General features: G+C 62.0%; 52 protein-coding genes, 6 tRNA genes and 1 pseudogene (1 of these 59 only partly in view). 38 read left to right on the top strand and 21 right to left on the bottom strand.

Annotation, left to right across the window (positions count from 1 at the left end; all coding sequences use genetic code 11):
• Positions 1 to 1,710, bottom strand: partial view of a patatin-like phospholipase family protein gene (locus DM807_RS07170; RefSeq protein ID WP_012273596.1) — the 5' portion only. The gene continues 477 nt to the left of window position 1, outside the view; only the first 1,710 of its 2,187 coding nucleotides appear in the window; the start codon lies at positions 1,708 to 1,710; its stop codon lies off the left edge, out of view.
• Positions 1,711 to 1,777: 67 nt separating this feature from the next.
• Here DM807_RS07170 and DM807_RS07165 point away from each other — a divergent pair, with 67 nt between their 5' ends.
• The gene (locus tag DM807_RS07165; RefSeq protein WP_003259082.1) at positions 1,778 to 2,059 is read left to right on the top strand and encodes an Rdx family protein; all 282 of its coding nucleotides are present in this window, start codon (positions 1,778 to 1,780) and stop codon (positions 2,057 to 2,059) included.
• On the opposite strand, the gene DM807_RS07160 is transcribed toward DM807_RS07165, so the two are convergent.
• Together DM807_RS07160 and DM807_RS07155 are read right to left on the bottom strand one after the other, a co-directional pair.
• The gene (locus DM807_RS07160) at positions 2,060 to 2,950 is read right to left on the bottom strand and encodes a DMT family transporter (RefSeq protein ID WP_179027199.1); all 891 of its coding nucleotides are present in this window, start codon (positions 2,948 to 2,950) and stop codon (positions 2,060 to 2,062) included.
• Between the two features lie 100 nt (positions 2,951 to 3,050).
• Positions 3,051 to 3,818 carry a helix-turn-helix transcriptional regulator gene (locus tag DM807_RS07155; RefSeq protein ID WP_012273594.1) on the bottom strand — a complete coding sequence of 256 codons (768 nt, stop codon included), beginning with the start codon at positions 3,816 to 3,818 and terminating at the stop codon, positions 3,051 to 3,053.
• A gap of 127 nt (positions 3,819 to 3,945) precedes the next feature.
• On the opposite strand from DM807_RS07155, the gene DM807_RS07150 reads away from it, so the two are divergent.
• The gene (locus DM807_RS07150) at positions 3,946 to 4,758 is read left to right on the top strand and encodes a UDP-2,3-diacylglucosamine diphosphatase (RefSeq protein ID WP_012273593.1); all 813 of its coding nucleotides are present in this window, start codon (positions 3,946 to 3,948) and stop codon (positions 4,756 to 4,758) included.
• 53 nt (positions 4,759 to 4,811) lie between these two features.
• On the opposite strand, the gene DM807_RS07145 is transcribed toward DM807_RS07150, so the two are convergent.
• Positions 4,812 to 5,123 carry an Mpo1-like protein gene (locus DM807_RS07145; RefSeq protein WP_012273592.1) on the bottom strand — a complete coding sequence of 104 codons (312 nt, stop codon included), beginning with the start codon at positions 5,121 to 5,123 and terminating at the stop codon, positions 4,812 to 4,814.
• 153 nt (positions 5,124 to 5,276) lie between these two features.
• On the opposite strand from DM807_RS07145, the gene DM807_RS07140 reads away from it, so the two are divergent.
• Positions 5,277 to 6,338 (top strand): AraC family transcriptional regulator, encoded by a 1,062-nt coding sequence (locus DM807_RS07140; RefSeq protein ID WP_060492938.1) that lies wholly within the window; start codon positions 5,277 to 5,279, stop codon positions 6,336 to 6,338.
• Here DM807_RS07140 and DM807_RS07135 read toward each other — a convergent pair.
• Positions 6,295 to 7,749: a TrkH family potassium uptake protein gene (locus DM807_RS07135; RefSeq protein WP_012273590.1), complete on the bottom strand. Its 1,455-nt coding sequence runs from the start codon at positions 7,747 to 7,749 to the stop codon at positions 6,295 to 6,297. The two genes, DM807_RS07140 and DM807_RS07135, sit on opposite strands and share 44 nt — an antisense overlap.
• Before the next feature lie 102 nt (positions 7,750 to 7,851).
• Here DM807_RS07135 and DM807_RS07130 point away from each other — a divergent pair, with 102 nt between their 5' ends.
• Complete coding sequence (locus tag DM807_RS07130) at positions 7,852 to 8,409, top strand: NAD(P)H nitroreductase (RefSeq protein WP_012273589.1); 558 nt, start codon at positions 7,852 to 7,854, stop codon at positions 8,407 to 8,409.
• Positions 8,410 to 8,494: 85 nt separating this feature from the next.
• Here DM807_RS07130 and DM807_RS07125 read toward each other — a convergent pair whose 3' ends face one another.
• The 5 genes from DM807_RS07125 to DM807_RS07105 form a co-directional block, all read right to left on the bottom strand.
• Entirely contained in the window at positions 8,495 to 9,835 is a 1,341-nt protein-coding gene (locus DM807_RS07125; RefSeq protein ID WP_012273588.1) for a sensor histidine kinase, read from the bottom strand.
• Positions 9,836 to 9,893: 58 nt separating this feature from the next.
• Positions 9,894 to 10,310, bottom strand: coding sequence for a Spy/CpxP family protein refolding chaperone (locus tag DM807_RS07120; RefSeq protein ID WP_060515583.1), 417 nt, complete (start codon positions 10,308 to 10,310; stop codon positions 9,894 to 9,896).
• 101 nt (positions 10,311 to 10,411) lie between these two features.
• A complete protein-coding gene (locus tag DM807_RS07115; protein WP_012273586.1) occupies positions 10,412 to 11,089 on the bottom strand; it encodes a response regulator transcription factor in 678 nt (225 codons plus the stop codon).
• A 142-nt stretch (positions 11,090 to 11,231) separates the two neighbouring features.
• Positions 11,232 to 11,531 (bottom strand): YciI family protein, encoded by a 300-nt coding sequence (locus DM807_RS07110; protein ID WP_012273585.1) that lies wholly within the window; start codon positions 11,529 to 11,531, stop codon positions 11,232 to 11,234.
• Position 11,532: 1 nt separating this feature from the next.
• A complete protein-coding gene (locus tag DM807_RS07105; RefSeq protein WP_060492935.1) occupies positions 11,533 to 12,126 on the bottom strand; it encodes a septation protein A in 594 nt (197 codons plus the stop codon).
• 67 nt (positions 12,127 to 12,193) lie between these two features.
• Between DM807_RS07105 and DM807_RS07100 the strand changes: the two genes are divergently transcribed.
• The 6 genes from DM807_RS07100 to DM807_RS07075 all read left to right on the top strand — a co-directional run bounded on the left by DM807_RS07100 (position 12,194) and on the right by DM807_RS07075 (position 18,711).
• On the top strand, positions 12,194 to 13,054 hold the full coding sequence (locus tag DM807_RS07100) for a PHP domain-containing protein (RefSeq protein ID WP_060515584.1): 861 nt from the start codon (positions 12,194 to 12,196) through the stop codon (positions 13,052 to 13,054).
• A gap of 13 nt (positions 13,055 to 13,067) precedes the next feature.
• Entirely contained in the window at positions 13,068 to 13,697 is a 630-nt protein-coding gene (locus DM807_RS07095) for an L-threonylcarbamoyladenylate synthase (protein ID WP_041166767.1), read from the top strand.
• Between the two features lie 125 nt (positions 13,698 to 13,822).
• Positions 13,823 to 14,548 carry a segregation and condensation protein A gene (locus tag DM807_RS07090; protein ID WP_171577266.1) on the top strand — a complete coding sequence of 242 codons (726 nt, stop codon included), beginning with the start codon at positions 13,823 to 13,825 and terminating at the stop codon, positions 14,546 to 14,548.
• Entirely contained in the window at positions 14,535 to 15,305 is a 771-nt protein-coding gene (scpB, locus tag DM807_RS07085) for an SMC-Scp complex subunit ScpB (RefSeq protein ID WP_012273580.1), read from the top strand. The genes DM807_RS07090 and scpB overlap by 14 nt, the downstream gene beginning before the upstream one ends.
• A gap of 273 nt (positions 15,306 to 15,578) precedes the next feature.
• The gene (gene rluB / locus DM807_RS07080) at positions 15,579 to 16,646 is read left to right on the top strand and encodes a 23S rRNA pseudouridine(2605) synthase RluB (protein ID WP_012273579.1); all 1,068 of its coding nucleotides are present in this window, start codon (positions 15,579 to 15,581) and stop codon (positions 16,644 to 16,646) included.
• 646 nt (positions 16,647 to 17,292) lie between these two features.
• Complete coding sequence (locus DM807_RS07075; RefSeq protein ID WP_176729487.1) at positions 17,293 to 18,711, top strand: amino acid permease; 1,419 nt, start codon at positions 17,293 to 17,295, stop codon at positions 18,709 to 18,711.
• Positions 18,712 to 18,779: 68 nt separating this feature from the next.
• On the opposite strand, the gene DM807_RS07070 is transcribed toward DM807_RS07075, so the two are convergent.
• Entirely contained in the window at positions 18,780 to 19,664 is an 885-nt protein-coding gene (locus tag DM807_RS07070) for a LysR substrate-binding domain-containing protein (RefSeq protein WP_012273577.1), read from the bottom strand.
• A gap of 152 nt (positions 19,665 to 19,816) precedes the next feature.
• Here DM807_RS07070 and ydiJ point away from each other — a divergent pair, with 152 nt between their 5' ends.
• On the top strand, positions 19,817 to 22,837 hold the full coding sequence (gene ydiJ / locus DM807_RS07065; RefSeq protein ID WP_179027198.1) for a D-2-hydroxyglutarate dehydrogenase YdiJ: 3,021 nt from the start codon (positions 19,817 to 19,819) through the stop codon (positions 22,835 to 22,837).
• 37 nt (positions 22,838 to 22,874) lie between these two features.
• Here ydiJ and DM807_RS07060 read toward each other — a convergent pair whose 3' ends face one another.
• The 4 genes from DM807_RS07060 to phhA form a co-directional block, all read right to left on the bottom strand.
• The gene (locus DM807_RS07060) at positions 22,875 to 24,062 is read right to left on the bottom strand and encodes an MFS transporter (protein ID WP_179027197.1); all 1,188 of its coding nucleotides are present in this window, start codon (positions 24,060 to 24,062) and stop codon (positions 22,875 to 22,877) included.
• A gap of 90 nt (positions 24,063 to 24,152) precedes the next feature.
• Complete coding sequence (locus DM807_RS27875) at positions 24,153 to 24,281, bottom strand: hypothetical protein (protein WP_256098753.1); 129 nt, start codon at positions 24,279 to 24,281, stop codon at positions 24,153 to 24,155.
• Between the two features lie 189 nt (positions 24,282 to 24,470).
• Positions 24,471 to 24,827: a 4a-hydroxytetrahydrobiopterin dehydratase gene (locus DM807_RS07055; protein WP_003254532.1), complete on the bottom strand. Its 357-nt coding sequence runs from the start codon at positions 24,825 to 24,827 to the stop codon at positions 24,471 to 24,473.
• 39 nt (positions 24,828 to 24,866) lie between these two features.
• Positions 24,867 to 25,655, bottom strand: coding sequence for a phenylalanine 4-monooxygenase (gene phhA / locus DM807_RS07050; RefSeq protein ID WP_179027196.1), 789 nt, complete (start codon positions 25,653 to 25,655; stop codon positions 24,867 to 24,869).
• Between the two features lie 255 nt (positions 25,656 to 25,910).
• On the opposite strand from phhA, the gene DM807_RS07045 reads away from it, so the two are divergent.
• Complete coding sequence (locus DM807_RS07045; RefSeq protein WP_012273571.1) at positions 25,911 to 27,470, top strand: sigma-54-dependent phenylalanine hydroxylase transcriptional regulator PhhR; 1,560 nt, start codon at positions 25,911 to 25,913, stop codon at positions 27,468 to 27,470.
• A 153-nt stretch (positions 27,471 to 27,623) separates the two neighbouring features.
• Here DM807_RS07045 and DM807_RS07040 read toward each other — a convergent pair whose 3' ends face one another.
• Positions 27,624 to 27,878 carry a DUF2790 domain-containing protein gene (locus DM807_RS07040; protein WP_003260110.1) on the bottom strand — a complete coding sequence of 85 codons (255 nt, stop codon included), beginning with the start codon at positions 27,876 to 27,878 and terminating at the stop codon, positions 27,624 to 27,626.
• 398 nt (positions 27,879 to 28,276) lie between these two features.
• Between DM807_RS07040 and acs the strand changes: the two genes are divergently transcribed.
• The 22 genes from acs (at position 28,277) to mgtE (ending at position 50,078) form a co-directional block, all read left to right on the top strand.
• The gene (gene acs, locus DM807_RS07035) at positions 28,277 to 30,238 is read left to right on the top strand and encodes an acetate--CoA ligase (protein ID WP_060492930.1); all 1,962 of its coding nucleotides are present in this window, start codon (positions 28,277 to 28,279) and stop codon (positions 30,236 to 30,238) included.
• A gap of 514 nt (positions 30,239 to 30,752) precedes the next feature.
• Complete coding sequence (locus tag DM807_RS07030) at positions 30,753 to 31,538, top strand: ABC transporter substrate-binding protein (RefSeq protein ID WP_012273569.1); 786 nt, start codon at positions 30,753 to 30,755, stop codon at positions 31,536 to 31,538.
• Between the two features lie 88 nt (positions 31,539 to 31,626).
• Positions 31,627 to 32,316 (top strand): ABC transporter permease, encoded by a 690-nt coding sequence (locus DM807_RS07025; protein WP_012273568.1) that lies wholly within the window; start codon positions 31,627 to 31,629, stop codon positions 32,314 to 32,316.
• Positions 32,313 to 33,011, top strand: coding sequence for an ABC transporter permease (locus tag DM807_RS07020; RefSeq protein ID WP_012273567.1), 699 nt, complete (start codon positions 32,313 to 32,315; stop codon positions 33,009 to 33,011). The genes DM807_RS07025 and DM807_RS07020 overlap by 4 nt, the downstream gene beginning before the upstream one ends.
• A 22-nt stretch (positions 33,012 to 33,033) precedes the next feature.
• Entirely contained in the window at positions 33,034 to 33,798 is a 765-nt protein-coding gene (locus DM807_RS07015; RefSeq protein ID WP_012273566.1) for an ABC transporter ATP-binding protein, read from the top strand.
• A gap of 98 nt (positions 33,799 to 33,896) precedes the next feature.
• Entirely contained in the window at positions 33,897 to 34,877 is a 981-nt protein-coding gene (gene argR / locus DM807_RS07010) for a transcriptional regulator ArgR (protein ID WP_012273565.1), read from the top strand.
• Positions 34,878 to 35,184: 307 nt separating this feature from the next.
• Positions 35,185 to 36,405: an aspartate aminotransferase family protein gene (locus DM807_RS07005; RefSeq protein WP_012273564.1), complete on the top strand. Its 1,221-nt coding sequence runs from the start codon at positions 35,185 to 35,187 to the stop codon at positions 36,403 to 36,405.
• A 135-nt stretch (positions 36,406 to 36,540) separates the two neighbouring features.
• The gene (gene aruF, locus DM807_RS07000) at positions 36,541 to 37,560 is read left to right on the top strand and encodes an arginine/ornithine succinyltransferase subunit alpha (protein ID WP_012273563.1); all 1,020 of its coding nucleotides are present in this window, start codon (positions 36,541 to 36,543) and stop codon (positions 37,558 to 37,560) included.
• Between the two features lie 78 nt (positions 37,561 to 37,638).
• Entirely contained in the window at positions 37,639 to 38,667 is a 1,029-nt protein-coding gene (gene astA / locus DM807_RS06995; protein WP_012273562.1) for an arginine N-succinyltransferase, read from the top strand.
• Entirely contained in the window at positions 38,668 to 40,131 is a 1,464-nt protein-coding gene (astD, locus tag DM807_RS06990; RefSeq protein WP_060515757.1) for a succinylglutamate-semialdehyde dehydrogenase, read from the top strand.
• A 23-nt stretch (positions 40,132 to 40,154) separates the two neighbouring features.
• The gene (gene astB / locus DM807_RS06985) at positions 40,155 to 41,504 is read left to right on the top strand and encodes an N-succinylarginine dihydrolase (RefSeq protein ID WP_012273560.1); all 1,350 of its coding nucleotides are present in this window, start codon (positions 40,155 to 40,157) and stop codon (positions 41,502 to 41,504) included.
• Between the two features lie 14 nt (positions 41,505 to 41,518).
• Positions 41,519 to 41,809 carry a hypothetical protein gene (locus DM807_RS06980; protein ID WP_012273559.1) on the top strand — a complete coding sequence of 97 codons (291 nt, stop codon included), beginning with the start codon at positions 41,519 to 41,521 and terminating at the stop codon, positions 41,807 to 41,809.
• Between the two features lie 10 nt (positions 41,810 to 41,819).
• A complete protein-coding gene (gene astE / locus DM807_RS06975; protein WP_012273558.1) occupies positions 41,820 to 42,827 on the top strand; it encodes a succinylglutamate desuccinylase in 1,008 nt (335 codons plus the stop codon).
• A 316-nt stretch (positions 42,828 to 43,143) separates the two neighbouring features.
• On the top strand, positions 43,144 to 45,768 hold the full coding sequence (gene alaS, locus DM807_RS06970) for an alanine--tRNA ligase (RefSeq protein ID WP_179027195.1): 2,625 nt from the start codon (positions 43,144 to 43,146) through the stop codon (positions 45,766 to 45,768).
• Positions 45,769 to 45,852: 84 nt separating this feature from the next.
• Entirely contained in the window at positions 45,853 to 47,088 is a 1,236-nt protein-coding gene (locus DM807_RS06965; RefSeq protein WP_012273556.1) for an aspartate kinase, read from the top strand.
• Between the two features lie 167 nt (positions 47,089 to 47,255).
• Positions 47,256 to 47,444 (top strand): carbon storage regulator CsrA, encoded by a 189-nt coding sequence (csrA, locus tag DM807_RS06960; RefSeq protein ID WP_003254503.1) that lies wholly within the window; start codon positions 47,256 to 47,258, stop codon positions 47,442 to 47,444.
• A 72-nt stretch (positions 47,445 to 47,516) separates the two neighbouring features.
• Positions 47,517 to 47,607, top strand: a tRNA-Ser gene (locus DM807_RS06955).
• 106 nt (positions 47,608 to 47,713) lie between these two features.
• A tRNA-Arg gene (locus DM807_RS06950) sits at positions 47,714 to 47,790 on the top strand.
• A gap of 71 nt (positions 47,791 to 47,861) precedes the next feature.
• A tRNA-Arg gene (locus tag DM807_RS06945) sits at positions 47,862 to 47,938 on the top strand.
• 73 nt (positions 47,939 to 48,011) lie between these two features.
• A tRNA-Arg gene (locus DM807_RS06940) sits at positions 48,012 to 48,088 on the top strand.
• Positions 48,089 to 48,161: 73 nt separating this feature from the next.
• Positions 48,162 to 48,238: transfer RNA gene (locus tag DM807_RS06935), tRNA-Arg, on the top strand.
• Between the two features lie 397 nt (positions 48,239 to 48,635).
• A complete protein-coding gene (gene mgtE, locus DM807_RS06930; protein ID WP_012273555.1) occupies positions 48,636 to 50,078 on the top strand; it encodes a magnesium transporter in 1,443 nt (480 codons plus the stop codon).
• A gap of 106 nt (positions 50,079 to 50,184) precedes the next feature.
• Here the strand turns inward: mgtE and DM807_RS06925 are convergent, their stop codons facing one another.
• Entirely contained in the window at positions 50,185 to 50,511 is a 327-nt protein-coding gene (locus DM807_RS06925; protein WP_012273554.1) for an Arc family DNA-binding protein, read from the bottom strand.
• 69 nt (positions 50,512 to 50,580) lie between these two features.
• On the opposite strand from DM807_RS06925, the gene DM807_RS06920 reads away from it, so the two are divergent.
• The 3 genes from DM807_RS06920 to DM807_RS06910 all read left to right on the top strand — a co-directional run bounded on the left by DM807_RS06920 (position 50,581) and on the right by DM807_RS06910 (position 51,639).
• Positions 50,581 to 50,760 (top strand): hypothetical protein, encoded by a 180-nt coding sequence (locus DM807_RS06920; RefSeq protein WP_148043785.1) that lies wholly within the window; start codon positions 50,581 to 50,583, stop codon positions 50,758 to 50,760.
• 97 nt (positions 50,761 to 50,857) lie between these two features.
• The gene (gene phnN, locus DM807_RS06915; RefSeq protein ID WP_060515819.1) at positions 50,858 to 51,451 is read left to right on the top strand and encodes a phosphonate metabolism protein/1,5-bisphosphokinase (PRPP-forming) PhnN; all 594 of its coding nucleotides are present in this window, start codon (positions 50,858 to 50,860) and stop codon (positions 51,449 to 51,451) included.
• A 111-nt stretch (positions 51,452 to 51,562) separates the two neighbouring features.
• Positions 51,563 to 51,639: transfer RNA gene (locus DM807_RS06910), tRNA-Arg, on the top strand.
• Positions 51,640 to 51,734: 95 nt separating this feature from the next.
• Here the strand turns inward: DM807_RS06910 and DM807_RS06905 are convergent.
• From DM807_RS06905 to DM807_RS06895, 3 genes are all read right to left on the bottom strand, one after another.
• On the bottom strand, positions 51,735 to 53,102 hold the full coding sequence (locus DM807_RS06905) for an amino acid permease (RefSeq protein ID WP_060515820.1): 1,368 nt from the start codon (positions 53,100 to 53,102) through the stop codon (positions 51,735 to 51,737).
• 181 nt (positions 53,103 to 53,283) lie between these two features.
• Positions 53,284 to 53,610, bottom strand: a complete 327-nt coding sequence (locus tag DM807_RS06900; protein ID WP_012273551.1) for an AzlD domain-containing protein — start codon at positions 53,608 to 53,610, stop codon at positions 53,284 to 53,286.
• On the bottom strand, positions 53,607 to 54,341 hold the full coding sequence (locus DM807_RS06895) for an AzlC family ABC transporter permease (protein ID WP_012273550.1): 735 nt from the start codon (positions 54,339 to 54,341) through the stop codon (positions 53,607 to 53,609). The genes DM807_RS06900 and DM807_RS06895 overlap by 4 nt, the downstream gene beginning before the upstream one ends.
• Positions 54,342 to 54,461: 120 nt before the next feature.
• On the opposite strand from DM807_RS06895, the pseudogene DM807_RS27655 reads away from it, so the two are divergent.
• A pseudogene (locus tag DM807_RS27655) lies at positions 54,462 to 54,596 on the top strand (LysR family transcriptional regulator); the annotation flags it as partial.
• Positions 54,597 to 54,690: 94 nt separating this feature from the next.
• On the opposite strand, the gene DM807_RS06885 reads toward DM807_RS27655, so the two are convergent.
• A partial coding sequence (locus DM807_RS06885; RefSeq protein WP_179027194.1) for a dihydrodipicolinate synthase family protein occupies positions 54,691 to 55,605 on the bottom strand: 915 nt, incomplete at its 5' end.

Here is a 55,605-nt window from a genome sequence, read left to right as displayed (position 1 = left end):
CAGGCCGATGTCCTCGCCTCGGTGCGGGAAGTACACGTTGTCGAGGGTGTCGAACGAGTACTTCAGCTCGTAGAAGCCTTCGTTGAAACTGACTTTGGGCAGGTCCTGGTCGCCGATGCGCACCTCGGCCTCGCCCCAGGCCTTGCCCACGCCCAGGCGCACTTCACCGCTGGTGCCGATCTGCCGGCCCACGTTCAGGCCAAAGCCGTAGCGCTCCAGGCGGTATTCGGCGACCGGGTCGTTGTCCAGGGTGGCTTCGATGTTCTGCGAGCTGAAATCCAGGTAAGGCGCGACAAAGTAGCGCGAGCCCACGTCCAGCGGTTGGTAGAACTCGCTGTACAGCTCTTGCTGGTCGCCGATCTGGCCACGGGTCAGCCATTCTGCGCCGAGGCTGTTGATGCCGTTGACCCGGTAGCTGGCACCCAGGTTGAAGGCGCTGTCGCCACGCAGGTCATCGGACAGGTTAAGGCCCAGACGCAGGTAGTCGGTGCCGCCGCGCCGGCCACGGGCGTTGATCACCAGGGTGTTGTCGTCGCCCTTGTGCACCACGCGGTACTGCACCCGGTCGAAGTAATCCAGGCCGTACAGCGTACCCATGTCGGTCTGCAGGCGGTCCAGCTCCAACGGCGCGTCGATCGGTTGGCGGATGTACGAGCGAATCACGTCGTCGCTGACCTTGGAGTCGTTCTCGATTCGGATCGCGGTGATCACCGGTGTGCGCTGGCGCGGCGAGCGGGCCACGGCCAGGCTGCTGTCGCCTTCGGGCTGGCGCAGGGCAGCCAGGCGAGGGTCGAGCAGGCGGGTGGCGCGGTAACCGGCGTCGATCATGTCCCTGGCGCGGCCAAAATCGGTCACGCCGAAGGCAGTCAGCGATGGTTGGATGAGGATGTCGTCGCGGTGCAGGCTGGCCAGTTGTTCTTCCGAGTTGCGCCGGGTCATCAGGGTGATCGACTGGTTGAGCACGTCGACCACGGTCAGTAATTGCTTGCGATCCTTCAGTGGGGTGCCGATGTCGACCACGATGGCCAGGTCCACGCCCATTTCGCGGGCCACGTCGACCGGAATGTTGTCGACCATGCCACCGTCCACCAGCAGTCGGCCGTCCAGCTCGACCGGGGCGAACACGGCAGGGATCGACATGCTGGCGCGAATGACCTGTGGCAGGTGGCCGCGGCGAAACACTACTTTTTCGCCACTGGCGATGTCGGTGGCCACGGCGCGGAAGGGGATAGGCAGCTTGTCGAAGTCGCGGGTGTCGGCGGTGTGCGCCAGTTTGCTTTCCAGCAGCAGTGACAAGTTCTGGCCTTGGATTACCCCCAGTGGCAGGCCCAGGCTGCCGTCGTCACGAAAGCTGAGCTTCTGTTTGACCAGGAAGTCGCGGTCATCCTGCTTGCGCCGAAACGGCACGTCCTTGCGTGGCGGGGCATCGGACAGCGCCTGTTGCCAGTCCAGGGTGGTGGCGAGCTTTTCCAGCTCTTCGACACTGTAGCCCGAGGCGTACAACCCGCCGACCACTGCGCCCATGCTGGTGCCGGCGATGGCGTCGATGCGCACACCCTGTTCTTCCAGCGCCTTGAGCACGCCGATGTGAGCCAGGCCACGGGCCGCACCACCCGACAGTACCAGGCCGACCTTGGGCCTGGCAGGTTCGGCGGCGGTTGCCGCAAGCGTGGTGAGGGCAAGCAGAAAACAGAACAGCAAACGGCGCATCGTGAGTCTCAAACCGTGGGCTAAAGACCGCTAGTATAAGCGGCCCCTTACCTGGAGATGTTTCACCATGGCCGACAGCAAGCCGGAAATCGTCATCACCTATTGCACCCAGTGCCAGTGGCTGCTGCGTGCTGCCTGGCTGGCCCAGGAACTGCTCAGCACCTTTGCCGACGACCTGGGCCGGGTAGCGCTGGAGCCGGGCACCGGCGGCATCTTCCGCATCACCTGCAATGGCGTGCAGATCTGGGAGCGCAAGGCCGACGGTGGTTTCCCCGAGGCCAAGGTATTGAAGCAGCGGGTGCGCGACCAGATCGACCCACAGCGTGACCTTGGCCACAACGACCGCTGATCAAGCCCCCTCGGGCAGTGTCCGCTGCCTGGGCGGTTGCTCGGCAGCCAGGCGGCTGGACAGCACGATGGCGAAGATGATCAGTGCGCCGCCCAGCAGCATGCGCACGGTGGGGGTTTCGGCGAACACCGCCCACGCCACGGCAATCCCGTAGACCGGCTCCATGCCGAACACCACGGCGGCCGTGCGCGCCTTGATCACTGCCAGGCTGGCGACGAACAGGCTGTGCGCAACGCCGGTGCAGAAGACGCCGAGCAGGGCGATCCACAGCCAGTCCACGGGGGCTACGCCGCCCAGGCCAGGGGCCGCGAACGGCAGCAGGCACAGGCCCACTACCAGGTTCTGCCACAGCGCTGCCTGTACTGCAGGCAAACGGCCGGAGCCGGCCCGGTTGGTGAGTGACAGCAGCGAGAACAGCAGGCCCGAGAGCAGTGCCCAGAGCAGGCCGCCAGTGGCTTCGCTGGCCAGGTCGAATGCCGGCGTGACCAATACCAGGCCGAGGCTGACCAGCACGACCAATACGGTTTCGTTGCGGCGGATACGCTCGCGGAACAGCAGGCCTTCGAGGATCACGGTGAAGGCCGGGAAACTGGCGAAACCGAGGGTGGCGATGGCCACGCCGCCGACTTTGACGGCGATGAAGAAGCTGACCCAGTGGCCGGCCAACAGCACACCGCCGAGCAGCAGGCGGCGTGCGTCCTGGCCGCTGAGGCGTTGCCAGCCCGGGCCGGCCAGGCTGGCGAACAGAGCCAGGGCGAGCACGGCGAAGGCGGCGCGGCCAAAGACGATGATTGCCGGGCTGGCGCTGGCGGCCAGCTTGCCGAAGACGCCGGTAAGGCCGAAAAACAGCGCGCCAATGTGCAGGGCGCCTAGGGCTGTGCGGTGGTTCATGGTAGTCCTTGCTCAAGATCTCTATTGGCTGTGCCGGCCTCTTCGCAGCACAGGCAAAGTGTAAAACCACAGGCCAACGATTTCTGTCGCAAGACTGCTGTCAATTGTCGCCGGGCTCTCGCCGCAACGCCAAAGGCGTACAACCGAACGCCCGCAACATCGCTGCCGAAAACGCACTCTGTGAGCTATACCCCACCTGCGCTGCAATCTCACCCATGGGTAACGAAGTCTGCACCACCAGCCGCCGTGCCTTGAGCAAGCGTCGCTGGCGAATGTAGTCCATCGGTGTCATCCCGCACTCGGCGGTAAAGCGCGCATGCAGCCGGGCACTGGACAGCCCGGCAATGCGCGCCAGGTCGGCGACCTGCAACGGGTAGGCAGCCTGTTGCTCGATATGGGTATCGAACGCGGCATAAGGTAAGCGCTGGCTGGCCCGAACGTTGGCAGCCGCCGTTGGATTCAGGCTGGCCAGTAACAGCGCTGCGCCTTGCCGGGCGATCAACGGGTCGTCCATGGGGCTGGCCGCCAGCCAGTCCACCAACTGCTGCTGACGGTCGTCCAGGCCCAGCGCGGCAGGGCGGTCGAGCAGGCGGCGGCTGGCATCGGCATGCTCGCCCAGTTGCTCGTGCAGCCAGCGCTCCCCAGGCACATCCAACACCAGGCAGTGGCTGCCGCCATCGCTGGCGCAGGTGTGATGCGCGCCCGCCGGTACCACGATCAGCCCCTGCCGGTCGATCCCGGCGCCTTGCCCCTGGACCTCGAACTCCAGGCGGCCGCGCAGGCCGAACACCAGTTGCGGGTGTTCGTGGCTGTGGGCGATCAGGCTGTCGCGGTAATGGCGCAGCGAGAGGATCGGGCCGGCGGTCATGGGGGCTTCCTCGCAGGGCAGGCGCTCATTGTGCCTCAAACCCCGCACGCCATCACTCGTCACCGTTTTGCCATGGCGCTGTCATGCCTGCCTGCCAGTCTCCAGCAAACTGCGCCGGAGCCTGCCCATGACCCATGCCGAACTGTCTCGTCCCTCGCGCAAGCAACGCGTGCGTACCCTGTGGATCTCCGACGTGCACCTGGGCACCCGCGACTGCCAGGCCGGACACCTGTCGCGGTTCCTCAAGGGCTACCAGGCCGACCGCGTCTATCTGGTGGGCGATATCATCGATGGCTGGAAGCTGCGTGGTGGGATCTACTGGCCGCAGGCCCACACCAACGTGATCCGCCGGCTGCTGACCATGAGCAAGCGCGGCACCGAGGTGATCTACGTCACGGGCAACCATGACGAGTTCCTGCGCCGCTATTCAAAGCTGATTCTGGGCAACATTCAGCTGGTGGACGAGGCCGAACACTTGACCGCCGATGGCCGTCGACTGCTGGTGATCCATGGCGACCAGTTCGACGTGATTACCCGTTACCACCGCTGGTTGGCGTTTCTGGGCGACCGTGCCTACGAGTTCACCCTGGTGCTCAACCGTTGGCTCAACCACTGGCGGGCGCGGTACGGCTATGGGTACTGGTCGCTGTCGGCGTACCTCAAGCACAAGGTGAAAGGTGCGGTGAATTTCATCAGCGACTTCGAGGATGCCATTGCCCACGAGTGCACACGGCGCGGGTTTCATGGGGTGGTGTGTGGGCACATCCACCATGCCGAGATCCGCAAGGTGGGGGAGGTGGACTACCTCAATTGCGGGGATTGGGTGGAGTCATGCACGGCGCTGATCGAACATTGGGATGGCAGTATCGAACTGTACCGGCTGGCTGAGGCTCAGGCGCGCGAGGCGCAGGCGGCTGCGGTGGTGCGCGAGCCGGTGTAGGGCGTGAGGGCCATGGGGCTGCTTTGCAGCCCTTTCGCGGCACAAGGCCGCGCCTACAGCCGGATCTTGCCCAGCAGGATATCCCGGAACATCACGAAATCACCGGCCAGGCTGTACAGCGGATAGGTAAAGGTCGCTGGCCGGTTCTTTTCGAAAAAAAAGTGCCCGACCCAGGCAAAGCCATAGCCGAACACCGGCACGGCCAGCAGCAGCAACCATTTGCCACTGCCAATGGTGTAGGCCAGCAGCGCGATCACCAGGCTGGTGCCGACGAAGTGCAGGCGGCGGCAGGTGGGGTTGCTGTGCTCCCCCAGGTAGTAAGGATAGAACTCGGCAAAACTGCGAAACTGCGCTTTGCTGTTCATGGCGGTGCTCCGGGATTAATACTTCTGGACAAGATGCACGGCGTGGAGCCTGATTCGAGTCTAGAGTGACTGACGGGGCCTACCAGTGACAATAGGCGCCAAATGAGTATCCTTGGGGTTCACCGCAGGAGCGGTCGGTAAAAGAAGCCTGTCATGAGCGAAAGAACCACGTCAGCCAGTTGGGCATCAGGGATTGTGAAGGCACTTGAACTGGAGGGGCTGGATTGCCGGGCCATGTTCAAGCAGCTAGGGCTGGACTTTGCCGCACTCGACGACCCGGATGCACGTTTTCCGCAAGACTCCATGACCCGGCTATGGCAGCTGGCAGTGGAACTGTCAGGCAACGAGGCCATCGGTCTGAACATGGCGCGGGTGGTGCGCCCGGCGTCGTTCCATGTGGTGGGCTATGCGTTGATGTCCAGCCGCACCTTGGCCGAGGGCTTCGAACGCCTGGTGCGCTACCAGCGCATCATCGCCGAAAGCTCCGACCTCAGTTTTGTCCTTGGCGCCGAGGGCTACTCGCTGATCCTGACCGTCCACGGTGACCACCTGCCGCCGACCCGGCACAGTGCCGAAGCGTCGCTGGCCTGCGCATTGGCGCTGTGCAAATGGCTCAGTGGCCGGCCGGTGCAGCCGCGGCGGGTATTGGTGCAAGGGCCGCAGCCAAAGAACGTCGAGCCGTACAAGGTGGCGTTCCATTCGCCGCTGGTTTTCGGCGCGCCACACGATGCCCTGGTGTTCGAGCGGGCCGACATGGAAGCCCCGCTGCCTACCGCCAACGAGGCCATGGCGGTGCTGCACGACCGGTTTGCCGGGGAGTACCTGGCACGTTTCTCCGAAAGCCGGGTAACCCACCGGGTGCGCCAGGTGTTGTGCCGCATTCTGCCGCAGGGTGAACCGAAGCGTGAAACCCTGGCCCAGGCCCTGCACCTGTCGCAGCGGACCTTGCAGCGGCGGCTGCAGGAGGAGGGCACCAGCTTCCAGACCCTGCTTGACGATACCCGCCGCGAGCTGGCCGAACAGTACCTGGCGCAGCCGGGCATGACTTTGCTTGAGGCCGCCTACCTGCTCGGCTTCGCCGACCCCAGCAACTTCTATCGGGCGTTCCGCCGCTGGTTCGACGCCACACCCAGCGAGTACCGCGCCCGCCTGGGCACCGAAGCCGAAGTGGTCAATGACGCCAGAACGCCGGCATGCACAACACTAGCACCGTGATGATTTCCAGGCGGCCAAGCAGCATGCCGGCCGCCAAGATCCACTTGGCCGCGTCAGGCAGCGTGGCGTAGTTACCTGAAGGGCCGATCACTTCACCCAGGCCCGGCCCCACACCCGAAACCGTGCCAGCGGCGCCGGTCAGTGCAGTCATCCAGTCCACGCCCAGCAACGACAGCAGCAAGGCCATGACGCAGATGGTGATGGCGAAGAAGAACGAGAACGTCAGGATCGAACGCACGATGTCTTCGTCGAGGCGATGGCCGTTGTATTTCTGCTTGATCACCGCACGCGGGTGAATCAGCTGGTTGAGGCTGGCCTTGAGCAGGATATAGGCCACCTGGAAGCGGAAAATCTTGATGCCGCCCGCGGTCGAGCCGGAGCAGCCGCCAACGAAGCCCAGGTAGAAGAACAGCATCAGCGAAAAATTGCCCCACAGGCTGTAGTCACCCAGGGCGAAACCGGTGGTGGTGACCACCGAGGTCACGTTCAGTGCCACGTGGCGCAGGGCGTCGAGCCAGTGCAGGTTGGTGCTGTACCAATACCAGGTGCCCAACACCAGCCAGGTGACCACCAACATGCCCAGCAACCCTTGCACCTGCTGGTCGCGGATCAGCGCCTTGCGGTTGCCGCGCAGGGTAGCCACGTAAAGGGTGAACGGCAGGCTGCCCATGATCATCACCACCACCGCAACCCAGTGCACGGCGGGGATATCCCATTTCGCCAAGGATTGGTCGGAGGTGGAGAAACCGCCGGTGGAGATCGCCGACATGGCATGGTTGATCGCATCGAACGGGCTCATGCCCGCCCACCAGAAGGCCAGCGAACCCAGGATGGAGAAACCGACGTAAACCCCCACGATCGATTTGGCGACCATGTGCGAGCGCGGCATGACCTTTTCCGAGCGGTCGGACGATTCGGTCTGGAACAGGCGCATGCCACCGATACGCAGCAGTGGCAGGATTGCCACCGCCATGGCGATGAAGCCGATACCGCCGAGCCAGTGCAGCATCGAGCGCCACATCAGGATACCCGGTGACATGCTATCGAGCCCGCTGAGCACGGTGGCGCCTGTGGCGGTAATGCCTGACATGCTTTCGAAGAAGGCGTCGGTGTAACTGATGTGCTGAGTCAGCAGGAACGGCAGCGCGGCGAACACGCACACCACCAGCCAACTGCTGACCGTCAGCAGGTACATGTCGCGCGGGCGCAGGTGTACATGCTCCGGGCGCCCCGGTATTACCAGGGCAAGGCCTGCGATGAAGGTGATCAGGCTCGACCAGAGGAACGACGGCATGTCACCGGTACGCTCGAAGATCACCAGGGTAGCCATGGGCACGGCCATGCCCACGGCCAGGGTAATCAGGAAGATGCCGATGATGAAACCAATGATCCTTAAGGTCGGCAACGCCATGTGATCTGCTCTGACTCGAAACGGAAGGGCGCCATTCTACCTATGGGTCTGGTGATGTAAACGCTAGAATGGCCGCACATTCAACTGCCAGGAGGGTAGCCGATGGAGGCTCTCGACGCATTGCTCAACCGTGTTTCCGTGCCACGCCTGACCGACCCGGCGCCCAATGCCGCTCAACGCGAGGCGCTGTTCCAGGCCGCCCTGCGTGCCCCGGACCATGGCCAGCTGCGGCCATGGCGTTTCCTTACCATCGAAGGCCAGGGCCGCGAGAAACTCGGCGAGTTGTTCGCCGAAGCCGTGCAGCACAAAGGTGATGCCAGCCAGGCGGCACTGGACAAGGCTCGTGCCATGCCCCTGCGGGCACCGTTGCTGATCGTGGTCATCGCCAAGTTGCAGGACCACTTCAAGGTGCCCAAGTCCGAGCAGCGCCTGGCTGCGGGCTGTGCGGCGCACGGCATTCTGATCGCCGCGCATGCGCAAGGCGTCGGGGCGGTGTGGCGCACCGGGGACATGGCTTTTGATGCCCATGTGCACAAGGGGCTGGGGTTGGCCGAGAACGAGGAGTTGATCGGTTACCTGTATGTCGGTACGCCGTTGACCGAGCCACGCACTGCGCCGGTGCTGGAAACTGCTGATTTTGTCAGTGCCTGGGGCGAATAAACCGCCTTCAGGCAGATTGATTTATTGAGGCTTCCGGCCTCTTCGCGGGTTTACCCGCGAAGAGGTCAGTGGCCTTTACATCACATCAACTGCCAGCCGCATCAGCCAGGGGCAACTCCAGCCGAGCTACAAATCCTTCCTGTGGGTGATTGTCCAGCACCAGGCTCCCGCCATGGCGCTCCGCCGCCTTGCGCGCAATCGCCAGCCCCAGCCCATGCCCCGGCGCGTCCTGCCCCGGTGCGCGGAAGAACGGTTCGCCCAGTTGTGCCAGGTGCTCCGCTGCCGCCCCGGGGCCATGGTCACGCACGCTGATCACAATACGGTCCTGTTCACGCACGGCGCTGACTTCGACCGGCTGCCCTACCGGGTTGAAGCGCAGGGCATTGCGCAGCAGGTTGTCCACGGCCCGCTCGATCAGCGTTGGCCAACCCTGCAAGGTCAACCCCGGTTGCGCCTCCAGGCGCACATCCTGGTCCGGCGCACTGAGCAGGGCGTCCTTGCGCACGCTGCCGAGCAGGGCGTTGAGGTCGACCGGTTCGGCATGAGCCTGTTCGGCATCCACTCGGGCCAGGGCGAGAATTTCGCTGATCAGGTCTTCCAGGCGGTCGCATTCGCGGGTCAGGCGCGGCCACAGGGTCTCCCGCTGCTCGGGCCCTGCGCGCTCGGCCAAGGCCAGGGCGATGCGCAGCCTGGCCAGGGGCGAGCGTAGCTCGTGAGACACGTCGCGCAGCAGCTGGCGCTGGCTGCCGATGGTGCTTTGCAGGCGCGCCCCCATCTTGTTGAAGTCCTTGGCCAGCACACCGAACTCGTCACGCCGCGCAGCCAGACGCGCCAGGCTGTTCTGCTGGTAGGTGGTCTGGCCCAGGTCGTGTACAGCGCTGCGCAGGCGGCTTAACGGGCGGGTGATGGACAGGGTTACGAGCAGGCTGAACAGGGTCAGCACGACCAGGGCAATGCCCAGTGCACTGAGCGGCCACATCAGGCTCTCGCGGTGCCAGGCATCCAGCGCCGGGTGAGGGATGCGGTAGATCAGCAAGTAGGTATCGCCGGTCTCGGGGCTGGTGTATTCCTCGGTCAGCCGACGCCATGGCAGGCGTCGCTGGTCATTGTGCTGACGCGCCTCGAAGGCGGCCGCACGGCGCGGGAAGGTCCCGGGCACCACGGCCTCGCCACTGTCGTCGAGCACCTGCACGTCGATCTTGTAGCGATCTTTGCGCCTTTCCAGGAAGTGCTGAGCCGAATCCAGGCCTTCCTGCTCGTAATGCTTGGCCCACTTGCTGGCCAGGGTATTCAGGCCCGGATGGCGGCTAAGGATCCAGGCGTCCTGGTTGAGCATGTGGCCCAGCAGGATCGACAGCCCGGCGACCAGGGTGATGGCGAGCCAGAAGCTGGCCAGGATGCGCCAGAACAGTGAACGCAAGTGCACCTCCTAAACGGGAAAAGCCCGGCCCGCAGTGACGCGGGCCGGGCATGGGGTGGACAGCTTACTGGGCCTTGGTGCCTTTTTCAGCTTTCCAGGCCTGGAACTCCTGCCACTCGGCTTTCTTGGCGGCGCGTTCCTTTTGCAGTTCGTCGAACTTCTTCTGCTGGTCAGGCTTGAGCAGGTTGCGTACCGCGCTGTCGGTCTTGTCGCGGTTGGCCTGCAGTTCGTCCTTCATGGCTTTCTGGTCGGCGGCCGGCAGTTTGGCCAGGTAGCGCTCCGTGATGTCGCGGCGCTGTTGCATCTGCTCGCCCATCAGCTTGCCGATCTGCTGGCGCTGGTCGCGGCTCAGGTCCAGTTGGTGGAAAGGCGCATCACCGCGATGATGCGGGCCGTCGTGGCGCGGGCCGCCGTCAGGCATGGCCATGGCCACGGTCGGCAGAGCGGCGGCGAACATCAGGGCGATAAGGGTCTTGCGCATGGTGTCTCTCCTTTCATAGGCCGGTGGTTACCGGATGAGCACAGTCTAGGGAGATCACCGTCAAGCGCAGTCAGGGGATGGTAAAGGCTCGGTAAAGATGCTCAGAGGCAGTAGTAATAACCACGGCTACGCAATGCCACGATGCGTGGCCGGCCATCGGCATGCGGGCCGATCTTCTTGCGCAGGTTGCTGACATGCATGTCCAGGCTGCGGTCATACAGGGTCAATTTGCGGCCCAGGCCGATCTGCGCGAGTTCCTGTTTGTCCAGTGGCTCGCCGGGCTGGCGCAGCAGGGCTTCGAGGATGCGGCTTTCGGACAGGGTCAGGGTCATTTCGCGGCCATCGATACTGGCCACGCCACGTGCAGGGCTGTACACCAGGTCACCCAGCTCCACTTGACTGGTGGTGGCGGTGGGGTGGCTGCGGCGAAGTACCGCGCGCAGGCGAGCGGTGAGCTCGCGCGGGTCGCAAGGTTTGGCCAGGTAGTCGTCGGCGCCCAGTTCCAGGCCGAGGATGCGGTCCAGCGGCTCGCCACGGGCTGACAGCATCAGCACCGGCAGCTCGGCATGCTCGCTGCGCAGCTGTTTGAGCAGCTCCAGGCCGCTGCCGTCGGGCAACATCACATCCAGCACCACGGCAGCAGGGGCATGCTCGGCCAGGGCCCGGCGTGCGCTCTGGCCATCGTGGCAGGCACGCACCGTGAACCCTTCCTGGGTCAGCCAGCTGCCGAGCAGCTCGCACAGTTCCTGGTCATCATCAATCAGTAACAGCTCGCTCATGACTCACTCAATTCAACCATTGACGGCGGCTATTCGGCCCGCCAGTGGCAAAGATACCGCAGACTGATGGCAACCGTATAACTGCCAATACCGCATCAGCTTCTTCGCGGGCTTGAGCGCAAAAAAGCTGTGCGGCTTCAGATCAGGGCAGTACTTGCTTGAACGGCTTGACCACTACCTTGTCGTAGACGCCTGCGGCAATGTACGGATCGGCATCGGCCCAGGCCTGCGCCGCCGCCAGCGATTCGAATTCGGCAACGATCAGGCTACCGCTGAACCCTGCTTCGCCCGGGTCGTTGCTGTCGATGGCCGGGTGTGGGCCGGCCAGCACTACGCGGCCTTCGGCCTTGAGCTGCTGAAGGCGTTCGATGTGCGCCGGGCGGGCAGCCAGGCGCTTTTCCAGGGAGTTTGCGACGTCGCTGGCGATAATGGCGTAGAGCATGTCAATCCTTGGGTTTGGAGGTAGAAGGGTCGTCGTGCAGGTGGCGCGACAGGTACACGCCTTGCGCCACCAGGAAGATCACGGTCATGCCCAGGCTGCCGAACACCTTGAAGTCCACCCAGAAGTCCTGGAAGGTGAAGGCGACGAACAGGTTGGCCGCGCCGCAGAACAGGAAGAAAGCGATCCACGCCAGGTTCAAGCGCGACCAGATGGCATCCGGCAGGGTCAGGGCATGGCCCATGATGCGCTTGATCAGCACCCGGTCGCCGATGAAGTGGCTGCCGGCAAAGCCCAGGGCGAACAACCAGTTCACCACGGGTGCTTTCCACTTGAGGAAGGTTTCGCTGTGGAAGGTCAGGGTCAGGCCGCCAAACACCAGGCAGGCGATCAGGGTCAGCCACTGGCCCTTTTCCAGCTTGCGCTGGCGCAGGAACAGCGCACCGTACACCACCAGCGAGCTGATGATCAGCATGGCCGTGGCGCTGTAGATACCGCCGAATTCGAAGCTGTGGCCGGCGACCTCCATGGGGCGCGGGTCGAGCTTGTAGACGATGAAGAACAGCAGCAGCGGGATGAAATCGATGAATTGTTTCACAATGGCAGCCAGAATCGGGATGTGACGGCATAATAACAAACATCGAATCCAGCGAAAGCGCTCCCCCATGAATGTTGATCTGCACTGTCACAGCACGGCCTCCGACGGCGCCCTGTCGCCTTCGGTACTGGTTGCCCGGGCCCATGAGCACGGGGTGCAAACGCTGGCACTGACTGACCATGACACCATCGAAGGCCTGCCTGAAGCGCGCCAGGCCTGCGTTGACCTGGGGATGCGCTGGGTCAGCGGGGTAGAGTTGTCCTGCACCTGGGGTGGTGCGACCATCCATGTGCTGGGCTATGACTTCCCGCTCGACGCACCGCCGTTGCTGGCTGCGATCGAGGCATTGCACCGCGGCCGCTGGTTGCGCGCCGAAGAAATAGACAAACGGCTGGCGGGCAAAGGCATGCCCGGCACCCTTGAAGGTGCGCGCGCCGTGCAGCAAGAACTGGGTGACAGCGGCAACGCACCGGCGCGCCCGCATTTTGCCGAGCACCTGGTGCGTGCCGGGCACGTCAAGGACCGGGGCGAAGCGTTTCGCAAGTGGCTGGGCGCCGGTAAGCTGGGCGACGTCAAGCAGCACTGGCCGTCCCTTGACGAAACCGTTGCCACGCTAAGGCAGTCCAACGCTTGGGTAAGCCTGGCGCATCCCATGCATTACGATCTGACCCGCAGCAAGCGCAGACGGCTGATTGCCGACTATATTCAGGCAGGAGGGCAGGCGCTTGAGGTGGTCAATGGGATGATGCCTGCCGAGCAAGTGGGCACCATGTCCATCCTTACCCGTGAGTTCGGCCTGCTGGCAAGCGCTGGCAGTGACTTCCACGGCCCCGGCACCTGGGGCGAGATTGGTGCCTATCGGCCTTTGCCCGAGGACCTGCCACCTTTGTGGCGTCGATTCAGCCATGAACAGCCTTTGGCGCTATGAACAGGACGACTACGTGAGCCAATTTTTCCAGATTCATCCGGAGAACCCACAGGCGCGCTTGATAAAACAGGCCGTCGAGATCATCCGCAAGGGGGGGGTGGTGGTGTATCCGACGGATTCGGCCTATGCCCTGGGTTGCCAGATGGGCGACAAGAACGCCATCGAGCGGGTGCGGCGCCTGCGCGGGCTGGACAAGACGCACAACTTCACCCTGATGTGCTGCGACATGTCGCAACTGGGCTTGTACGCCAAGGTCGATACCGGCACTTTTCGCCTGCTCAAGGCGCATGTACCGGGGCCTTACACGTTCATTCTCAACGGCACGCGTGAAGTGCCGCGCCTGCTGTTGCACGACAAGCGCCGCACCATCGGGCTGCGTGTACCGAACCACGTCATTACCCTGGCCTTGCTGGCCGAGTTGGGCGAGCCACTGATGAGCGTGAGCCTGATCCTGCCGGGCGACAGCGAGCCGATGACCGACCCCTACGAGATCCGTGAGCGGCTGGAGCACCATGTCGACCTGGTGATCGACGGCGGCTTCGGCGACCTCAAGGCGTCGACCATCATCGACCTGTCCGGTGACGAGCCGGAACTGATCCGCGAAGGTTGCGGCGACCCCACGCCGTTCCTGGTCAACGCGTGAGCCAGGTGGAAGCGCCTGAGGCACCGGCCGAACAGGCCGAGTTGCCTCGGCAACTGCAACTGGCTTTGGTCTACGGCGAAGCCCTGACCGAACTGCCGCTGGACCTGTACATCCCACCAGACGCCCTGGAAGTCATCCTCGAAGCCTTCGAAGGCCCGCTGGACCTGTTGCTGTACCTGATCCGCAAGCAGAACATCGACATCCTCGACATCCCCGTGGCCGAGATCACCCGGCAGTACATGGGCTACGTGGAATTGATGAAAAGCGTGCGTCTGGAGCTGGCCGCCGAGTACCTGGTGATGGCCGCCATGCTCGCCGAGATCAAGTCGCGCATGCTGCTGCCGCGCTCTGCCGACGTCGAGGAGGAAGAGGGCGACCCGCGTGCCGAACTGATTCGCCGCCTGCAGGAGTACGAGCGTTTCAAGGCCGCGGCCGAGGGCATCGATGAACTGCCACGGGTGGGGCGCGATGTCGTGGTGCCGCGCCTGGAAGCACCGCAGGCCAAGGTGCGCAAGCTGTTGCCGCAGGTCAGCCTGGAAGAGTTGCTGATGTCCATGGCCGAGGTGATGCGACGCAACGACCTGTTTGAAAGCCATCAGATCAGTCGTGAGACGCTGTCCACCCGCGAGCGCATGAGCCAGGTACTGGAGCGCCTCAAGGGCGGTGCGTTCGTGCCATTCGTCGAGCTGTTCGCCGCCGAAGAGGGCAAGCTGGGGGTGGTGGTCACCTTCATGGCGGTGCTCGAACTGGTGAAGGAATCGCTGATCGAACTGGTGCAGAATGAACCCTTCGCCGCCATCCATGTGCGGCTTCGCCCGGCGCTTGTTGAAGAACCTGATGAATTTGAATGACCCCCGCGACCTGGCGTCGCTGATCGAAGCTTTTTTGCTGGCATCGGGCAAGCCGCAATCCCTGGAGCGCCTGTACGAGCTGCTCGATGAGGCCGAGCGCCCCGAGCCGCACGTGTTCAAGCAGGCCCTGGAGGTACTGGGCAAGTCGTGCAGCGGCCGTGCCTTCGAGCTCAAGGAAGTGGCCAGCGGTTACCGCCTGCAGATCCGCGAGGACTATGCGCCCTGGGTCGGGCGCCTGTGGGAAGAACGCCCGCAACGCTATTCGCGTGCGTTGCTCGAAACCTTGGCCTTGATCGCCTACCGCCAACCGATCACCCGTGGCGAGATTGAAGACGTGCGGGGTGTTGCAGTGAACAGCAACATCATCAAGACCATGATGGAGCGCGAGTGGATCCGCGTGGTGGGCTATCGGGAAGTACCGGGTCGGCCGGCGATGTTCGCCACCACCAAGGCGTTTCTCGACCATTTCAACCTCAAGAGCCTAGAGGAGCTGCCGGCTTTGGCCGAGTTGCGCGAAATGGAGCCCGAGCCGCTGCTCGACCCGGACGATGCGCCAGTGCCGGCGCACTTGCAGGCGTTGGCGGATGCCAGCCTGGGCGAGGAGGAAGAGGCTGGCGAGCCGAAGGAAGAGACCAGCTTCCGTAGCCTGTTGGTGGAGCTGGATGCCATGGAAGAGGGGCTGAAGACCGATTTTGATGACTTGCGCGAGGATGAGCCTGAGGCTTCCGCGGAAGAAGAGGGCAAGTTGCAGCCCTGACCTGCTGCTGCCTGTGACGGCCTCTTCGCGGGTAAACCCGCTCCCACAGGGATACCACAGGCCTTGAAAGTGATGCAGTACCTGTGGGGGCGGGTTTACCCGCGAAAAGGCCGGCACTGCCAATGCACCACCATTAGGCAGAAACCCCTGCCAAAGCCCATAAAACCCTCTACCCTCCAGTGCGTTATCCCCCTGAACCGCGTATGATGCGCGACCTTTTGGCGCGTTCGTCGCCAAGAACCTGTTTTCATTCCTACACCGGGAGGTGCCCAGATGAGTGAGCAAGACCTGCAAGATACCGAAATCACCCCTCCATCCGGCGAAAAGCTGCAGAAAGTGCTGGCGCGCATTGGCGTGGGCTCGCGCCGTGACGTCGAGGCCTGGATCAGCCAGGGCCGCATCAAGGTCAACGGCGTCGAGGCCACCCTCGGCCAGCGCGTCGACCTGCACGATGCCATTGCCGTTGACGGCAAGCTGATCAAGCGCGAGGAAGCCGCCGAGGCCACCCGTCGGGTGATCATGTACAACAAGCCCGATGGCGAAATCTGCACCCGTGACGACCCGGAAGGCCGCCCGACCGTGTTCGACCGCCTGCCACGGCCAAAAGAAGGCCGCTGGATCAACATCGGCCGCCTCGACATCAACACCACCGGGTTGCTGCTGTTCACCACCGACGGTGAGCTGGCCAACCGCCTGATGCACCCGTCCTACGAGATGGACCGTGAGTACGCGGTGCGTGTGCGTGGTGAAGTCGACGACGAGATGATCGAACGCCTGAAAGCCGGGGTGATGCTGGAAGACGGCCCGGCGAAGTTCACCGACATCCAGAAGGCACCGGGTGGCGAAGGCTTCAACCACTGGTACCACTGCGTGGTGATGGAAGGCCGTAACCGTGAAGTGCGTCGCCTGTGGGAATCCCAGGGCATGGTGGTCAGCCGCCTGAAGCGTGTGCGTTTCGGTCCGGTGTTCCTCAACTCCGACCTGCCGATGGGCCGCTGGCGTGAAATGACCCAGGGTGAAATCGACATCCTCGCCGCCGAAGTGGGCCTGCAGCCAGTCGCGCTGCCTGCCATGAAGCTTAAGGCCAAGGACAAGATGGAGCGCCTGCAGCGCAAGTCGACCCGCCCGCTGGGCCGTGGTGAGCGCGTGCGCAACCTGCGCCCGGCTCACGAAGGTGCAGCCACCGGCGAGCGCCCGGCGCGCCAACCGCGTGAAGAGGCCCCGCGTAAGAACACCCGTGGCAGCACGGTGGCCGAGCGTCCGAGCGAAATGCGCAAGCGTCCGGCCAAGCCGGAGGGTGACAAGCCGGCAGGCCGTGGCCGCGGCAAACCGCGTGGCTGACAAGCCGGTGTGGTAACCAAGAAACCAGCCTTCGGGCTGGTTTTTTCATGTCTGTGGAAACCTGAGGCTGCGCAGCAGCCCCAAGATATTGAACAAAAAGAATTTTTCTGACGACTGGCAAGTTCTTGAACCGGCCTGTATAGAAATTTTTACGAATGCAGACGTTTTCAGTCTGCATTTCAGATCGCATCCGATCCTGTAAACAAACCTTGCCGGCGCCCGCAGGCCAAAGCAGCCGTAGCGGCACTGCTCGCCCTTGCCCAAACCCCCGTCCCCACGGTGTTATAGCCGCCATTGCCGTGTGCAAGAGCCCATCCACAGAGCCGGGCTGACAAAACAACAAATGGAGGCGCCATGTACGCCGATCACTCCGCCTTTCAAGGCCCACACCACAGGATCGCTGCGTTTTTTCCGGATGGAAGGACGCAACGCGTTGACGCCTGCGCGCTTGCAGGGGTATACAGTGCGCCGCGTTTTACCTGTGACCCTTTTGCGTACCGCGCACTCTTGATCACGCCTGGTTGACCCGCCCCGGCGGCACCTGAGGTCAAGAAACCCAAGGTAACCACCTTGCCCATTCCGCTGCGCCACGAGCGCGGTGGGTCCGATTCCGTCACAGATAAAAACAATGCAGGTGACTTCGTTCATGAGTGGACAAAACATGCATTCAGGCGAGCTAAAGCGGGGCCTGAAGAACCGCCATATCCAATTGATCGCCCTGGGTGGTGCGATTGGTACTGGCCTGTTCCTCGGCTCGGCAGGCGTGATGAAATCCGCCGGCCCGTCAATGATTCTTGGCTACGCCATTTGCGGCTTCATCGCCTTCATGATCATGCGCCAGCTTGGCGAAATGATCGTCGAAGAGCCGGTGGCCGGCTCGTTCAGCCATTTCGCCCATACCTACTGGGGTGGTTTCGCCGGCTTCCTGTCGGGCTGGAACTGCTGGGTGCTGTACATCCTGGTGGGCATGTCGGAGCTTTCGGCGGTCGGCAAGTATGTTCACTACTGGTGGCCGGAAATCCCTACCTGGGTCACGGCGGCGGCGTTCTTCGTGCTGATCAACGCCATCAACCTGATGAACGTGAAGTTCTTCGGTGAAGCTGAATTCTGGTTTGCCATCATCAAGGTGGTCGCCATCGTCAGCATGATCGGCCTGGGTGCCTACCTGCTCACCAGCGGCAGCGGCGGCCCGGACGCCACTGTCGCCAACCTGTGGTCCCATGGCGGCTTCTTCCCGAACGGTGTCAGCGGGCTGGTGATGGCCCTGGCGTTCATCATGTTCTCCTTTGGTGGCCTGGAAATGCTCGGCTTTACCGCCGCCGAGGCCGACAAGCCGAAGTCCGTGATCCCCAAAGCGATCAACCAGGTCATCTACCGCATCCTGATCTTCTATGTGGGTGCCTTGGTGGTGCTGCTGTCGCTGACCCCGTGGGACAACCTGGTCGCCAGCATCGATGCCTCGGGTGGCAGCTACGGCAGCAGCCCGTTCGTGCAGGTGTTCTCGCTGCTGGGCAGTGACGTGGCCGCCCACCTGTTGAACTTCGTGGTACTGACCGCTGCGCTGTCTGTGTACAACAGCGGCACCTACTGCAATGCCCGCATGCTGTTGGGCATGGCCGAGCAGGGCGATGCCCCGGCGTCGCTGGCCAAAGTCGACAAGCGTGGCGTGCCAGTGCGTTCGATCCTGGTGTCGGCTGCCTTTACCTTCGTCGCCGTGCTGCTCAACTACCTGATGCCTCAGAACGCCTTGGAGCTGCTGATGTCGCTGGTAGTGGCGACCCTGGTGATCAACTGGGCGATGATCAGCTATTCGCACCTGAAGTTCCGTCAGCACCTCGACCGTACCGGCCAGAAGCCGCTGTTCAAGGCGCTGTGGTACCCCTACGGCAACTACCTGGTGCTGGCCTTCGTGGTGCTGATCCTTGGCATCATGCTGATGATCCCGGGTATTCAGGTGTCGGTGTATGCCATTCCGTTCTGGCTGTTCGGGATGTTTGTGATCTACATGGTCAAGCCGCGCCGCAAGCTCAATGCCGGTGGTGCTGCGGGTCACGTGGCCAAGTAACGTAGCTGCGGCAGCATGCAGAAACCCCAAGTCTGGTGACCGGCTTGGGGTTTTTCGTTGCCTGTGCTTCAGATTTGCTCCAGCAACCAGCTCCTGAATGCCCGTAGCGAAGGCAAGGCCTCATTCCTGGGCGGGTAGATCAGGTAATAACTGCGCTGGCTGGCAAACGCCACCCCCGGGCTGTACAGCTCACCTTTGGCCAACTCTTCCTCCACCAGAATGCGCGGCACCAGGCCGATACCAATCCCGGCGCGCACCGCCTGGATCAGGTGCGAGGTCAGTTCGAAACTCGGGCCCAGGCGCATCGACCGGTGCGGCAGGCCATGGTGCGAAAACCACTCGCCCCAGGCGTGTGGGTTGTTGGCCACATTCAACAACACCTCTTCACTGATCCTTGTCGGGCTCCAGTTCTGGCTGGCCGCGCCAGCCTCGGGCGGCAGGATCACCACCAGTTCCTCGGCATGCAGGCGATGGCAGATCAGCCCCGGCAGGTCGTGGCTGGCCACGCCGATGGCAGCGTCGATTTCGCTGGTGTCGAAGTTGATGGCTTCGATGCGTGAATGAATGTGTACCAGCATGCCCGGATGGGCACTGTAGAACGCATGCAGCCTCGGCAATAGCCATTTCGAACCGAAGGTAGGCAGGGTGGCCAGGCGCAAGGTGCCCACCCCCGACTGGTAGGCCAGCGCCTGCAGGGTGGCGCTGCGGATGCGCCCCAGCGCCTCGCTGAGCTCACGCTGGTACAGGCGGCCGACATCGGTCAGCTGTACTTGGCGCCCCTCACGGCGGAACAAGGTCAGGCCCAGCTGCTGCTCCAGCGCCTGCACCTGGCGGCTGACCGCGCTCTGGGTCAGTGACAGTTCGGCAGCGGCGCGGGTGTAGCTTTCATGCCGGGCGGCGGCCTCGAAAGCCAGCAGCAACGACATGGATGGGGTCAGGTGGCGGTAATTCATTCATAAAAGTCATTGATAGCGGCAGGATTATCCATTTGCCCCTGAAGCGAAACTACAGGAACATTGGCCTATACGTCATCCCTGCATGCATCAACCCATGCCGGAGCGACAGGAATCCCGTGAATAAGCCAATATCAAGAGGCCATCCTTCGATGATCGCCCAGCTGTCGACCGTTGCACCGAGCGCCAATTACCCCGAATTCCTCGAAGCCCTGCGCAACAGCGGCTTCCGTGGCCAGATCAGTGCCGACTACGCTACCCGCACCGTGCTGGCCACCGACAACTCGATCTACCAGCGCTTGCCGCAAGCGGCGGTGTTTCCGCTGGATGCCGACGATGTGGCGCGGGTCGCCACGCTGATGGGCGAGCCGCGCTTCCAGCAGGTCAAGCTGACCCCGCGCGGCGGTGGCACTGGCACCAACGGGCAGTCGCTGACCGACGGTATCGTCGTCGACTTGTCGCGGCACATGAACAAGATCCTCGAAATCAACGTCGAGGAGCGTTGGGTACGGGTGCAGGCCGGTACGGTCAAGGACCAGCTCAATGCTGCGCTCAAGCCGCACGGGCTGTTCTTCGCCCCTGAGCTGTCCACCTCCAACCGCGCCACGGTTGGCGGCATGATCAACACCGACGCCAGTGGCCAGGGCAGTTGCACCTACGGCAAAACCCGCGATCACGTACTGGAGCTGCACAGCGTGCTGCTCGGTGGTGAGCGCCTGCACAGCCTGCCGATCGACGATGCCGCGCTGGAGCAAGCCTGTGCCGCGCCCGGCCGGGTCGGCGAGGTGTACCGCATGGCCCGGGACATTCAGCAAACCCAGGGCGAATTGATCGAAACCACCTTCCCCAAGCTCAACCGTTGCCTGACCGGCTACGACCTCGCGCACCTGCGCGACGAGCAGGGGCGCTTCAACCTCAACAGCGTGTTGTGTGGCGCCGAGGGCTCGCTGGGCTACGTGGTCGAAGCCAAGCTCAACGTTTTGCCGATCCCCAAGTACGCGGTGCTGGTCAACGTACGCTACACCAGCTTCATGGACGCGCTGCGCGACGCTAATGCGCTGATGGCGCACAAGCCGCTGTCGATCGAGACGGTTGATTCCAAGGTGCTGATGCTGGCGATGAAAGACATCGTCTGGCACAGCGTTGCCGAGTACTTCCCGGCCGACCCCGAGCGCCCGACCCTGGGTATCAACCTGGTGGAGTTCTGTGGCGACGAGCCGGCTGAGGTCAACGCCAAGGTGCAGGCGTTCATCCAGCACCTGCAAAGCGATACCAGCGTCGAGCGCCTGGGCCACACCCTTGCCGAGGGGGCGGAGGCAGTCACTCGCGTGTACACCATGCGTAAACGTTCGGTAGGGCTGCTGGGCAACGTCGAAGGCGAGGTACGCCCGCAGCCGTTCGTTGAAGACACCGCCGTACCGCCGGAGCAGTTGGCCGACTACATCGCCGATTTCCGCGCGCTGCTCGATGGCTACGGCCTGGCCTACGGCATGTTCGGCCATGTCGATGCCGGCGTGCTGCACGTGCGCCCGGCACTGGACATGAAAGACCCGGCGCAGGCCGCATTGGTCAAGCCGATTTCCGACGCCGTTGCCGCTCTGACCAAAAGCTACGGCGGCCTGCTGTGGGGCGAGCACGGCAAGGGCCTGCGCTCGGAATACGTGCCGGAGTACTTCGGCGAGCTGTACCCGGCGCTGCAGCGTCTGAAGGGTGCGTTCGACCCGCACAACCAGCTCAATCCCGGCAAGATCTGCACCCCACTGGGCAGCTCAGAGGGCCTGACTCCGGTCGATGGCGTGACCCTGCGCGGCGACCTCGACCGTACCATCGACGAGCGCGTGTGGCAGGACTTCCCCAGTGCCGTGCACTGCAACGGCAATGGCGCCTGCTACAACTACGACCCCAACGACGCCATGTGCCCGTCGTGGAAGGCTACCCGCGAGCGTCAGCATTCGCCCAAGGGTCGCGCCTCGCTGATGCGCGAGTGGCTGCGCCTGCAGGGCGAGGCGAACATCGACGTGCTGGCGGCGGCGCGTAGCAAGGTGTCGTGGCTCAAGGGCCTGCCGGTGCGCCTGCGCAATAACCGCGCACGCAGCCAGGGCCAGGAAGACTTTTCCCATGAGGTATACGACGCCATGGCCGGCTGCCTGGCGTGCAAGTCGTGCGCCGGGCAGTGCCCGATCAAGGTCAACGTGCCGGACTTCCGCTCGCGCTTCCTCGAGCTGTATCACGGTCGCTACCAGCGCCCGCTGCGTGACTACCTGATTGGCTCGCTGGAGTTCACCATCCCGTACCTGGCCCATGCGCCGGGGCTGTACAACGCCGTGATGGGCTCGAAGTGGGTGAGCAAGCTGCTGGCCGACAAGGTGGGGATGGTCGACAGCCCGCTGATCAGCCGCTTCAACTTCCAGGCCACCCTGACCCGCTGCCGCGTTGGCGTGGCCACGGTGCCGACACTGCGCGAGCTGACCCCGGCCCAGCGCGAGCGCAGCATCGTGCTGGTGCAGGATGCCTTCACTCGCTACTTTGAAACGCCGCTGCTGTCGGCCTTCATCGACCTGGCCCATCGCCTGGGCCACCGGGTGTTCCTGGCGCCTTACAGCGCCAACGGCAAACCGCTGCACGTGCAGGGCTTCCTGGGTGCGTTTGCCAAGGCGGCGATCCGCAACGCCACCCAGCTCAAGGCCCTGGCCGAATGCGGGGTGCCGCTGGTAGGCCTGGACCCGGCGATGACCCTGGTGTATCGCCAGGAGTACCAGAAGGTGCCGGGCCTGGAAGGTTGCCCGCAGGTGCTGTTGCCGCAGGAGTGGCTGATGAATGTGCTGCCTGAGCAGGCGCCGACCGCACCGGGTAACTTCCGCTTGATGGCACACTGCACCGAGAAGACCAACGTGCCGGCCAGTACCAAGCAGTGGGAGCAGGTGTTTGCCCGTTTGGGGCTGAAGCTGGTGACCGAGGCCACGGGGTGCTGCGGCATGTCCGGCACTTATGGGCACGAAGCGCGCAATCAGGAAACCTCGCGGACCATCTTCGAGCAGAGCTGGGCGACCAAGCTGGACAAGGAAGGAGAGCCGCTGGCGACCGGTTATTCGTGCCGTAGCCAGGTCAAGCGCATGACCGAACGCAAGATGCGCCACCCGCTGGAAGTGGTGTTGCAGTACGCCCAGCGTTAATCTTCAGGGCCTCGGGGGCGCAAAGCGCCCCCTGCTTTCAATGATCTCGATGCCGCCGCGCTTGTCTGTACAGATACAAGCTCAACACCAGCCCGCAAGCTGCGGCAGTCGCCGCAAACAGAAACATCGAAGCAAACCCGAACCCCGCCGCCACCGCGCCCACCAGTGGTCCGGTCACCCCCAGCGACAAATCGATGAACAGTGAATACGCCCCAACCGCGGCCCCACGGTTGGCCGCCGACACCTGGTTCACTGCCTCCACGCCCAGCGCCGGGAACACCAGCGAGAAACCAAACCCGCTCAGTGCTGCACCCGCCAAGGCCATTTCGGCACTGGGGGCCAGCCACAGCATCAGCAGCCCGAGTGTTTCCACCGACAGGCAGGCGATTGCCACCCTGAAGCCGCCGATACGGTTTATCAGGTTGCCGAACAGCAGCCGCGCGCTGATGAAGCTGGCGCCGAACAGGCTCAGGGTCAACGCCGCGTCGGACCAGCCTCGGCTGGCGTAGTACAGGGTGATGAAGGTGGCGATGGTGCCGAAGCCGATCGAGCCCAGGGCCAGGCCCGAACCATGCGGGAACACCTTGCCCAGCACCCGCAGGAATGGCAGGCGTACGCCGCTGACGATGGGGGCGGCCTGCTTGGGCCAGGCCAGCAGCAGGCCGATGATGCACAGCAGGATGATGCTCACACCCATGCTCCACAACCCCAGCCCCTTGATCATCAGCACGCCCAGTGGAGCGCCGATGGCCAGTGCGCCATAGCTGGCGATGCCGTTCCAGGAAATGACCTTGGCTGTGTTGGCGGCGCCTACCCGGCCGATACCCCAGCCGATCGCACCCGACCCCACCAAGCTTTCAGCGCTGCCCAGTACCAGGCGGCCGACCAGCAGGCAAGCCAGGCTCAGCCAGGGCAGGTGGGTGAGGAAGGCGCACGCCAGCATGAACACCCCGCTGAGGCCGCAGCCGGCAAGGCCGTACATCACGGCTTTCTTGCTGCCGTGGTTGTCGATGATGCGGCTGGCGGTAGGGCGGCTGAGCAGGGTGGCCAGGTATTGCACGCTGATCACCAGGCCAGCGACCACGGCGCTGAAGCCCAGGTCGTTATGCACATAGCCAGGCAGCACGGCCAGTGGAATGCCGATGTTCAGGTAGCCGATGAAGGTGAAGAGAACGATGGAAACGACTTGCAGGGTGACCGCAAGGGGGCGCGGTGAGTCGGGCATGGGGGCCTACATGTGTTCAGGACGGTGTGAAAACGTGATGACGGGGGTGGCCCGCAGGTCAGCCGTTTTCACACAGTCGGGGATGCGCGGTTAGTCCTGGTCAGCGCTGGATTGATCGTCACCATCCTGCTCGACGGCAGCTGCCGGTTCGGCGTGAACGGTCACGGTTGGCTCTTCTGGGTTCAGGCTTGGGAAGGGAAGATTCGGGATCTCATGCATCTCGTCGTTCCTCGCAAGTGTGAGTGAAAAGTCTGCGCCAGGCGCGTTTGGAGCTTCGCAAAGCTGGGGCAGGATACACAAGTCTGGATGACAGTTTGGATTTTTTCCCGTTCGTTTGTCGGTTTTGCGGGCGAACAGCGCACATTTATCTCATGAAAAAAGGGGCCTTTCGGCCCCTTCAGTCAGTGATTACTTACGGCCTTCAGCCGTTTCCGCCACCTTGTCGGTGCGTGCACACATGATGAAGTCGTTGCGGTGCAGGCCTTTGATCGAGTGGCTCCACCAGGTCACGGTAACTTTGCCCCACTCGGTCAGCAGCCCTGGGTGGTGGCCTTCGGCTTCGGCGATTTCGCCCACGGCATTGGTGAATGCCAGGGCGTGCTTGAAGTTCTTGAACAGGAACACGCGCTCCAGCTCCATATGGCCGTCGCGTACTTCGATATTCCAGTCCGGGATTTCGCGAATCAGCTCTGCCAGCTCTTCGTCGGTGACTTTCGGCGCATCGGCGCGGCAGGCTTCGCAATGGGCTTGGTTCAAGGCATTCATGAGGTGTTTTCCGGTTCGAGTTGTTATCGGCAAGGTCGCTCAGGCAGCGACCTTGGGTGGAAATTTCGGTGCGTGCAGGCCCAGCTTCATGGCTTCGTGGACCATGCCCATGATGTCTTCATGGGCAAGGTCGAACAGGCGCTTCATGTTCGGCAGCACGAAATACAGCGGCTGCAGGATGTCGATGCGGTACGGCGTACGCATGGCCTCGATCGGGTCGAAGGCCTGGTGCTCGGGCTCGCCAGACAGACTGTAGACGGTCTCTTTAGGCGACGAGAGGATGCCGCCGCCATAGATCTTGCGGCCCTGCGGGGTTTCCATCAGGCCAAACTCGATGGTCATCCAGTACAGGCGCGCCAGGTACACGCGTTGTTCCTTGGTCGCAGCCAGGCCGAGCTTGCCGTAGGTGTGAGTGAATTCGGCGAACCAGGGGTTGGTCAGCAGCGGGCAGTGGCCGAAGATCTCGTGGAAGATATCGGGCTCTTGCAGGTAGTCCAGCTCTTCCGGGGTGCGGATGAACGTGGCGACCGGGAAGCGCTTGCTGGCCAGCAGCTCGAAGAAGGTTTGGAAGGGGATCAGCGCCGGCACCCGGGCAACCTGCCAACCGGTGGTGGCGCCCAGCACCTTGTTGACCTCGCCCAACTGCGGAATGCGGTCATGGGGCAGCTTGAGCTGGTCGATGCCGTCCAGGTATTCCTGGCATGCGCGGCCTTCGATCACTTTCAGCTGGCGGGTGATCAAGGTGTTCCACACCGCATGCTCTTGCTGCGGGTAATCGATAAAACCATGCGCATCGGACTCGCGTGCCACGTATTGCGTCTGTTTCATGAGGCTCTCCTGGTGAGGGCTTTTCTTGTTATGTGCAGGACATACCCAAGAAATATCCCTTCACCGGCGATTTTGCACGGGGTCTGACCGCTGCCGCGAAGCGTCGCAAACAGGTTTTCGTAACGATAATTTTACAAAGTTGCGTGGGTGTCGGAAAATCCGAGGCATCTGGCTGATGTTTGCGCAGTTTTTGTCAGCTTATCTTTACGACTTTTCCGCGCGGTGTTGAAAAACATTGGCGCTTCGAGAGCCCTCATGCGTATCAAAGTGCATTGCCAGAACCGCATTGGCATCCTGCGCGACATCCTCAACCTGCTGGTCGAGTACGGCATCAACGTACTGCGCGGCGAGGTGGGCGGTGACCATGGCAACGCCATCTACCTGCACTGCCCGAACCTGATCAATCTGCAGTTCCAAGCCTTGCGGCCGAAGTTCGAGGCCATAGCCGGGGTATTTGGCGTGAAGCGCGTGGGCCTGATGCCCAGTGAGCGCCGGCACATGGAGCTGAATGCGCTGCTCGGGGCGCTGGATTTCCCGGTGCTATCGATCGACATGGGCGGCAGCATCGTTGCCGCCAACCGTTCCGCCGCGCAGCTGCTGGGGGTGCGGGTAGATGAAGTGCCGGGCATGCCGCTGGCGCGCTATGTAGAAGACTTCGACCTGCCGGAGCTGGTAAGGGCCAACAAGTCACGCATCAATGGGCTGCGTATCAAGGTCAAGGGTGATGTGTTCCTGGCCGATATCGCACCGCTGCAGTCCGAGCACGATGAGAGCGAGGCGCTGGCTGGTGCGGTACTTACCCTGCATCGGGCGGATCGCATCGGCGAGCGTATCTACAATGTGCGCAAGCAGGAGCTACGCGGTTTCGACAGCATCTTCCAGAGCTCACGGGTGATGGCTGCGGTGGTGCGTGAAGCGCGGCGCATGGCGCCGCTGGATGCGCCGTTGCTGATCGAGGGCGAAACCGGTACTGGCAAGGAGCTGCTGGCGCGCGCCTGCCATCTGGCCAGCCCGCGTGGGCAGTCGCCGCTGATGGCGCTCAACTGCGCTGGGTTGCCCGAGTCGATGGCCGAGACCGAGCTGTTCGGTTACGGCCCTGGGGCATTCGAAGGAGCGCGGGCCGAAGGCAAGCTTGGGCTGCTGGAGCTGACCGCAGGTGGCACGCTGTTCCTTGATGGGGTAGGGGAGATGAGCCCGCGCTTGCAGGTGAAGCTGCTGCGCTTTCTGCAGGACGGCTGTTTTCGCCGGGTCGGTAGCGATGAAGAGGTGTACCTGGATGTGCGGGTGATTTGCGCGACCCAAGTGGATTTGTCCGAACTGTGCGCCCGTGGCGAGTTTCGCCAGGACCTTTATCACCGCCTTAACGTATTGTCGCTGCACATTCCGCCTTTGCGTGAATGCATGGATGGGCTGGAGGGGCTGGTGCAGCACTTTCTCGATCAGGCCAGCCGACAGATCGGCTGCGCCATGCCGCGCCTGGCGCCGGCGGCAATGGAAAAACTTGGGCAATACCATTGGCCGGGCAATGTAAGGCAGTTGGAAAACGTATTGTTCCAAGCGGTTTCTTTATGCGAAGGCGGCGTGGTCAAAAGCGAGCATATACGCCTGCCGGATTATGGCGCGCGGCAGCCGTTGGGCGAGTTTTCGTTGGAAGGGGATCTTTCGCAGATTGTCGGGCGCTTTGAGAAAGCGGTACTGGAAAGTTTGATGGGGGAATTTTCGAGTAGTCGGGCGTTAGGGAAAAGATTGGGTGTTTCGCACACGACAATTGCCAACAAGTTGAGAGATTACGCGCTTAACAAGTCGACGGATTAGTTATTGGTCAAAGAACCTGGGACTGCTTTGCAGTCCTTTCGCGACACAAGGCCGCTCCCACAGGTAATGTGCTGCTCTTCGGTAGAGCACAATACCTGTGGGAGCGGCCTTGTGCCGCGAAAGGGGCCCGTAGGGCCCCTGATTCTGAAGGTATCAGCCGTTAGAGCAGCCGTTCCCCATCACGCGGTATTCGAGAATGTGCTTCTGGCCCTTGGAGTCCTCGTAGGTCATACGGGCTGGCACGACTTCGCACACATTGGGCACTTCGCTCATGGAGATGACACGGGCAATGTCCAGGTGTTGCGAGTAACTGTACTGTTCAACCGGAATCTGCTCGGCATCTTTAGCTTCGCCGGCCATCGCCGCGCCGCAAAGACTGCCAAGTACCAATACCAGTAAAGCTTTCATTTTCTATTTACCTGTCTAAGGTCGTGAGGGGGCACGCGGCGCTTATGGCGCCGCGAGTACTGCTAGTTTTAACTATCGGGATGAGATGGAGATCAACGCTTGCCTTCGTGGGGGCTGTTACCAGTTGTTAATCGCCTTGCCGTTGCTGGCGAGGTGAATTTTATGGCTGTGGCCAAAGCTGAAACAGTGGGTCTTTTGATAAAGTGTTTTGACAGAATCTGTAACAATCCTGTGGCAAAGCCCCTCTTTTCCTCTCTGCCTGGGCTGTAATGCCCGCGCCAGAGCGCTCTGCCGGAACGGGCGTACCAAATTACTACCAACGTCGAATGGCTTTTGTCGCTCTGGTACAGTTACAAACGGTTCCATACAAAAACAACTATTACACCGAGGTAACACAGATGAGTGCGGCTCCACTGTATCCCGTTCGTCCCGAGGTTGCGGCCACTACCCTGACCGACGAGGCCACCTACAAGGCCATGTACCAGCAGTCGGTGATCAACCCGGACGGCTTCTGGCGCGAGCAGGCCCAGCGCATCGACTGGATCAAGCCGTTCACCAAGGTCAAGCAGACCTCCTTCGACGACCACCATGTCGATATCAAATGGTTCGCCGACGGCACTCTGAACGTTTCCTCCAACTGCCTGGACCGCCACCTTGAAGAGCGCGGCGACCAGTTGGCCATCATCTGGGAAGGCGACGACCCTTCCGAACACCGCAACATCACCTACCGCGAACTGCACGAGCAGGTCTGCAAGTTCGCCAACGCCCTGCGCGGCCAGGACGTACACCGGGGTGACGTAGTCACCATCTATATGCCAATGATCCCCGAGGCTGTGGTTGCCATGCTGGCCTGTGCCCGTATCGGTGCGATTCATTCGGTGGTGTTTGGCGGTTTCTCGCCCGAGGCGCTGGCCGGCCGTATCATCGACTGCAAGTCCAAGGTGGTGATCACCGCCGATGAAGGCGTGCGTGGCGGCCGTCGTACCCCGCTCAAGGCTAACGTCGACCTGGCACTGACCAACCCTGAAACCAGCAGTGTGCAGAAAATCATCGTGTGCAAGCGCACCGGTGGCGACATTGCCTGGCACCAACACCGCGACATCTGGTACGAAGACCTGATGAAAGTGGCCTCCAGCCACTGCGCGCCGAAAGAGATGGGTGCCGAAGAAGCGCTGTTCATCCTTTATACCTCCGGCTCCACCGGCAAACCGAAGGGCGTGCTGCACACCACCGGCGGTTACCTGGTGTACGCGGCACTGACCCATGAGCGCGTTTTCGACTACCGCCCGGGCGAGGTGTACTGGTGCACCGCCGACGTCGGTTGGGTCACCGGCCACAGCTACATCGTCTACGGCCCGCTGGCCAACGGCGCCACTACCTTGCTGTTCGAGGGCGTGCCTAACTACCCGGACATCACCCGCGTGTCGAAGATCGTCGACAAACACAAGGTCAACATCCTCTACACCGCGCCAACTGCCATCCGCGCCATGATGGCCGAAGGGCAAGCGGCTGTAGAGGGAGCAGACGGCTCCAGCCTGCGCCTTCTGGGTTCGGTGGGTGAGCCGATCAACCCAGAAGCCTGGAACTGGTACTACAAGACCGTAGGCAAGGAGCGTTGCCCGATCGTCGACACCTGGTGGCAGACTGAAACCGGCGGCATTTTGATCAGCCCGCTGCCTGGCGCCACCGGCTTGAAACCGGGGTCGGCAACCCGTCCGTTCTTTGGCGTGGTGCCGGCATTGGTCGATAACCTGGGCAACCTGATCGAAGGTGCCACCGAAGGTAACCTGGTAATTCTGGACTCCTGGCCGGGCCAGTCGCGTTCGCTGTACGGCGACCACGACCGCTTCGTCGACACCTACTTCAAGACCTTCCGTGGCATGTACTTCACCGGCGACGGTGCGCGCCGTGACGAGGATGGCTACTACTGGATCACCGGCCGTGTGGACGACGTGCTCAACGTCTCCGGCCACCGCATGGGCACTGCCGAGATCGAAAGTGCCATGGTCGCGCATGCGAAGGTTGCCGAGGCCGCAGTGGTTGGCGTGCCGCACGACATCAAGGGACAGGGCATCTATGTCTATGTCACCCTCAATGCCGGTATCGAGGCCAGCGAGCAATTGCGTCTGGAGCTGAAGAACTGGGTGCGCAAGGAAATCGGCCCGATCGCTTCGCCGGATGTGATCCAGTGGGCGCCTGGGTTGCCGAAGACTCGCTCGGGCAAGATCATGCGCCGTATCCTGCGCAAGATCGCCACCGGTGAGTACGATGCCTTGGGCGATATTTCGACCCTGGCCGACCCTGGCGTAGTGCAGCACCTGATCGATACTCACAAGGCGATGAACCTGGCTTCGGCCTGATATCAAGGCAGAGCGCGGGCCGCTCCTACAGGGGGTGTGCAGGCATCAGAGAACCCCGCCCGGGCAACCGGCGGGGTTTTTGCTTTACTGTTACCCGACATTCATCGGTAACTCTTCTGTCACCGTTTCCGCACAGGTTCGGGGCGCCAGGAAACAAATCCGGGCCATTTCGGTGCATTCCAGTAGCCATTTTGTGCAACACAGCACGCTACACTTGCCGTAGTACAAGGCTTTGCCAATAATAGGCCCAGGAATTGCTAGGTCTAAAGGTTCTATTTCTTGCGCTTTTGCATAATTTGCAATGGCTGTCAACATCGCCCGCAGCGGTTTCAGGCGCTTCTGTAAGTAGTTGTCGCTTTGAAGAAATATCGACTACCGGGCTGTCGTTAAAATGCCACTCACTCGCTCGTGGTATGCGGCCTTGGTCGAACCCTGCGCGGCTCGCGTTGTACTCATTCGCATATCGGGCAGCCGTTACCTGCCTTGTATTGCCCCGTACCGATGGAGTTACCTGATGAAGAAGCTCGCACTGCTTGGCGCCCTGGCGCTGTCTGTGTTTTCCCTGGTGTCGCAGGCCGATGAAAAACCGCTGAAAATCGGCATCGAAGCCGCCTACCCACCCTTCGCCTTCAAGCAACCTGACGGCAGCATCGCAGGTTTTGACTACGACATCGGCAACGCCCTGTGCGAAGAGATGAAAGCCAAGTGCACCTGGGTCGAGCAGGAGTTCGACGGCCTGATCCCGGCGCTGAAAGTGCGCAAGATCGACGCCATCCTGTCGTCCATGTCGATCACCGATGACCGCAAGAAATCGGTTGACTTCACCAAGCGCTACTACCTGACCCCGGCGCGCCTGGTCATGAAGGACGGCACCACTGTCAGCGACAGCCTGGATGAACTCAAAGGCAAGAAGATTGGCGTGCAACGCGGCTCGATCCACGATCGCTTCGCCAAGGAAGTGCTGGGCGCCAAAGGTGCCACCGTGGTGCCTTACGGCACCCAGAACGAAATCTACCTCGATGTGGCGGCTGGTCGTCTCGACGGTACCGTGGCCGATGCCACCCTGCTGGAAGACGGTTTCCTCAAGACCGACGCCGGCAAGGGCTTCGCCTTCGTAGGCCCGGCCTTCACCGACGCCAAGTACTTCGGTGACGGCATCGGCATCGCGGTGCGCAAGGGTGACAAGGCCAACGTCGACCGTATCAATGCGGCCATCGACGCCATCCGTGCAAACGGCAAGTACAAAGAAATCGAGAAGAAGTACTTCAACTTCGACATCTACGGTCCAGACTCGAACTAAGACGTCGGGTTTCACCTGTGCAATGGTGCAAACAGCAGAGGCTCTGAGGTTTGCACCATTTTTCATTCTCTAGGTCGAGGACCTCATCATGTTGAAAGGCTACGGGGCAGTCATCCTCGACGGGGCGTGGCTGACGCTGCAGCTCGCCCTGTCGTCGATGGCCCTGGCCATCGTGCTCGGCCTGATCGGCGTAGCGCTGCGCTTGTCGCCGGTGCGCTGGCTGGCCTGGCTGGGCGATCTGTATTCCACGGTGATCCGTGGCATTCCGGACCTGGTCCTGATCCTGCTGATCTTCTACGGCGGGCAAGACATCATCAACCGAGTGGCGCCGCTGCTCGGCTACGAAGACTACATCGACCTGAACCCGCTGATTGCAGGTATCGGTACGCTGGGCTTCATCTTTGGCGCCTATCTGTCGGAAACATTCCGCGGCGCGTTCCTGGGTATTCCCAAGGGCCAGGCCGAAGCGGGCGTGGCCTATGGCATGAGCAATCGTCAGGTATTTTTCCGCATCCAGGTGCCGCAAATGATTCGCCTGGCGATCCCTGGCTTCACCAACAATTGGCTGGTACTGACCAAGGCTACCGCGCTGATCTCGGTGGTCGGTTTGCAGGACATGATGTTCAAGGCCAAGCAGGCGGCGGATGCCACCCGCGAGCCGTTCACCTTCTTCCTGGCGGTGGCGGCCCTGTACCTGGTGCTGACCAGTGTCTCGCTGCTGGCCCTGAAGTATCTGGAGCGCCGCTACTCGGTAGGCGTCAAGGTGGCTGAACTATGATCTTTGACTACAACGTGGTCTGGGAGGCATTGCCGCTGTATTTCGGCGGGCTGCTGACCACCCTCAAGCTGCTGGCGATCTCGCTGTTCTTCGGCCTGCTGGCGGCTATTCCACTGGGCCTGATGCGGGTATCCAAACAGCCTGTGGTCAACCTGGCTGCATGGCTGTACACCTACGTGATCCGCGGCACGCCGATGCTGGTGCAGTTGTTCCTGATCTATTACGGCCTGGCTCAGTTCGAGGCCGTGCGCGAAAGTATTTTCTGGCCGTTGCTGTCCAGTGCCACCTTCTGCGCCTGCCTGGCGTTCGGCATCAATACCAGTGCCTACACCGCCGAAATCATCGCCGGTAGCCTCAAGGCCACGCCGCACGGCGAGATCGAGGCGGCCAAGGCCATGGGCATGTCGCGCATGAAGATGTACCGCCGCATCCTGCTGCCGTCCGCCCTGCGCCGGGCGCTGCCGCAGTACAGCAACGAAGTGATCATGATGCTGCAGACCACCAGCCTGGCGTCGATCGTCACCCTGATCGACATCACCGGTGCCGCACGCACGGTCAATGCCCAGTACTACCTGCCTTTCGAGGCCTATATCACGGCGGGCGTGTTCTACCTGTGCCTGACCTTCATCCTGGTGCGCCTGTTCAAGATGGCCGAACGCCGCTGGCTCGGCTACCTGGCGCCGCGCAAGCACTGACCGCTTTGTGAGAATCGACAGCATGTACAAACTCGAAGTCCAAGACCTGCACAAGCGCTACGGTAGCCACGAAGTGCTCAAGGGCGTTTCTCTGGCGGCCAAGGCCGGCGACGTTATCAGCATCATCGGCTCCAGCGGATCAGGCAAGTCGACCTTCCTGCGCTGCATCAACCTGCTGGAGCAGCCGCACGCCGGCAAGATCCTGCTCAACAACGAAGAGCTCAAGCTGGTCGCCGGCAAGGACGGCGCGCTGAAGGCTGCCGACCCGCGTCAGTTGCAGCGCATGCGTTCGCGCCTTTCGATGGTGTTTCAGCACTTCAACCTGTGGTCGCACATGACCGCGCTGGAGAACATCATCGAAGCCCCAGTGCACGTGCTGGGCGTGAGCCGCAAGGAGGCGCTGGAGAAGGCCGAGCACTACCTGGCCAAGGTCGGTGTCGCTCACCGCAAGGATGCTTTCCCTGGGCATATGTCGGGTGGTGAGCAACAACGTGTGGCAATTGCCCGGGCGCTGGCGATGGAGCCGGAGGTTATGCTGTTCGACGAGCCGACCTCGGCGCTCGACCCCGAGCTGGTAGGTGATGTGCTCAAAGTGATGCAGGCGCTGGCCCAGGAAGGCCGGACCATGGTGGTGGTGACCCACGAAATGGGCTTTGCCCGAGAGGTGTCCAACCAGCTGGTGTTCCTGCACAAAGGCCTGGTGGAAGAAACCGGCTGCCCGCGTGAAGTGTTGGCCAACCCGCAGTCGGAGCGCCTGAAGCAGTTCCTCTCCGGCAGCCTGAAGTAAAAGCTGCATTTTTGCACCAGAATAGGGCATGCTGCGCGGCAAGCGCAGCCTGACCCGGCGCACAGACTAGAACGACCTCAGGTTTCGGACCGCACCCTATGACCACCCAGCGAATCGGTTTTCTCATCTGGCCCAGCACCAGGCCTTTGACCCTGGCGCTGGCCGAGGAAGTGTTGCAGGTGGCGCAGCGGGTGCATCCGGATGTGATCTACGAGTTGTCCTTCCTGCAGGCTGAACCTGCGCAGGATGGCGCCTGGCGTCTGCCGGGCGAACCGTGGAACGGCCGCCTGGAGGGTTGCCACAAGTTGTTTCTGCTGGCGGATGAGCCGCCTGCGGCGATGGGGGCTGCCTTGTCGGCGGCGCTCAAGCAACTGGCGCGCAGTGGCTGCATGATCGGCAGCCTGTCTGCCGGGGTGTATCCCTTGGCAATGCTGGGGCTGCTCGATGGTTACCGCGCTGCGGTTCACTGGCGCTGGCAAGATGATTTTGCCGAACGCTTCCCTAAAGTGATCGCCACCAGCCACTTGTTCGATTGGGATCGTGACCGCCTTAGCGCCTGTGGCGGCATGGCCGTGACTGACCTGCTGTTGGCGGTGCTGGCGCGCGATCACGGGGCGGAACTGGCCGGGGCGGTGTCGGAAGAGCTGGTGGTCGAGCGCATTCGCGAGGGTGGCGAGCGCCAGCGAATTCCGCTGCAGAACCGCCTGGGGTCCAGCCATCCCAAGTTGACTCAGGCAGTGCTGCTGATGGAAGCCAACATCGAAGAGCCGCTGACCACCGACGAAATTGCCCAGCATGTTTGCGTGTCGCGTCGGCAGTTGGAGCGCATTTTCAAGCAGTACCTGAACCGCGTGCCCAGCCAGTACTATTTGGAGCTGCGGCTGAACAAGGCGCGGCAAATGCTGATGCAGACCAGCAAGTCAATCATTCAGATCGGGTTGTCTTGTGGCTTCTCTTCGGGGCCGCATTTTTCCAGCGCCTATCGCAACTTCTTTGGTGCAACGCCACGGGAAGACCGTAACCAGCGGCGCAGCAGCAGCCCGTTCGAGCTGAGTTCGGCGCCTGCCGAAAAAGGCTGATCTTTCGGGGGATTCCGGGCGTATGGCTTGGGGGTGAAGGCAGCGCTCGATCTCACAGGCGCCAGACGAACATCGCCGGACATCCTGCCCCTCACAAACCTATGTGAACACCCGTTCACCCAGCCCCCTCTCTCCCGTACACTGCGCGATTGCGACAGTGTTTGTCGCATTGCCGAAAACCTTGTCCAAACAGGGTTTTGCGCTGTAACAAGTTGTCGCTTGGCCGCAAGGACAGGCGCGGATCAGTCCTTACAATCCCCCCATCGCTCGCCACTTCCAGGCCAGCGTTCCTCTTCAGGAGACTCAGATGTCCGTTGAGCAAGCCCCGGTGCAACGTGCCGATTTCGACCAGGTCATGGTTCCCAATTATTCTCCGGCGGCCTTCATTCCTGTGCGAGGCGAGGGTTCCCGCGTCTGGGACCAGTCGGGTCGCGAGTTGATCGACTTTGCCGGTGGTATCGCGGTAAACGCCCTGGGTCACTGCCATCCGGCACTGGTCAAGGCCCTGACCGAACAGGCCAACACCCTCTGGCATGTATCCAACGTGTTCACCAACGAGCCGGCCCTTCGCCTGGCTCACAAGCTGGTGGACGCTACCTTTGCCGACCGCGCGTTCTTCTGCAACTCTGGCGCCGAGTCCAACGAGGCTGCTTTCAAGCTGGCCCGTCGCGTTGCCCATGATCGCTTCGGCCCTGAAAAGCACGAAATCATCGCCACCGTGAACAGCTTCCACGGTCGCACCCTGTTCACTGTCAGCGTCGGTGGCCAGCCGAAGTACTCCGACGGCTTCGGCCCGAAGATCACCGGTATCAGCCACGTGCCCTACAACGACCTGGAAGCACTGAAGGCGCAGATTTCCGATAAGACCTGCGCCGTGGTGATCGAGCCGATCCAGGGCGAAAGTGGCGTGGTGCCGGCCGACAAGGCCTACCTGGAAGGCGCGCGCAAGCTGTGTGACGAGCACAACGCCCTGCTGATCTTCGACGAAGTGCAGACTGGCGTGGGCCGCACCGGCTCGCTGTATGCCTACCAGCATTACGGCGTGACCCCGGACATCCTGACCAGCGCCAAGAGCCTGGGCGGCGGCTTCCCGATCGGTGCCATGCTGACCACCACCGAGCTGGCCAAGCACCTGGCCGTTGGCACCCACGGCACCACCTATGGCGGCAACCCACTGGGCTGCGCCGTTGCCTGTGCGGTGCTGGATGTTATCAACACCCCGCAAACCCTGGCCGGCATCAAGGCCAAGCACGAACGCTTCAAAACCCGCCTGGAGCAGATCGGCCAGAAGTACAACCTGTTCACCCAGGTGCGTGGTGTCGGCCTGCTGCTGGGTTGCGTGCTGACCGAAGCCTGGCAAGGCAAGGCCAAGGACGTGCTCAACGCGGCCGAGAAAGAAGGCGTAATGGTGCTGCAGGCCGGCCCGGACGTGGTCCGCTTCGCGCCAAGCCTGGTGGTTGAAGACGCCGACATCGATGCAGGCCTGGACCGCTTCGAGCGCGCCGTGGCCACACTGACCCAAGGCTGACCCGCCTGCGGTCCTCTCGCCGGTCCCAGCCATGGCTGAACCGGGCCGGCGATACCCGATTCCAGTGCAGGTGCCCAAGCGCCTGCCGTTTATCCGTGCCGCCGTCAGCGGCCCGTATTCCAAAGGAGTGACACCATGCTGGTGATGCGCCCCGCGCAAATGGCTGATCTGAACGAAGTGCAGCGCATGGCTGCAGACAGCCCCATTGGTGTCACCTCGCTGCCGGACGACACTGCTCGCCTGGGCGACAAGATTGCCGCCTCCGAGACATCCTTCGCCGCCGAGGTCAGCTTCAACGGTGAAGAAAGTTACTTTTTCGTGCTCGAAGACAGTAACACCGGGAAGCTGGTCGGCTGCTCGGCCATCGTCGCTTCGGCCGGCTACTCCGAGCCGTTCTACAGCTTTCGTAACGAGACCTTCGTGCACGCCTCGCGCGAGCTGAAGATCCACAACAAGATCCACGTGCTGTCGCTGTGCCACGATTTGACCGGCAACAGCTTGTTGACCAGCTTCTATGTGTTGCCGGAGTTGGTGAACAGTGGCTGGGCCGAGCTCAACTCGCGCGGTCGCCTGCTGTTCATGGCCGCGCACCCGGAACGCTTCGCCGACTCGGTGGTAACCGAAATCGTCGGTTACAGCGACGAACAGGGCGAATCGCCGTTCTGGGATGCCATCGGCCGCAATTTCTTCGACCTCAACTATGCCCACGCCGAACGCCTGTGCGGGCTCAAGAGCCGTACCTTCCTCGCCGAGCTGATGCCGCACTACCCAATCTACGTGCCGCTGCTGCCTGACTTGGCGCAGGAAGCCATGGGCCAGGTGCACCCGCGCGCGCAAATCACCTTCGACATCCTCATGCGTGAAGGCTTCGAGACCGAGCACTACATCGACATTTTCGACGGCGGCCCGACCTTGCACGCACGCACCTCGGGTATTCGCTCGATCGCCCAGAGCCGGGTGGCGCCGGTGAAAATCGAAGACGCCCCGGTCAAGGGCGGGCGCCCGTACCTGGTGTGCAACGGCCAGTTGCAGGACTACCGCGCGGTGCTGCTGGACCTCGACTGGGTGCCCGGCAAGCCGGTCAGCCTGAGCGTGGCTGCAGCCGACGCGCTGGGCGTGGGCGAGGGCGCCAGCGTGCGCCTGGTCGCGGTCTGAGGTCTGGCAACAGACGTTTCGGGATTGATGCGTTAGCAGAGTTTCGCGCCGGCAGATGCCGCCGCACAAGGAGATAGCATGATCGTTCGTCCTGTACGCAGCAGCGATTTGCCTGCGTTGATCGAATTGGCACGCAGCACCGGCACCACCGGGCTGACCACGCTGCCGGCCAACGAAGAACGCCTGGGGCATCGCGTTGGTTGGGCGGAAAAAAGCTTCCGCGGTGAAGCGGAGCGTGGCGACACCGACTACCTGTTCGTGCTGGAAAACGACGAAGGCCTGGTGGTGGGCATCAGTGCCATTGCCGGTGCCGTAGGTCTGCGCGAGCCGTGGTACAACTACCGGGTCGGCCTTACGGTCAGCGCCTCGCAGGAGCTGAAGATCTACCGCGAAATCCCGACGCTGTTCCTGGCCAACGACCTGACCGGCAATTCCGAGCTGTGCTCGCTGTTCCTGCGCAGCGACTACCGCTCTGGCCTCAATGGCCGCCTGCTGTCGCGCGCACGTATGCTGTTCATTGCCGAGTTCCCAGAGTTGTTCGGCAAGAAGATCATTGCCGAAATGCGCGGTATGTCTGACGAACAGGGCCGTTCACCTTTCTGGGAAAGCCTGGGCCGGCACTTCTTCAAGATGGAGTTCAGCCAGGCCGACTACTTGACGGGCGTGGGCAACAAGTCGTTCATTGCCGAACTGATGCCCAAGTTCCCGCTGTACACCTGCTTCCTGTCCGAGGCAGCGCGCAACGTGATCGGCCGCGTGCACAAAGACACCGAGCCGGCGCTGGCGATGCTCAAGCAGGAGGGCTTCAACTACCAGGGCTACGTCGATATCTTCGATGCAGGCCCGGCCATCGAATGCGACACCGCCAAGATCCGCGCCGTGCGCGAGAGCCAGACCCTGGTGCTGGCGGTAGGGACGCCAGGCGATGACGCCACCCCTTTCATCATCCACAACCGCAAGCGCGACGACTGCCGTATCACGGCTGCACCTGCGCGGCTGGCAGCCGGCACCCTGGTGGTCGACCCGCTGACCGCCAAGCGCCTGCGCATGGGCGCTGGCGACAATGTGCGCGCCGTGCCGCTGTCGGCAAGCCGGGAGGCCCAGTAAATGACCACGCATTACATCGCAGGCAATTGGCAGGCCGGCCAGGGCGAAACCCTGCAGTCGCTGAACCCGGTGACGCAAGCCGTGGTCTGGCAAGGGCAGGGTGCAGAGGCCAGCCAGGTGGATGCTGCCGTGCAGGCAGCGCGGCAAGCCTTCCCTGCTTGGGCGCAGTTGAGTCTGGAGGCGCGTATTGATGTGCTGGAGAAGTTTGCCGCGCAGTTGAAAGTGCATGCCGAAGCCATGGCCCAGTGCATTGGCGAGGAAACCGGGAAGCCGCTGTGGGAATCGGCGACCGAAGTCACCAGCATGATCAACAAGGTCGCGATTTCGGTACAAAGCTACCGCGAGCGCACCGGTGAAAAGAGCGGCCCGCTGGCCGATGCCACGGCCGTTCTGCGGCACAAGCCCCACGGTGTGGTGGCGGTGTTCGGCCCCTACAACTTCCCCGGGCACCTGCCCAATGGCCATATCGTGCCGGCGCTTTTGGCAGGTAACTGTGTGGTGTTCAAGCCCAGCGAGCTGACCCCCAAGGTCGCTGAGCTGACCGTCAATTGCTGGATTGCCGCCGGCCTGCCGGCGGGTGTGCTGAACCTGGTACAGGGCGCGCGCGAAACCGGTGTGGCGCTGGCCGCCAACCCGGGTATCGATGGCCTGTTCTTCACCGGCTCCAGCCGCACCGGCAACCTTCTGCATCAACAGTTCGCCGGGCGCCCAGACAAGATCCTGGCCCTGGAAATGGGTGGCAACAACCCGCTGGTGGTGGATGAGGTCAAGGACCTGGACGCGGCGGTGTACACCATTATCCAGTCGGCGTTCATTTCCGCCGGCCAGCGTTGCACCTGCGCGCGTCGCCTGCTGGTGCCGCAAGGGAGCTGGGGCGATGCGCTGATCGCGCGCCTGGTCGACGTGTGCAAAACCATCACGGTGGGGGCGTTCGATGAACAGCCGGCGCCGTTCATGGGGTCGGTGATTTCGCTGCAGGCAGCGCGGGCGCTGATTGCAGCTCAGGCCGAATTGGCCGCCAAAGGTGGCGTGAAGCTGCTGGAAATGACCCAACCACAGGCCGATGCCGCACTGCTGACCCCTGGCATCATCGATGTCACTGCCGTGGATGAGCGCCCGGACGAGGAGTTCTTCGGCCCGCTGCTGCAGGTGATCCGCTACGTCGACTTCGATGCTGCGATCGATGAAGCCAACAACACCCAGTACGGCCTGGCCGCTGGTTTGTTGTCCGATTCGCGCGCCCGCTACCAGTACTTCTGGCTGCGCAGCCGCGCCGGCATCGTCAACTGGAACAAACAGCTGACCGGTGCCGCCAGCAGTGCGCCGTTCGGTGGCGTGGGTGCCAGTGGCAACCATCGCGCCAGTGCCTATTACGCGGCTGACTACTGCGCTTACCCCGTGGCTTCGCTGGAGACTGCCAGCCTTGCCTTGCCGGCGACCCTGACGCCGGGCGTCACCCTATAACAACAGGTCACGGAGCCTAGCCGATGAAATCCTATGAAGTGAATTTTGATGGCCTGGTGGGGCCAACCCACAACTATGGCGGCCTGTCCTACGGCAACGTGGCTTCGCAGAGCAACAGCCAGCAGGGGTCCAACCCGCGTGAGGCGGCGCGCCAGGGCCTGGCGAAGATGAAAGCGCTGGCCGACATGGGCTTCAAGCAAGGTGTGCTGGCGCCGCAGGAGCGCCCGGATGTGGCCGCGCTGCGCCGCCTGGGGTTCAGCGGCAGTGATGCCGAAGTCATCCAGCGCGCCGCCGCCGATGCCATGCCGCTGCTGGTGGCCAGTTGCTCGGCTTCGAGCATGTGGGTGGCCAACGCCGCAACCGTAAGCCCCAGTGCCGACACTGCGGACGGCCGCGTGCACTTCACTGCCGCCAACCTCAACTGCAAATACCACCGCAGCATCGAGCATCCGACCACCAGCCGGGTGCTGGGCGCCATGTTCAACAACGAGAAACACTTTGCCCACCACCCGGCGCTGCCTGCCGTGGCACAGTTCGGTGACGAGGGCGCGGCCAACCACACGCGCTTCTGCAGTGCCTATGGCGAGGCGGGTGTGGAGTTCTTCGTATACGGCCGCAGTGCCTTCGACAGCCGTTACCCGGCGCCGCAGAAGTACCCGGCGCGGCAAACCCTGGAGGCCTCTCAGGCCGTGGCTCGGCTGCACGGCCTGAGCGATGACGGCGTGGTCTACGCTCAACAGAACCCGGCGGTGATTGACCAGGGTGTGTTCCACAATGATGTGATTTCGGTGGGTAACGGCGAAGTGCTGTTCTACCACGAGGACGCGTTCCTCGAGACTGACGCAGTGCTTGGCCAGCTGCGAGCTAAACTGGCCAGCAAGGGTGGCAACTTCCAGGCCATCTGCGTGCCACGGGCAGCGGTGACGGTTGAGGACGCGGTGCGTTCCTACCTGTTCAACAGCCAGCTGCTAAGCCGCGACGATGGTTCCATGCTGCTGGTGGTGCCGGAAGAGTGCCGCAACAACGAGCGGGTCTGGGCCTACCTGGGCCAGTTGACCAGCCAGGGCGGCCCGGTGAATGAGGTCAAGATATTCGACCTCAAGCAGAGCATGCAGAACGGCGGTGGCCCGGCCTGCCTGCGTTTGCGCGTGGCTTTGAAGGAAACGGAACTGGCAGCGGTCAATCAAGGCGTTATCATGACGGCCTCGCTGTATGACACGCTGCTGCAGTGGGTCGACAGGCATTACCGCGATCGCCTTGGCGAAGCAGACCTGGCCGACCCGCAATTGCTGGTGGAATGCCGTACGGCACTGGACGAATTGACCCAGATCCTGAAGTTGGGCTCGGTGTATCCGTTCCAACGCCAACCTTGAAGAGAGACTTTGTAATGACCGACGCCCTGCGCCTGATCCTTGAAGATGAAGACGGCACCCAGCTGGAAACTTCCTGCACCCGCTTTGCCGTGGTCTGGCAAGGCAAGGAAGTGTGGATTCAGCAAGACGGCCGTGGCCAGTTGCTGATCGGTGTGGATGTCGAGGAAGACGACACCGAATATGCCAACCTGCTGCTGCGCCCGATGGCCACCAACCTGGTCAGCCTGCAGCTGGAAATGGAGCCGGCGGAGCTTGGCGAAGGCGACGATCACGTCCATGGCCCTGACTGCGGCCACCACCACTAAGGAAGTACCTATGCTCGCCCTTGGCAAATTGCTTGAGCTGACCCTCACCGATCACGAACCGGCCGAGAAGACCCAAGTGACACCCAAGGGCGCGCGTTTGCGCTGGCTGGGGGAGGGTGCGCTTGAAGTGCGCCCGGCTGAAAGCGAGGATTGCGGGCTGGATTTGCTGCTGTCCGCCGGCATTCATGGCAACGAGACGGCGCCGATCGAATTGCTGGAGCGGCTGCTGCACGGCGTGGCCAACGGCAAGATCAAACCCAGGGCGCGCCTGCTGTTCCTGTTCGGCAACCCGGTGGCAATCCGCAAGGGCGAGCGCTTCATCGAGCAGGACATCAACCGCCTTTTCAATGGCCGTCACGAGCTTTCCAGCGGTTTCGAGGCGTTGCGCGCCGCTGAGCTGGAACAGTTTGCCAGGGTGTTCTTCAGCAAGCCGGGGCGCAGCCGGCTGCATTACGACCTGCATACGGCCATCCGTGGTTCGAAGATCGAACAATTCGCCTTGTATCCCTATAAAGAAGGGCGCAAGCACTCCCGTCGCGAACTGGCGCGCCTGGCGGCGGCGGGTATGGAAGCGGTGTTGCTGCAAAGCAAGTCGTCCATCACCTTCAGCGCATTCACCTATGAACAGCTGGATGCCGAAGCCTTCACGCTGGAACTGGGCAAGGCCCGCCCGTTCGGCCAGAACGAGCAGGTCAACCTCGACAAGCTGGAAGAGCGGCTGATCCGCATCATCGAGGCGACCGAACCAGAAGGCGAAAGCTCGCTGGATGGCCTGCAACTGTTCAGTGTTTCCCGTGAAATCATCAAGCACAGCGACAGCTTCCACCTGCACCTGCCGGCGGATATCGAAAACTTCTCCGAGCTGAGCAAGGGCTACCTGCTGGCCGAAGACCTGGCCGAGATGCGCTGGGTGGTCGAGGAGGAGGGCGCGCGCATCATCTTCCCCAACCCCAAGGTCAGGAACGGTTTGCGCGCCGGTATCCTGATTGTGCCGGATTCGGGGCAGCGGCTAGGCTGATGCGCTATGGCTGCTGCTGTGGGAGTCGCTTTTTGGGGAGCGGCCTTGCGTGATGATTCCCATGAAACTCTTTTAATTCACCGCCTGTTCCATTTTCCCTTCCCATAAGCGGTAATTGGCTTGCCAGTGGCGAAACACAGGATTTAGCATCCGGTCATGTCATTTTCGTTTGCATAGCCCGAAAAACCGTCCAAACGACAGTTTCTATCGTATAAACACACTGCATCGAGCTTGCAGGACCGATATAATGCGGCCCTTTGCCGTCGTTTCGTCGACGTGTTTGCCCAACAGGGCCGCCGTTTCCGTGGAAGAACCTATGAAAAGCGCAGAAATCCGTGAAGCCTTCCTTCGCTTCTTCGAAGAGCAAGGCCATACCCGAGTCGCCTCCAGTTCGCTGATCCCGAACAACGACCCGACCCTGCTGTTCACCAACGCAGGCATGAACCAGTTCAAGGACTGCTTCCTCGGTGCAGAGAAGCGCGCCTACACCCGCGCCGTCAGCAGCCAGAAGTGCGTGCGCGCCGGTGGCAAGCACAACGACCTGGAAAACGTCGGTTACACCGCGCGTCACCACACCTTCTTCGAAATGCTGGGCAACTTCAGCTTCGGTGACTATTTCAAGCGCGATGCCATCACCTTCGCCTGGACCTTCCTGACCTCGGAGCAGTGGCTGAACCTGCCCAAGGAAAAGCTCTGGGTCACTGTCTACGCCACTGACGACGAAGCCTACGACATCTGGACCAAGGAAGTCGGCGTGCCGGCCGAGCGCATGGTGCGCATCGGCGACAACAAAGGCGCCCCGTACGCCTCCGACAACTTCTGGACCATGGGCGACACTGGCCCGTGCGGCCCATGCACCGAGATCTTCTACGACCACGGCCCGGACATCTGGGGCGGCCCACCCGGCTCGCCAGAAGAAGACGGCGACCGCTACATCGAGATCTGGAACAACGTCTTCATGCAGTTCAACCGCACCGCCGATGGCGTGCTGCACCCGCTGCCAGCGCCGTCGGTGGACACCGGCATGGGCCTGGAGCGCGTCAGCGCCGTGCTGCAGCACGTGCACTCGAACTACGAGATCGACCTGTTCCAGAACCTGCTGGCGGCCGCGGCCAAGGCCATCGGTTGCAGCAATGACGGCCAGGCCTCGCTGAAAGTCGTCGCCGACCACATTCGTTCCTGCGGCTTCCTGATTGCCGACGGTGTGCTGCCGTCCAACGAAGGCCGTGGCTACGTGCTGCGCCGCATCATTCGCCGCGCTTGCCGTCACGGTAACAAGCTGGGCGCCAAGGGCAGCTTCTTCTACCAGATCGTTGCGGCACTGGCTGCTGAAATGGGCGAAGCCTTCCCGGAACTGAAGAGCCAGCAAGCGCACATCGAGCGCGTGCTCAAGGCCGAAGAAGAGCAGTTCGCCAAGACCCTGGAGCAGGGCCTGCGTATCCTCGAGCAAGACCTGGCCCAGCTCAAAGGTGACGTGGTGCCGGGCGACGTGGTGTTCAAGCTGTACGACACCTACGGCTTCCCGATGGACCTGACTGCCGACATTGCCCGTGAGCGTGAGCTGACCATCGACGAAGCCGGCTTCGAGCGCGAGATGGATGCCCAGCGTGAGCGTGCCCGTTCCGCCAGCGCCTTCGGCATGGATTACAACAGCCTGGTTAAAGTCGACAGCGCCACCGAATTCCTCGGTTACGACGCCACCGAAGCCCAAGGCAAGATCATTGCCCTGTACAAGGACGGCCAGGCCGTCGACCAGTTGGGTGAAGGCGAGCAGGGCGTGGTCGTGCTCGACCGCACGCCGTTCTACGCCGAGTCCGGCGGCCAGGTGGGTGATACCGGCTTCCTGCAGGCTGGCGCTGCACGCTTCGACGTGCGCGACACCACCAAAACTGGCGGTGCCTTCCTGCACCACGGTGTGGTCGCCAGCGGTGCGCTGGTGATCGGTTCGCCAGTCGAGGCCAAGGTCGATGCCGACGTGCAGCATGCCACCTCGCTGAACCACTCCGCCACTCACCTGTTGCACGAAGCGCTGCGTCAGGTATTGGGCGAGCACGTGCAGCAGAAGGGCTCGCTGGTCGACAGCCAGCGCCTGCGTTTCGACTTCAGCCATTTCGAAGCGCTGAAGCCAGAGCAGATCAAGCAACTGGAAGACATCGTCAACCGCGAAGTGCGCAAGAACACTGCCGTTGAAACCGAACTGACCGACATCGAAACCGCCAAGGCCAAAGGCGCCATGGCGCTGTTCGGCGAGAAGTACGGCGACACTGTGCGCGTGTTGAGCATGGGCGGCGATTTCTCGGTGGAGCTGTGCGGCGGTATCCACGCCAAGCGCACCGGTGACATCAGCCTGTTCAAGATCATCAGCGAAGGCGGCGTGGCCTCTGGCGTGCGCCGTATCGAAGCGGTAACCGGCGCCGCTGCGCTGGCCTACCTGAACGCTGCCGAAGAGCAGGTCAAGGAAGCCGCGCAACTGGTCAAAGGCAGCCGCGACAACCTGATCGACAAGCTGTCGGCTGTGCTTGAGCGCAACCGCCAGCTGGAGAAGCAGCTTGAACAACTGCAGGCCAAGGCCGCCAGCGCCGCCGGGGACGATCTCTCCAACGCGGCCGTTGAGGTCAAAGGTGCCAAGGTGCTCGCCGCCCGCCTGGATGGGCAGGACGGCAAGGCCCTGCTGGCCCTGGTCGATCAGCTGAAGAACAAGCTCGGCCACGCAGTGATCCTGCTGGGCAGCGAGCATGAGGGCAAGGTCGTGCTGGTGGCCGGCGTGACCAAGGACCTCTCCAGCCAACTCAAGGCTGGCGATCTGATGAAACAAGCCGCTGCGGCGGTGGGTGGCAAGGGCGGTGGCCGTCCGGACATGGCCCAGGGTGGTGGCGTCGACGTCGCCGCGCTGGACCAGGCCCTGGCGCTGGCCGTGCCATTCGCAGAGCAGGGACTTTGAGATGAAGGGGCCGGTGGTCTAGTCACCGGCCTCTTCATGTTGGATTGTTTTTTGGGGCCCTGTATGGGCTGAGGCACCATTGAAATGGCGTTGATCGTACAGAAATTTGGCGGCACCTCTGTCGGTTCCATCGAGCGGATCGAGCAGGTAGCCGAAAAGGTCAAGAAACACCGTGAGGCAGGCGACGACCTGGTGATTGTGCTGTCGGCCATGAGCGGTGAAACCAATCGCCTGATCGACCTGGCCAAGCAGATTACCGATCAGCCGGTTCCTCGTGAGCTGGATGTGATCGTGTCGACCGGTGAGCAGGTCACCATTGCCCTGCTGACCATGGCCTTGATCAAGCGTGGTGTGCCAGCGGTGTCCTACACCGGCAACCAGGTGCGCATTCTCACCGACAGCTCGCACAACAAGGCGCGCATCCTGCAGATCGACGACCAGAAAATTCGTGCCGACCTCAAGGAAGGCCGCGTGGTCGTGGTTGCAGGTTTCCAGGGCGTCGACGAGCACGGCAGCATCACCACCCTGGGCCGTGGCGGCTCCGACACCACCGGCGTGGCCCTGGCGGCGGCGCTGAAGGCTGATGAGTGCCAGATCTACACCGATGTCGATGGCGTCTACACCACCGACCCGCGCGTCGTGCCGCAGGCCCAGCGCCTGGAGAAGATCACCTTCGAAGAGATGCTGGAAATGGCCAGCCTCGGTTCCAAGGTGCTGCAGATCCGCTCGGTGGAGTTCGCCGGCAAATACAACGTTCCGCTGCGCGTGCTGCACAGCTTCAAGGAGGGTCCGGGTACCCTCATTACCATTGATGAAGAGGAATCCATGGAACAGCCGATCATTTCCGGTATCGCCTTCAACCGTGATGAAGCCAAGCTGACCATTCGCGGCGTGCCGGACACCCCGGGCGTGGCCTTCAAGATCCTCGGCCCGATCAGTGCTTCGAACATCGAAGTCGACATGATCGTGCAGAACGTTGCCCACGATAACACCACCGACTTCACCTTCACCGTACACCGCAACGAGTACGAGAAGGCGCAAAGCGTGCTGGAAAACACTGCCCGCGAAATCGGTGCCCGTGAAGTGATCGGCGACACCAAGATCGCCAAGGTCTCGATCGTTGGCGTCGGCATGCGTTCGCACGCCGGTGTCGCCAGCCGCATGTTCGAAGCGCTGGCCAAGGAAAGTATCAACATCCAGATGATCTCCACCTCCGAAATCAAGGTTTCGGTAGTGATCGAAGAGAAGTACCTGGAGCTGGCCGTACGCGCGCTGCACACCGCGTTCGAGCTGGACGCCCCTGCCCGACAGGGCGAGTAAGGCGCTGCCTGGAAGGGCGCGGCTTGCCGCGCCCTTCGCGTTTCTGCTCGTTGCACAGGCCCTGTCCTGGCCTGTGCAGCGAGTAACCGGGGCTAAGGTCGTCGTCCACGACCCTGCCTCGAAACCCAAGACTGTTACCCCTGAATGTTTCGCGTAAGGAGAAAGCTATGTTGATTCTGACTCGTCGGTGCGCCGAGAGCCTGATCATTGGAGACGGCGAGATCACCGTGACGGTGCTTGGCGTCAAAGGCAACCAGGTGCGTATTGGCGTCAGCGCCCCGAAAGAAGTGGCTGTTCACCGCGAGGAAATCTACCTGCGGATCAAGAAAGAGAAGGATGAAGAGCCAAGCCTTTAATTTTTTTGAAGTTTTTTTCAAAAAAAGGGTTGCAAAGGTGAAAGAGGTTCTTTAATATTCGCCTCGTGTTGCGGTGAGGTGGCCGAGTGGCCGAAGGCGCTCCCCTGCTAAGGGAGTATACCTCATAAGGGTATCGGGGGTTCGAATCCCCCCTTCACCGCCATTATTTGCGTAGGGCGCTGTAAACGGTAAGAACGCTAAGTAGTTGATTTTAAACGAAAACGTTCTTGCAAAAATGTTTCAGCGACCTATAATGCGCGGCAAGACATGGACTCATAGCTCAGCTGGATAGAGTACTCGGCTACGAACCGAGCGGTCGCAGGTTCGAATCCTGCTGAGTCCACCACTTTTGAAGTGGCTTTGTTTGCAAGGCTACTTCAATCAACCAGCGGTAGCTGGTCTAAAACTACCATTTGTGGACTCATAGCTCAGCTGGATAGAGTACTCGGCTACGAACCGAGCGGTCGCAGGTTCGAATCCTGCTGAGTCCACCACTTTCTTGAAATGGCTTTGCTTGCAAGGCTACTTCAATCAACCAGTGGTAACTGGTTTAAAACTACCAAATGTGGACTCATAGCTCAGCTGGATAGAGTACTCGGCTACGAACCGAGCGGTCGCAGGTTCGAATCCTGCTGAGTCCACCACTTTCTTGAAATGGCTCTGCTTGCAAGGCCACTTCAGTCAACCAGCGGTAACTGGTTTAAAACTACCAATTGTGGACTCATAGCTCAGCTGGATAGAGTACTCGGCTACGAACCGAGCGGTCGCAGGTTCGAATCCTGCTGAGTCCACCATATCCCATCAAGAAGCCCGCTCAATCGAGCGGGCTTTTTGTTTTTCTGCAGCGCTGAATTGTTGCTCATGTCGATCTACGCTCTTCTGTAATGATTGTGGTGTAGCTTGGCGCCGCGCGCGGCACCCTAAATCAAATGTGCTTTCCCATCCACGACAACCGTCGCACTCATAGCTTCGAGCGTTGTCCCAGCTTTATCGCGCAAACGATTGTTCTAGCCAAAAATTTAAGCGATCTGACAGCTTTAGCAGTGTATGATTGCGCCCGTCAGCCCCGCCGGGGCTTGTGGAAAACCACCATGGACTTACCCAGTAGTTACTCGCTAACAAGATTCATACAGAAAGATCTGACCGATTGATTCTCCCGGCGTGCTCCGCTGCTGGGAGTGGAGTTCGCCTATGACTGAAGTAGAAGTAAAAAAAGCGCAAGAAAGCCTGCAGGATCGCCTGGCCCAGGTGGTCGAACTGCTGCAGCGTCAGCGCGTGGTCGAAGACCTGACCCATCGCCAGGAAGGCGCGCACAACGACCTGGTGGAAAACCTGGTCCACCGCCAGAACCTCGTCGAGCTGCAACGCAAGCTCGATGACCTGCACCCCGCTGACATCGCCTACATCCTCGAAGCCTTGCCCCTGGAAGACCGCCTGACGGTCTGGCAGCTGGTGCGCTCGGATCGCGATGGCGACATCCTGCTTGAAGTTTCCGACTCGGTTCGCCAATCCCTGATCGCCGACATGGACGATCACGAGCTGCTGGCTGCTGCCAAGGAGATGGACGCCGACGAGCTGGCCGACCTGGCCCCTGAGCTGCCGCGTGACGTTGTTCACGAGCTGATGGAAACCCTCGATGCCCAGCAGCGCGAACGCGTACGTTCGGCGTTGAGCTACGACGAGGAGCAGGTCGGTGCGTTGATGGACTTCGAGATGGTCACCATCCGCGAAGACGTCAGCCTGGAAGTGGTGCTGCGCTACCTGCGCCGCCTGAAAGAGCTGCCGAACCACACCGACAAACTGTTCGTGGTCGATTACGACGGCATCCTCAAGGGGGTACTGCCGATCAAGCGCCTGCTGGTCAACGACCCCGAGAAGAAGGTGGCGGAGGTCATGGCGACCGACCCGGTTTCCTTCCAGCCCGAGGAAGATGCCTATGATGCGGCGCAGGCTTTCGAGCGTTATGACCTGGTATCGGCACCCGTAGTAGACAAGAGCGAGCGCCTGATTGGTCGTTTGACCATTGATGAGATGGTCGACCTGATCCGTGAGGAGAGCGAGAGCGAAGTCCTCAACATGGCGGGTCTGCGTGAAGAAGAAGATATTTTCGCTTCGGTGTGGCGTTCGTTTCGCAACCGTTGGGCATGGCTGGCGATCAATCTGATTACCGCCTTTGTGGCTTCGCGAGTGATCGGGCTGTTTGAAGGGTCGATTGAAAAACTGGTGGCGTTGGCTGCGTTGATGCCGATCGTTGCGGGCATTGGTGGCAACTCGGGTAACCAGACCATCACCATGATCGTGCGCGCCATGGCGCTGGACCAGGTGTCGCCAGGCAACACCAGCCGCCTGATGCGCAAGGAGTTGGCGGTGTCGCTGATCAACGGCCTGGTGTGGGGTGGTGTGATCGGTGCGGTGGCGTTCTGGCTGTATGGCAGCTGGTCACTGGGGGTGGTGATGACCGCCGCGATGACCTTGAACCTGTTGCTGGCGGCGCTGATGGGGGTGCTGATCCCGATGACATTGGCCCGCTTGGGGCGCGACCCGGCAATGGGGGCGAGTGTGATGATCACTGCCGTAACCGACAGCGGCGGATTCTTCATCTTCCTTGGCCTGGCTACGCTGTTCCTGCTGTAGGTCGTTTTTCCCCTGTGGGGGCAACCCCCGCAGGGATATGTTGCTGCCAGTCAGTCACCCACAAAAAAGCCAGCTTACGCTGGCTTTTTCATGTTCGCTGCAAACCTCAGGAAGCGTCGGTGGCCATTTCCACATCGTGAGCGATGAGGGCGACCAGGGCGTTTTGCTGGCGGTGGGAAAGTTGGCGGAAGCGCTGCAGCAACTCGCGCTCATGCAGGGACAGTTCAGGGCTGTCCAGGCGCATGCTCAACTCGTCACCCAGCGCGCCTTCCTGGATAAGGCTCTGTTCCAGGCGCGCGATAATCTCGGAGTTCATGCTGCGGTGATGGTTGCGCGCTACCTCGGCAATGCGCTCACGCATCCCGTCTGGCAGGCGGACGACAAACTTGTCAGCGGTGCGGCTGGAATAAATAGCCTGTTTCATTGGGCGCATATAAATTGACCGGAGTTTGGTTCAGGGGAAGCGGTTCTCAAATTGGCCGCACGGGATGGAAGTACGACCGTGGCGACGACAAAATGTTCAACCGTCAGTGAAAAATGGATGCTCATCTTGCCTCATGGTCGCCGTTTCCTTGGCGTCAATTCTGTGACAAATAGTGAGCCGGATAAAGGCTTTATGCCAGTACCAATTATCAGAAATGAGCACTGGTTTGAAAAGTTTTACATACTCCGGCTTGCCTGACCGTCAGTCTTTTGCCGTCAAAAACTGGTAAAACACAGCAAAAGGCCTGGAAAACCCCTAGAATGCGCCGGTTTCCCTTTCATAGAGCATAGTGGCTATGCAACATGACGCAAGCGACCACCGATCAGGGACGGGCCGGTTGATATTTCTGATAGGACCGTCGGGGGCGGGGAAAGATTCCCTGATCGACGCTTCGCGTGAGCGGTTGGAAGCAGCCGGGGTGGAAATTGCCCGTCGCGTCATTACGCGCTCGGCCGAAGCCAAAGGCGAAGCCGCTCAAGGTGTCACGCCCGAACAGTTTGAAGCCTTGCGGGCGCAGGGTGAATTTGCCATGCACTGGCGGGCCAATGGCCTGGACTACGGCATTCCTCGGCAGGTGGACCAGTGGCTGGCGGCGGGCAGGTCGGTGTTGGTGAATGGCTCGCGGGCTTATCTGGCAGAGGCTCGTCAGCGCTATCCGGACTTGCTGGCCGTGATGGTCGAGGTCAAGCCGGAGGTACTGCGCCAGCGCTTGTTGGCCCGGGGCCGGGAAACCGCAGATGAAGTGGAACAGCGTCTGGCACGCAGCGTTCGCTTGCGTACGGCAACAGACCCGTCGGTGCATGTGCTGGACAACTCCACTGCACTGGAGGTGGCTGTCGCGGGGCTTTTCGCGTTGCTGTGCGACGAGGGTGTGTTACCTCGGGCATAGCGCTTCCAGAAAAGGATTACGCGAAAAAGCCCGGCGCAGACATGACAAATGCCAGCATGCTGGTTAACATGCTTGCCGTCCCGCTGTGCAGCGCTTGCTGCCGGTGCTTGCGTCTCAGTAGCTCAATTGGATAGAGCATCCCCCTCCTAAGGGGAAGGTTGCAGGTTCAATTCCTGCCTGGGACGCCATTTCTACCCGTTCCTACACACCCGCCTCACATCCATTGCAACGCGCGATGGTGATTCCATTTGCCCGCGGTCAATGCGCGGCAATCCCCTTGCTCTCAGTTGGTCGCCAGCTTGCCGGTCAGGCGCTGACGCATCACGAAGTACCCCGCCACGACCAGCAGCACCGTCAGCACCGTGAACCAGAACTGGAAGCGCGACGCCGGTTCGAACGCCTGAGTGCCGATCACCGTCAGCAAGGCGAGCAGCGCAACGATGTTGGCATACGGGAACAGCCAGGCGCGGAAGGCGTTCGGGTCGATCGCTTCGTGGCGGGTTTTCCAGCGCATGGCAACATGGGCGATGATGATGAAGATCCATACGACCATCACCAGGCTGCCGGTGCTCTTGGCCAGGGTCATGAACAGGTCGCCGCCGCTGACAAAGTGCACGGTCAGGATCAGGGTGCAGATCGACAGGCTCAGCAGCAGTGCATTGATCGGCACGCCCTTGGCGCTGGTGCGCGAGAACAGTTTGGGCGCGTGACCGCGTTGGCTCAGCGAGAACAGCATGCGCGAGTTGGAGAACATGAACGAGTTCATCACCGACATGAACGAGACGAACAGCACCAGTTTCATGGCTACCGCAGCACCACCGAAACCGGCCAGGCTGAACAGTGAAACGTAGGGCGAGGCCAGGTTGGCCTTGTCGGTCCACGGCAGGCACAGGATCAGGATCGACACTGAACCCACGTAGAACAGCATCACCCGCAGGATCACGCTCTTGATCGCGCGAATCACGTTCTGCCTTGGGTTCTCCGATTCACCTGCAGCCACAGCGGCAATTTCGCTGCCGCCCAGCGAGAAGATCACCACGATCACGCCGGCCATCACCGGAGACAGGCCATTGGGCATGAAGCCGTCATGGGCGGTGAGGTTGACCAGGCCGGGCGAGGGAATGTCGCTGTGCAGGCCAAGCAGGATCGAGAGGCCCAGCAGCATGAAGATGAGGATGGTCGCCACTTTCATCGCCGCCAGCCAATACTCCACTTCGGCAAACGAACGCACCGAGTAGGCGTTGCTGGCCATCAGGGTCACCAGCATCAGGAAGGCACCCGCCCAAATCGGCAGCCAGGGCAGGAAGTCATGCAAGATCGCGCCCAGCAGCACCGCCTCGAGGGTGATGGTCATCATCGACTTGAACCAGTACAGCCAGCCAACCGCAAAGCCGGCCCAGTCGCCGAGGTAGGTGTTGGCGTAGGTCGAGAACGACCCGGCATCCGGGTTGCGGCAGGCCATTTCGCCAAGCATGAACATGACCAGGGTAACCACCAGGCCGCCAATGAAATACGACAAAATGGCCGCAGGCCCCGCCGATGCGATCAGTGAGCCTGAGCCCATGAACAGCCCTGCACCGATCACCCCACCCAGCGCGATCATGGTGATATGCCGCTGCTTGAGGCTTTGCTTCAAACTGTTGGATTGCATTTCCTTGTCCTCTCTTATTATGGGGGGATCCGATAACGTCCCCCAACGCAGGCATCGTCATGCGCCTGCGTCCACGCGTGGCAAGTAGCTACCAGCCTGCCACCATGGACAATAAGGCCAAGGACCTCAAACGAATTCTGTGCAGAACATCCTGCCGATTTTTCCTGAGGGCTGTTTGTGGCTATAGCCCCCAGTGCTTGAGCGCCCATAACACGCCCATGCCCACTACCAGTGTCAGCAACGTACTACGCGTGCGCCACGCCACCAGTGCCGCCAGTACCGCCGCCGGTATCTGCGGGTTCATCCAGTCGAACCCGGCATGACGGTCCGGGAACACCACCGCCGGTAGTACCAGTGCTGCCAGTACGCTGGCCGGCACATACGCCAGTGCCCGGCGAAACAGCGGTGGAATGCGCAGCACCGTGTGCAGTTCGATGAACGACAGGCGGATGGCGAACGTGCCCAGGCCGATCAGGGCGAAGGTTATCCATTGAGTCATTTCGCTCATGATGCTTCCTGTTCGCTGTTGGCTTCAGGCATTGCTTGCGGTGTTTTCCAGCTCTCGATAACCAGCCCGGCGGTGATGCCGCCCAACGCACCCGTCAGCAGGCCGAGGTTGTACGGCAGGTCGGCTGCCAGCACGGCGAGCACACCACCGGTCAGCGCCGCGCCAAGCGTGGCTGCATTGCGTATGCCGGGTATCAACAGGGCCAGGAACGACAGGGGGATGGCGAAACCCAGCGACCAGTCTTCCGGAATGCCCGCGCCCAGGTACATACCAGCCAGCACCGAGAGGTTCCAGCCGAAGAACATGGTGATAGCCGTACCGGCGTAGTAGGGGTAGGCATGCTGCCCCAGCCCACCCGCGCCGATCTTCAGCGTGCACAGGGCGAACGACTGGTCGGACAGCATGTAGGCCATCGGCCATTTTTGCCGGCGCGGCAGCTGCCCCAGGTGCGGGGCCAGGCTGGCGCTGTACATCAGGAAGCGCAGGTTGATGACCAGCGCGGTAACCACCATGGTCACCGGGAGGGCGGCGTTCTGCATCAACTGCATTACCACCATCTGCGCCGACCCGGAATAGAACAGCAGGGTCATGCCGATGGCATCGGACGGTGACAGGCCCATGCCGATGGCGGTGACCCCGGTGATCAGGCCAAAGGGCACGATGCCAGAGGTCAAGGGCAGGGCGTTGTGGGCACCCTGCCTGAACGCTTGGGTCCCGCTGTTGTACGGCATTTGAGTTCCTTGAAGGTGTTCGGACAGTGCCAGTCAGGCAGCTCCACGTTAATGCGTGTGACAGTTGGTCACAACGTCAAATTCTTGGAATGGTAGGCCCGAAAAAATAGGCCTGAAGCCGTGTACCTCGATAGCCCCACCCGTCATGCCCTGTCACTCAATGCCTTGCGAGCCTTTGAAGCGTCTGCGCGCCTGGGCGGCTTTGCCCGTGCCGCGTTTGAACTCAAGGTAATTACCCGTGCCACCGCTGCATTGCCGATGTGGGCTGGAGTGATTGGGCGGTGTGGAGCGGTGCGCTGATGCCCGGGCACAAGTTCATCGCCCGCTCCCTCAGAGAACCGTGGCTGCCTCAGGCCAGGTTCTGCTCGGCCGACCAGCTGGCGTACCAGCTACGGAACAGCGCGTATTGCTGCTCGGCATAGTTGCGCTGGGCATCGGTCAGCACGTCGGTCTGGTTGAAGTGCAGGCTGTACTCGGTGTCGCCGTTCAGCACCATCAGGTGCTTGTAGTACAGCACCAGGTCGCAACCTTCATCGAACGACGACAGCACGGCCAGTGCCGCCTCCAGCTCGCGCGCCAGGCGGCGGGCACGGGCGTCGCCCTTGGCCGCCTGCTTGCTCAGGCTCACCAGCTGCAGCACTTCACGCGGCAGGGCGTTGCCGATGCCGGTGATGGCGCCGGTGGCGTTGCAGTTGACGAAGCCGTGCACCACTTGGGTATCCACGCCGACCATCAAGGTCACATCGTCGTCCTTGGAGGTGATGTGTTCGGCGGCATAGCGCAGGTCGGCGCCACCGCCGAATTCCTTGAAACCGATCAGGTTGGGGAACTCGCGGCGCAGCTCGAAGAACAGGTCGGCGCGGGTGGCGAAGCCGTAGTACGGGCTGTTGTAGATCACCGCTGGCAGCTTTGGTGCGGCGGCGAGAATGGCCGAGAAGTGGTGCTTCTGGGCGATCAACGAAGCGCCGCGGCTGAGCACGCGGGGGATGACCATCAGGCCGGCGGCGCCGACGCTGGCTGCGTGGGCGGCATGAGACACCGCTTCACGGGTGTTCACCGCGCCGGTGCCGACAATGGTCGGGATGCCGGCGGCCACCAGGCGCGCCACGCCTTCCTGGCGCTCGGCCTCGGTCAACAGTGGCCAGTCACCCATCGAACCGCAGTACACCACGGCGCTCATGCCGGCTTCGATGAGTTCGCGGCCTTTGCGCACCAGGGCGTCGAAGTCCGGCTTGCGCTCGGCGGTGCACGGGGTCATCAGGGC

Origin of the sequence: Pseudomonas hunanensis, assembly GCF_013393325.1 — a bacterium.
GTDB classification, from domain to species: Bacteria; Pseudomonadota; Gammaproteobacteria; order Pseudomonadales; family Pseudomonadaceae; genus Aquipseudomonas; species Aquipseudomonas putida_P.
Note: the sequence above shows the minus strand (reverse complement) of the source record. Positions and strands in the feature narration are given on the sequence as shown.

What these genes read in the sequence shown, in the direction of transcription:
- phnN (WP_060515819.1), top strand. Translation starts at nt 50,858, where the DNA reads ATGCAACATGACGCAAGCGACCACCGATCAGGGACGGGCCGGTTGATA.
- astA (WP_012273562.1), top strand. Translation starts at nt 37,639, where the DNA reads ATGATCGTTCGTCCTGTACGCAGCAGCGATTTGCCTGCGTTGATCGAA.
- DM807_RS07055 (WP_003254532.1), bottom strand. Translation starts at nt 24,827, where the DNA reads ATGAATGCCTTGAACCAAGCCCATTGCGAAGCCTGCCGCGCCGATGCG.
- DM807_RS07120 (WP_060515583.1), bottom strand. Translation starts at nt 10,310, where the DNA reads ATGCGCAAGACCCTTATCGCCCTGATGTTCGCCGCCGCTCTGCCGACC.
- DM807_RS07130 (WP_012273589.1), top strand. Translation starts at nt 7,852, where the DNA reads ATGGAGGCTCTCGACGCATTGCTCAACCGTGTTTCCGTGCCACGCCTG.
- DM807_RS07060 (WP_179027197.1), bottom strand. Translation starts at nt 24,062, where the DNA reads ATGCCCGACTCACCGCGCCCCCTTGCGGTCACCCTGCAAGTCGTTTCC.
- DM807_RS07135 (WP_012273590.1), bottom strand. Translation starts at nt 7,749, where the DNA reads ATGGCGTTGCCGACCTTAAGGATCATTGGTTTCATCATCGGCATCTTC.
- DM807_RS06900 (WP_012273551.1), bottom strand. Translation starts at nt 53,610, where the DNA reads ATGAGCGAAATGACTCAATGGATAACCTTCGCCCTGATCGGCCTGGGC.
- aruF (WP_012273563.1), top strand. Translation starts at nt 36,541, where the DNA reads ATGCTGGTGATGCGCCCCGCGCAAATGGCTGATCTGAACGAAGTGCAG.
- DM807_RS07040 (WP_003260110.1), bottom strand. Translation starts at nt 27,878, where the DNA reads ATGAAAGCTTTACTGGTATTGGTACTTGGCAGTCTTTGCGGCGCGGCG.
- DM807_RS07100 (WP_060515584.1), top strand. Translation starts at nt 12,194, where the DNA reads ATGAATGTTGATCTGCACTGTCACAGCACGGCCTCCGACGGCGCCCTG.
- DM807_RS07075 (WP_176729487.1), top strand. Translation starts at nt 17,293, where the DNA reads ATGAGTGGACAAAACATGCATTCAGGCGAGCTAAAGCGGGGCCTGAAG.
- rluB (WP_012273579.1), top strand. Translation starts at nt 15,579, where the DNA reads ATGAGTGAGCAAGACCTGCAAGATACCGAAATCACCCCTCCATCCGGC.
- DM807_RS07145 (WP_012273592.1), bottom strand. Translation starts at nt 5,123, where the DNA reads ATGAACAGCAAAGCGCAGTTTCGCAGTTTTGCCGAGTTCTATCCTTAC.
- mgtE (WP_012273555.1), top strand. Translation starts at nt 48,636, where the DNA reads ATGACTGAAGTAGAAGTAAAAAAAGCGCAAGAAAGCCTGCAGGATCGC.
- DM807_RS07110 (WP_012273585.1), bottom strand. Translation starts at nt 11,531, where the DNA reads ATGCTCTACGCCATTATCGCCAGCGACGTCGCAAACTCCCTGGAAAAG.
- DM807_RS07165 (WP_003259082.1), top strand. Translation starts at nt 1,778, where the DNA reads ATGGCCGACAGCAAGCCGGAAATCGTCATCACCTATTGCACCCAGTGC.
- csrA (WP_003254503.1), top strand. Translation starts at nt 47,256, where the DNA reads ATGTTGATTCTGACTCGTCGGTGCGCCGAGAGCCTGATCATTGGAGAC.
- DM807_RS07115 (WP_012273586.1), bottom strand. Translation starts at nt 11,089, where the DNA reads ATGAGCGAGCTGTTACTGATTGATGATGACCAGGAACTGTGCGAGCTG.
- DM807_RS27875 (WP_256098753.1), bottom strand. Translation starts at nt 24,281, where the DNA reads ATGCATGAGATCCCGAATCTTCCCTTCCCAAGCCTGAACCCAGAAGAG.
- astE (WP_012273558.1), top strand. Translation starts at nt 41,820, where the DNA reads ATGCTCGCCCTTGGCAAATTGCTTGAGCTGACCCTCACCGATCACGAA.
- DM807_RS07025 (WP_012273568.1), top strand. Translation starts at nt 31,627, where the DNA reads ATGTTGAAAGGCTACGGGGCAGTCATCCTCGACGGGGCGTGGCTGACG.
- DM807_RS07015 (WP_012273566.1), top strand. Translation starts at nt 33,034, where the DNA reads ATGTACAAACTCGAAGTCCAAGACCTGCACAAGCGCTACGGTAGCCAC.
- astD (WP_060515757.1), top strand. Translation starts at nt 38,668, where the DNA reads ATGACCACGCATTACATCGCAGGCAATTGGCAGGCCGGCCAGGGCGAA.
- DM807_RS07005 (WP_012273564.1), top strand. Translation starts at nt 35,185, where the DNA reads ATGTCCGTTGAGCAAGCCCCGGTGCAACGTGCCGATTTCGACCAGGTC.
- DM807_RS07160 (WP_179027199.1), bottom strand. Translation starts at nt 2,950, where the DNA reads ATGAACCACCGCACAGCCCTAGGCGCCCTGCACATTGGCGCGCTGTTT.
- ydiJ (WP_179027198.1), top strand. Translation starts at nt 19,817, where the DNA reads ATGATCGCCCAGCTGTCGACCGTTGCACCGAGCGCCAATTACCCCGAA.
- DM807_RS07045 (WP_012273571.1), top strand. Translation starts at nt 25,911, where the DNA reads ATGCGTATCAAAGTGCATTGCCAGAACCGCATTGGCATCCTGCGCGAC.
- DM807_RS07020 (WP_012273567.1), top strand. Translation starts at nt 32,313, where the DNA reads ATGATCTTTGACTACAACGTGGTCTGGGAGGCATTGCCGCTGTATTTC.
- scpB (WP_012273580.1), top strand. Translation starts at nt 14,535, where the DNA reads ATGAATTTGAATGACCCCCGCGACCTGGCGTCGCTGATCGAAGCTTTT.
- DM807_RS06965 (WP_012273556.1), top strand. Translation starts at nt 45,853, where the DNA reads ATGGCGTTGATCGTACAGAAATTTGGCGGCACCTCTGTCGGTTCCATC.
- DM807_RS06925 (WP_012273554.1), bottom strand. Translation starts at nt 50,511, where the DNA reads ATGCGCCCAATGAAACAGGCTATTTATTCCAGCCGCACCGCTGACAAG.
- alaS (WP_179027195.1), top strand. Translation starts at nt 43,144, where the DNA reads ATGAAAAGCGCAGAAATCCGTGAAGCCTTCCTTCGCTTCTTCGAAGAG.
- acs (WP_060492930.1), top strand. Translation starts at nt 28,277, where the DNA reads ATGAGTGCGGCTCCACTGTATCCCGTTCGTCCCGAGGTTGCGGCCACT.
- DM807_RS07140 (WP_060492938.1), top strand. Translation starts at nt 5,277, where the DNA reads ATGAGCGAAAGAACCACGTCAGCCAGTTGGGCATCAGGGATTGTGAAG.
- argR (WP_012273565.1), top strand. Translation starts at nt 33,897, where the DNA reads ATGACCACCCAGCGAATCGGTTTTCTCATCTGGCCCAGCACCAGGCCT.
- DM807_RS07150 (WP_012273593.1), top strand. Translation starts at nt 3,946, where the DNA reads ATGACCCATGCCGAACTGTCTCGTCCCTCGCGCAAGCAACGCGTGCGT.
- DM807_RS06905 (WP_060515820.1), bottom strand. Translation starts at nt 53,102, where the DNA reads ATGCAATCCAACAGTTTGAAGCAAAGCCTCAAGCAGCGGCATATCACC.
- DM807_RS07070 (WP_012273577.1), bottom strand. Translation starts at nt 19,664, where the DNA reads ATGAATTACCGCCACCTGACCCCATCCATGTCGTTGCTGCTGGCTTTC.
- DM807_RS06895 (WP_012273550.1), bottom strand. Translation starts at nt 54,341, where the DNA reads ATGCCGTACAACAGCGGGACCCAAGCGTTCAGGCAGGGTGCCCACAAC.
- phhA (WP_179027196.1), bottom strand. Translation starts at nt 25,655, where the DNA reads ATGAAACAGACGCAATACGTGGCACGCGAGTCCGATGCGCATGGTTTT.
- DM807_RS07030 (WP_012273569.1), top strand. Translation starts at nt 30,753, where the DNA reads ATGAAGAAGCTCGCACTGCTTGGCGCCCTGGCGCTGTCTGTGTTTTCC.
- DM807_RS06980 (WP_012273559.1), top strand. Translation starts at nt 41,519, where the DNA reads ATGACCGACGCCCTGCGCCTGATCCTTGAAGATGAAGACGGCACCCAG.
- DM807_RS07155 (WP_012273594.1), bottom strand. Translation starts at nt 3,818, where the DNA reads ATGACCGCCGGCCCGATCCTCTCGCTGCGCCATTACCGCGACAGCCTG.
- astB (WP_012273560.1), top strand. Translation starts at nt 40,155, where the DNA reads ATGAAATCCTATGAAGTGAATTTTGATGGCCTGGTGGGGCCAACCCAC.